Source organism: Aquabacterium sp., assembly GCF_036279675.1.
Lineage (GTDB): Bacteria > Pseudomonadota > Gammaproteobacteria > Burkholderiales > Burkholderiaceae_C > Aquabacterium.
In genome coordinates this window covers 1-46523 of the sequence record NZ_DASUIS010000085.1, presented here as the reverse complement: position 1 = coordinate 46523, position 46523 = coordinate 1, and the positions used below count along the sequence as shown (strand labels likewise).

43 protein-coding genes are annotated in these 46523 nt (G+C 63.9%); 16 read left to right on the top strand and 27 right to left on the bottom strand.

Features of this window, described 5'->3' with window-relative positions:
• Positions 1–292 precede the first annotated feature (292 nt).
• Positions 293–2248, top strand: a complete 1956-nt coding sequence (locus VFW93_RS10625; protein WP_329693969.1) for a S8 family peptidase — start codon at positions 293–295, stop codon at positions 2246–2248.
• On the opposite strand, the gene VFW93_RS10620 is transcribed toward VFW93_RS10625, so the two are convergent.
• From VFW93_RS10620 to flgB, 15 genes are all read right to left on the bottom strand, one after another.
• Positions 2238–2693 carry a flagellar basal body-associated FliL family protein gene (locus VFW93_RS10620; protein WP_329693968.1) on the bottom strand — a complete coding sequence of 152 codons (456 nt, stop codon included), beginning with the start codon at positions 2691–2693 and terminating at the stop codon, positions 2238–2240. The genes VFW93_RS10625 and VFW93_RS10620 overlap by 11 nt on opposite strands.
• 146 nt (positions 2694–2839) lie before the next feature.
• Positions 2840–3871, bottom strand: a complete 1032-nt coding sequence (locus VFW93_RS10615) for a serine/threonine protein kinase (RefSeq protein ID WP_329693967.1) — start codon at positions 3869–3871, stop codon at positions 2840–2842.
• Positions 3872–3886: 15 nt separating this feature from the next.
• Positions 3887–4216, bottom strand: coding sequence for a hypothetical protein (locus tag VFW93_RS10610; protein WP_329693966.1), 330 nt, complete (start codon positions 4214–4216; stop codon positions 3887–3889).
• 129 nt (positions 4217–4345) lie between these two features.
• Positions 4346–5551 carry an EAL and HDOD domain-containing protein gene (locus VFW93_RS10605; RefSeq protein ID WP_329693965.1) on the bottom strand — a complete coding sequence of 402 codons (1206 nt, stop codon included), beginning with the start codon at positions 5549–5551 and terminating at the stop codon, positions 4346–4348.
• A 27-nt stretch (positions 5552–5578) separates the two neighbouring features.
• Entirely contained in the window at positions 5579–6820 is a 1242-nt protein-coding gene (flgL, locus tag VFW93_RS10600) for a flagellar hook-associated protein FlgL (RefSeq protein ID WP_329693964.1), read from the bottom strand.
• Positions 6821–6831: 11 nt separating this feature from the next.
• Positions 6832–8607 (bottom strand): flagellar hook-associated protein FlgK, encoded by a 1776-nt coding sequence (gene flgK, locus VFW93_RS10595; protein WP_329693963.1) that lies wholly within the window; start codon positions 8605–8607, stop codon positions 6832–6834.
• Positions 8608–8627: 20 nt separating this feature from the next.
• Positions 8628–9563: a flagellar assembly peptidoglycan hydrolase FlgJ gene (flgJ, locus tag VFW93_RS10590; protein ID WP_329693962.1), complete on the bottom strand. Its 936-nt coding sequence runs from the start codon at positions 9561–9563 to the stop codon at positions 8628–8630.
• On the bottom strand, positions 9563–10693 hold the full coding sequence (locus VFW93_RS10585; protein WP_329693961.1) for a flagellar basal body P-ring protein FlgI: 1131 nt from the start codon (positions 10691–10693) through the stop codon (positions 9563–9565). Before VFW93_RS10585 ends, flgJ begins: the two co-directional genes overlap by 1 nt.
• A 43-nt stretch (positions 10694–10736) precedes the next feature.
• Positions 10737–11405, bottom strand: a complete 669-nt coding sequence (locus VFW93_RS10580) for a flagellar basal body L-ring protein FlgH (protein WP_329693960.1) — start codon at positions 11403–11405, stop codon at positions 10737–10739.
• Between the two features lie 17 nt (positions 11406–11422).
• Positions 11423–12205: a flagellar basal-body rod protein FlgG gene (gene flgG, locus VFW93_RS10575; RefSeq protein WP_329693959.1), complete on the bottom strand. Its 783-nt coding sequence runs from the start codon at positions 12203–12205 to the stop codon at positions 11423–11425.
• A gap of 46 nt (positions 12206–12251) precedes the next feature.
• Positions 12252–12980: a flagellar basal-body rod protein FlgF gene (gene flgF, locus VFW93_RS10570; RefSeq protein WP_329693958.1), complete on the bottom strand. Its 729-nt coding sequence runs from the start codon at positions 12978–12980 to the stop codon at positions 12252–12254.
• A gap of 35 nt (positions 12981–13015) precedes the next feature.
• Positions 13016–14344, bottom strand: a complete 1329-nt coding sequence (flgE, locus tag VFW93_RS10565; protein ID WP_329693957.1) for a flagellar hook protein FlgE — start codon at positions 14342–14344, stop codon at positions 13016–13018.
• A 65-nt stretch (positions 14345–14409) separates the two neighbouring features.
• A complete protein-coding gene (locus VFW93_RS10560; RefSeq protein WP_329693956.1) occupies positions 14410–15066 on the bottom strand; it encodes a flagellar hook assembly protein FlgD in 657 nt (218 codons plus the stop codon).
• 39 nt (positions 15067–15105) lie between these two features.
• Entirely contained in the window at positions 15106–15516 is a 411-nt protein-coding gene (flgC, locus tag VFW93_RS10555) for a flagellar basal body rod protein FlgC (protein WP_329693955.1), read from the bottom strand.
• Between the two features lie 32 nt (positions 15517–15548).
• On the bottom strand, positions 15549–15986 hold the full coding sequence (flgB, locus tag VFW93_RS10550; RefSeq protein ID WP_329693954.1) for a flagellar basal body rod protein FlgB: 438 nt from the start codon (positions 15984–15986) through the stop codon (positions 15549–15551).
• A 114-nt stretch (positions 15987–16100) separates the two neighbouring features.
• Here flgB and flgA point away from each other — a divergent pair, with 114 nt between their 5' ends.
• The 3 genes from flgA to VFW93_RS10535 all read left to right on the top strand — a co-directional run bounded on the left by flgA (position 16101) and on the right by VFW93_RS10535 (position 17810).
• The gene (flgA, locus tag VFW93_RS10545; protein WP_329693953.1) at positions 16101–16985 is read left to right on the top strand and encodes a flagellar basal body P-ring formation chaperone FlgA; all 885 of its coding nucleotides are present in this window, start codon (positions 16101–16103) and stop codon (positions 16983–16985) included.
• A gap of 127 nt (positions 16986–17112) precedes the next feature.
• On the top strand, positions 17113–17406 hold the full coding sequence (flgM, locus tag VFW93_RS10540) for a flagellar biosynthesis anti-sigma factor FlgM (protein WP_329693952.1): 294 nt from the start codon (positions 17113–17115) through the stop codon (positions 17404–17406).
• Positions 17407–17414: 8 nt separating this feature from the next.
• Positions 17415–17810, top strand: a complete 396-nt coding sequence (locus tag VFW93_RS10535) for a hypothetical protein (protein WP_329693951.1) — start codon at positions 17415–17417, stop codon at positions 17808–17810.
• Positions 17811–17846: 36 nt separating this feature from the next.
• Here the strand turns inward: VFW93_RS10535 and recJ are convergent, their stop codons facing one another.
• A complete protein-coding gene (gene recJ, locus VFW93_RS10530) occupies positions 17847–19571 on the bottom strand; it encodes a single-stranded-DNA-specific exonuclease RecJ (RefSeq protein ID WP_329693950.1) in 1725 nt (574 codons plus the stop codon).
• Positions 19572–19577: 6 nt separating this feature from the next.
• Positions 19578–20585 carry a hypothetical protein gene (locus VFW93_RS10525; protein ID WP_329693949.1) on the bottom strand — a complete coding sequence of 336 codons (1008 nt, stop codon included), beginning with the start codon at positions 20583–20585 and terminating at the stop codon, positions 19578–19580.
• Positions 20586–20629: 44 nt separating this feature from the next.
• Here VFW93_RS10525 and VFW93_RS10520 point away from each other — a divergent pair, with 44 nt between their 5' ends.
• The 6 genes from VFW93_RS10520 to VFW93_RS10495 all read left to right on the top strand — a co-directional run bounded on the left by VFW93_RS10520 (position 20630) and on the right by VFW93_RS10495 (position 27019).
• Positions 20630–21883: a lipoprotein-releasing ABC transporter permease subunit gene (locus VFW93_RS10520; RefSeq protein WP_329693948.1), complete on the top strand. Its 1254-nt coding sequence runs from the start codon at positions 20630–20632 to the stop codon at positions 21881–21883.
• Positions 21876–22661, top strand: coding sequence for a DUF2189 domain-containing protein (locus VFW93_RS10515; RefSeq protein ID WP_329693947.1), 786 nt, complete (start codon positions 21876–21878; stop codon positions 22659–22661). The genes VFW93_RS10520 and VFW93_RS10515 overlap by 8 nt, the downstream gene beginning before the upstream one ends.
• A 1-nt stretch (position 22662) precedes the next feature.
• Positions 22663–22872 carry a DUF2788 domain-containing protein gene (locus VFW93_RS10510; protein ID WP_329693946.1) on the top strand — a complete coding sequence of 70 codons (210 nt, stop codon included), beginning with the start codon at positions 22663–22665 and terminating at the stop codon, positions 22870–22872.
• A gap of 5 nt (positions 22873–22877) precedes the next feature.
• Positions 22878–23558, top strand: a complete 681-nt coding sequence (gene lolD, locus VFW93_RS10505) for a lipoprotein-releasing ABC transporter ATP-binding protein LolD (RefSeq protein WP_329693945.1) — start codon at positions 22878–22880, stop codon at positions 23556–23558.
• Between the two features lie 21 nt (positions 23559–23579).
• Positions 23580–24425, top strand: a complete 846-nt coding sequence (locus VFW93_RS10500) for a TatD family hydrolase (protein WP_329693944.1) — start codon at positions 23580–23582, stop codon at positions 24423–24425.
• A gap of 194 nt (positions 24426–24619) precedes the next feature.
• Positions 24620–27019, top strand: a complete 2400-nt coding sequence (locus tag VFW93_RS10495) for an MASE3 domain-containing protein (protein ID WP_329693943.1) — start codon at positions 24620–24622, stop codon at positions 27017–27019.
• On the opposite strand, the gene VFW93_RS10490 is transcribed toward VFW93_RS10495, so the two are convergent.
• The 7 genes from VFW93_RS10490 to VFW93_RS10460 form a co-directional block, all read right to left on the bottom strand.
• Entirely contained in the window at positions 26997–27389 is a 393-nt protein-coding gene (locus tag VFW93_RS10490; protein ID WP_329693942.1) for a diacylglycerol kinase, read from the bottom strand. The two genes, VFW93_RS10495 and VFW93_RS10490, sit on opposite strands and share 23 nt — an antisense overlap.
• Entirely contained in the window at positions 27386–28036 is a 651-nt protein-coding gene (locus tag VFW93_RS10485; protein ID WP_329693941.1) for a phosphatase PAP2 family protein, read from the bottom strand. The genes VFW93_RS10490 and VFW93_RS10485 overlap by 4 nt, the downstream gene beginning before the upstream one ends.
• A 60-nt stretch (positions 28037–28096) precedes the next feature.
• Positions 28097–29662 (bottom strand): FGGY-family carbohydrate kinase, encoded by a 1566-nt coding sequence (locus VFW93_RS10480; RefSeq protein ID WP_329693940.1) that lies wholly within the window; start codon positions 29660–29662, stop codon positions 28097–28099.
• A gap of 3 nt (positions 29663–29665) precedes the next feature.
• Positions 29666–31159, bottom strand: a complete 1494-nt coding sequence (locus VFW93_RS10475; protein ID WP_329693939.1) for a glycerol-3-phosphate dehydrogenase/oxidase — start codon at positions 31157–31159, stop codon at positions 29666–29668.
• Positions 31152–32750 carry an FAD-binding oxidoreductase gene (locus VFW93_RS10470; RefSeq protein WP_329693938.1) on the bottom strand — a complete coding sequence of 533 codons (1599 nt, stop codon included), beginning with the start codon at positions 32748–32750 and terminating at the stop codon, positions 31152–31154. The genes VFW93_RS10475 and VFW93_RS10470 overlap by 8 nt, the downstream gene beginning before the upstream one ends.
• Positions 32751–33018: 268 nt before the next feature.
• Entirely contained in the window at positions 33019–33540 is a 522-nt protein-coding gene (locus VFW93_RS10465) for a DNA-deoxyinosine glycosylase (protein ID WP_329693937.1), read from the bottom strand.
• 51 nt (positions 33541–33591) lie between these two features.
• On the bottom strand, positions 33592–35187 hold the full coding sequence (locus VFW93_RS10460) for a carboxylesterase/lipase family protein (RefSeq protein WP_329693936.1): 1596 nt from the start codon (positions 35185–35187) through the stop codon (positions 33592–33594).
• Between the two features lie 201 nt (positions 35188–35388).
• Here VFW93_RS10460 and VFW93_RS10455 point away from each other — a divergent pair, with 201 nt between their 5' ends.
• Both VFW93_RS10455 and VFW93_RS10450 read left to right on the top strand, forming a co-directional pair.
• Positions 35389–36111: a spermidine synthase gene (locus tag VFW93_RS10455; protein WP_329693935.1), complete on the top strand. Its 723-nt coding sequence runs from the start codon at positions 35389–35391 to the stop codon at positions 36109–36111.
• Between the two features lie 95 nt (positions 36112–36206).
• A complete protein-coding gene (locus VFW93_RS10450) occupies positions 36207–37934 on the top strand; it encodes a GspE/PulE family protein (protein WP_329693971.1) in 1728 nt (575 codons plus the stop codon).
• Here VFW93_RS10450 and VFW93_RS10445 read toward each other — a convergent pair.
• Together VFW93_RS10445 and VFW93_RS10440 are read right to left on the bottom strand one after the other, a co-directional pair.
• On the bottom strand, positions 37931–40276 hold the full coding sequence (locus tag VFW93_RS10445; protein ID WP_329693934.1) for a sensor histidine kinase: 2346 nt from the start codon (positions 40274–40276) through the stop codon (positions 37931–37933). The two genes, VFW93_RS10450 and VFW93_RS10445, sit on opposite strands and share 4 nt — an antisense overlap.
• Before the next feature lie 44 nt (positions 40277–40320).
• Positions 40321–41046: a response regulator transcription factor gene (locus tag VFW93_RS10440; RefSeq protein WP_329693933.1), complete on the bottom strand. Its 726-nt coding sequence runs from the start codon at positions 41044–41046 to the stop codon at positions 40321–40323.
• Between the two features lie 196 nt (positions 41047–41242).
• Between VFW93_RS10440 and surE the strand changes: the two genes are divergently transcribed.
• From surE to rlmD, 4 genes are read left to right on the top strand one after another with little or no spacing between them, the layout of a single operon-like run.
• Positions 41243–41992 (top strand): 5'/3'-nucleotidase SurE, encoded by a 750-nt coding sequence (gene surE / locus VFW93_RS10435; protein ID WP_329693932.1) that lies wholly within the window; start codon positions 41243–41245, stop codon positions 41990–41992.
• Entirely contained in the window at positions 41989–42879 is an 891-nt protein-coding gene (gene pcm / locus VFW93_RS10430) for a protein-L-isoaspartate O-methyltransferase (protein WP_329693931.1), read from the top strand. Before surE ends, pcm begins: the two co-directional genes overlap by 4 nt.
• A 51-nt stretch (positions 42880–42930) precedes the next feature.
• Entirely contained in the window at positions 42931–43887 is a 957-nt protein-coding gene (locus VFW93_RS10425; protein WP_414639647.1) for a peptidoglycan DD-metalloendopeptidase family protein, read from the top strand.
• Between the two features lie 27 nt (positions 43888–43914).
• The gene (rlmD, locus tag VFW93_RS10420; protein WP_329693930.1) at positions 43915–45363 is read left to right on the top strand and encodes a 23S rRNA (uracil(1939)-C(5))-methyltransferase RlmD; all 1449 of its coding nucleotides are present in this window, start codon (positions 43915–43917) and stop codon (positions 45361–45363) included.
• On the opposite strand, the gene VFW93_RS10415 is transcribed toward rlmD, so the two are convergent.
• On the bottom strand, positions 45292–46523 hold a 1232-nt coding region (locus VFW93_RS10415), incomplete at its 5' end, for a diguanylate cyclase (RefSeq protein WP_329693929.1). The genes rlmD and VFW93_RS10415 overlap by 72 nt on opposite strands.

The window sequence follows — 46523 nt, the reverse complement described above, 5'->3', positions numbered from 1 at the left end:
GGAAGTTTTCCGGATTACCCTTGTAAGGATCCTTGTCAAAGCCCAATTCGGTGGGTTGGTGCATGCACTTATCCCCGGATCCTGTGGATAACCTTGTTGGCAAACTTGGGGGAACCCGGGTTCTCCCTGGGATGGGGACTGGTATGCCTTGAAATGAGGCAGTTTTGTGACGCTTGTCGCGTTTTGTCCGAAAAATGCCTGCATGGCACTCTGAGGCAGTTTGAGAGGTTGCGAGGTGATGGTGGTGTCGGTGCCTTGTGGAGCTTGGAAGTCATGGTGCGTGAGCGTGCTCATGGGGCTCATGTCGCTCGCGCATGCGGCCGATACCGAGGTGGCACGGGTCATTGTCAAACTCAAGCCCGATGCAACGGTGCTGCGCACGACCTTGGCCCAGGCGCAAGCTGTGGCGGACGGTGCATCTTCCAGCCATCCCATGGCGCGCCTGGGGGCCAGGCGCGGGTTGACTGTGGCGGATGGCCGAGCCCTTGGCAACCAGATGCACGTGGCGACGGCGCAAGGGCTCAGCTCGCAGGCCTTGGCGGCGTCGCTGTCCAAGGACAGTGATGTCTTGTATGCGGTGCCGGACCGCTTGAGAAAGCCGATGTCTTTCAGCGGCGCGCCGACTGATCCACTCTTTGCGGCGTCGGGTGGCAACCCCTATGTGCTGGAAGGTCAGTGGTATCTGCGCCAGAACAATGTGACCTTCAAATCGGCCACCAATGCGGCGTCGGCGTGGAGCAGCGCGACGGGCAATGGCGTGACCGTTGCCGTACTGGATTCCGGCGTGCGGTTTGATCATCCCGATCTGACCACCAAGCTGGAGTCCGGCTACAACATGATCAGCTATGCCTCGGTGTCGCAAGTCAACGGGGGCCGCAGTGCGGACGCGTCTGACCTGGGGGACTGGGTGGATGCGACCGATGTCAACAACGTCAACGCCGAGTTGCATGGCAATACAGGTTGCACCGAACAGGCCAGCAGCAGCTGGCATGGCACGAAGGTGGCCGGCATCATCGGTGCCGAGACGAACAATGGTGTGGGCATGGCTTCCATGGCACCTGATGTCCGCCTGGTGCCGGTGCGCGTGTTGGGCAAGTGCGGTGGGTGGGACTCGGACATCCTGGCCGGCATGCGCTGGGCTGCAGGTTTGTCTGTTCCCAACGTACCGGCAAACAGCCATCCGGCCAAGGTCCTGAACATGAGCCTGGGAGCGCCTGACGCGTGCCCTCAAACATACAAGGATGTGGTGGCCGAGTTGACTGCCTTGAACGTGGTGGTCGTGGTGTCAGCTGGCAACGACAACGGCTTGGCCGTGTCATCGCCTGCGAGCTGTCCAGGTGTGATTGCTGTAACCGGCTTGCGTCACACTGGCACCAAAGTGGCTTTCTCGTCGGTGGGGCCGGAGGTGAGCATCAGCGCCCCTGGCGGCAACTGTGTCAACGTGGGTGTGGGCCAGACCTGCCTCTACCCGATCCTGACGACGAGCAACACAGGGGTCACGGTGCCCATTGCCGACGGCGCGGGTGGCTCGACCTATTCCGATTCGATCAGCCATCCTTCTTACGGCACCAGCTTTTCGGCGCCTCAGGTCAGTGGGGCCGTGGCCCTGATGCTGGAAGCCCGGCCGACGCTGACGCCAGCGGCCGTACGGTCGTTGTTGATGGCGTCTGCGAGAACCTTCCCGACCTCTGGCAGTTCACCGGGCGTGGCCGCGTGCCACCTGCCCAATGGCGCCGTTCAGGACGAGTGCTATTGCACGCAGCTCACTTGTGGTGCAGGCATGCTGGATGTCAATCAGGCTGTTCAGCTTGCCTTGACCAATCCGGTCGCGGTGATTGCTCGCACGCCCGAGAGTGCCCAGCCCGGCCAGCCCATTCAGTTCAGCGGGAGTCAATCCATGGCGAGTCCCGGCGCGAGTACCATCGTGAGTTATCACTGGACGCTGCTTGACGGGGGCGGCATCGTCAACAGTTCCGGATGGGCGGCGGACAGCAGTCCGCTTGTGGTGTTACCCACTGCGGAGGGCATGTTCGAGATCCGTCTGACGGTGGTGGACGATCAGGGGCACGCTGCTTCGAGCGATCAATGGATCGTCGTGGGTCAACCCGGTACATCCAACACGGCGACAGCCAATTCAAGCGGTGGTGGTGGGGGGGGCGGCAGCGTCTCTGCACTTGACTTGCTGGCGCTGGCCTCGCTCTGGGCCATGGCAGCCCTTCGTACGCCGCGACGAGCCGTCAAGGCATGAGCATCAACTCTTCGAACGCGACGTTCTTGATGCGTTCGGGCAAGTCCTGTTCTTCCAGGTAGCCATTGAGAGCGGTGCGGATTGCCTTGCCGAACCGAGAGGCGCCACCCTCTTGTTGAAGATCGTCTCGGGTGGTGGATACGCCAGTGGCCTGGATCAGAGCCGTGAAGGCCGGCATGTGAGGTTCAAGTTCCGAGGCGTCTTTCTCGCTGCTCAGTTGCAGGTTGATCTTGATGTCGACCATGCGGCCATCAGACATCTGGGCCATGACTTTGGGTACAGCCAGCCAGGCCGGTTTCGGCTTGTCCTGATGCGGGCTCTTGCTGGTGAAGTGGGTATAGGCCCAGACACTGCCGCCCAGCACGATCACGACGATGCCAATGGCCAGCTCAAGCAGCCAGTCGCTGACGCCTGAAGTCGGTGATGGGGTTTCTGCCACGGCCATGCAAGGGGCTCCGCAATGATGACCGACGAACCTTACTATGCGGGCCCAGGGCCGCTGAAGGCCGACATCGGCGCAGGTGAGACAAAACGCACGCTGTTGGCCTCACCGAACCCGCAGGCCGTGTCTGCCTTGATGGATGACGCCAGTCAGTCGATCATCCAGGCCGGTCGGTCGTCCGGGGTCTGCATCACGTCAATCTGCTGGCGCAGCAGATCAACCTGCTGTTGCCAGTAGGTGCCCGATTCAAACCAGGGGAAGGCGGCCGGGAACGCCGGGTCATGCCAGCGGCGCGCCAGCCAGGCACTGTGATGGATGATGCGCAGGGTGCGCAGCGGCTCGATCAGCTTGAGCTCGCGCCAGTCGAACTCCGCGAAGGACTCATAGCCCTCCAGCAAGGCATGGAGCTGGACCTGGCGATCTTTCGGATCGCCGCTGAGCAGCATCCAGAAGTCCTGTACGGCAGGGCCCATGCAGGCATCGTCCAGGTCCACGAAATGGGGCCCGTCCGGAGTCCACAGGATGTTGCCGGGGTGGCAGTCTCCATGCAGGCGGCGCAGGCGCAGGCCATCAACGCGGTCAAAGGCTTGCTGACACAAGTCCAGTGCCTGGTCGGTCACGGCCAGCCAGTTGCCGCGCTGTTCAATGGGCAGGCTGTGCTCGCTGTCGGCCAGCCATTGGCGCGCTTGTCGACCGGTTTGCGCCACGCCCATGGTGGGGCGGTGCGCGAAAGGTTTCTGACCGCCCACCACGTGCAGGCGAGCCAGAAAGCGCCCCAGCCAGGTCAGCACCTCGGGATCTTCCAGTTCAGGGGAACGCCCCCCGCGTCGGTGACTGACCGCCACGCGGTGGCCTTTGTAATGCCCCAGCGTCGGCGGCGTACCCACCACGCTGGCGTCCTGCCCATTGGCCTGCAGCGACATCGGTGGCACCGCAGGCACTTCGGCGGCCACGAGTTCCTGGCTGAAGGCGTGTTCTTCCAGAATCTGGGCATCGCTCCAGCGGCCTGGGCGGTAGAACTTGGCGACCACGAACTGGCCACTGTCCAGGCCGATCTGAAAGACGCGGTTTTCGTAGGAGTTCAGCTGCAGCAGCCTGCCATCCACCTGCTGGCCCAGGGCCTCCAGGGCGTCCAGAACGAGATCGGGGGTGAGGTCAGCGTAAGGGGTGTCGGCGTGCATGCGCCATCTTACAGATCAGAGCTGCGTTTGCTGGCGGCCCCAGAGCACGAGCTGATCGTTGATGAGGTGCATGATCAGGCCACTGCCTGCCAGCTGAATGGCCAACTGACCAGCAGACAGCGAGATGTCCACGGCGTTGTCGGACGGGATGAGCGTCAAGGCCAGGATGGCGCCCGCAAAGGGCAGGCAGGCTGCCAGCGAGCCCGCGGTGAGTGCGCGCCAGCTGAGGTTGTGGCGGCGGCCGAATGCGCGCAGGACCCCCAGGCGCCATGCAGCCACGAAGAAGTTCGTGACCAACACGAAGGACAGGACCATGACACCGATGAGGGGGGCAAATGCATTCATAGTGGAGCCAGAGGATACTGACTTCACTCGCAATCGCCAAGGGTTAACCCGCAAGCAGGGGGGAGGCGCGCGTGAACAAGTTCACGCTATGCAAACGCCTTGCTGGATGCGCGATCGAGGACGTCCGGATCAGTCCAGTTGCGAGGCGTTGGCCATGGCCTTGATCACAGCGGAATTGATGTCGCCAAAGCTCATCATCAGGGCTTCGGCCGCATCCTTGATGTCATACACGCTGCTGCCCTCTATCGCTTGCACCAGCCGGAAATACGGCTCGTACGGGCCCGTGTTGTCGGCCAGGGCCTGATAGACCCGCTCGGGTACCGGGATGGTCTTGAGCAGTTCGCTGAACGGCTGCTGGAACATGCGATCCAGCAAGGAGAACACGCCGCAGATGAACAGCTCGTTGCGCATCTCGTCGTCGCCGCTGATGCGGGCGAGTTCTTCCATCAGCAGGCCACGGCGCACGGCGGCGTACATGACCGGCTTCATGTTCGGGTCCTTGCTGGCGGTGGCCAGCAGCAGGGCCAGCCAGCGCTTGAGACGCTGGTAGCCCAGGATCATGATCGCGTGCCTGAACGAGCTGATCTCCACGGACAGGCCAAAGGCTGGCGAGTTGATGTAGCGCATCAGCTTGTAGGCCAGTGGCGGGTCGCGCTTGAGCGTGGCTTCCAGGTCTTCGATGTCGTCCTGCTTGTGGACCTGGTCGATGAGCATCACGATGACCTGCAGGGCCGGTTGGTCTGCGGGTTTGTTGCCGGCCTTGATGACGTCGTCGATGGGCCAGCCCAGGACCGCTGCCGCACCTCGGCGGAAGCTGGTTTCCATGTCTGCCACGTTGCTGACGCCAGCCTGCACGTGACCGATGTGGCGAGGGATGCCCTCAGGTGCGACGCCTGCGCCACCCGTGGCCTGGTCAATGCGCCTGTCGTCTTCAAAGTCCACGATCGCGTACTTGAAGCAGGCCAGGACCTCGCGTGGCAGTTCCTGCAAGGGGCGGCCTTTGAGCAGCATGGTGCTGCCGTTGGCGTGAAGCGTGCACAAGGGATCGGCGTTGGTGGCGTCACAGGCCATGAAGGCGGGCACTTCCACCACGATGTGGGTGCCTGGCTGGGCGACGATCAGGTCGCGCAGCAGGGCTTCGTTGGCCACGTTGAGCCACAGTTGCGGGCCACCGGTCGGCCAGGCCTCGGCGAGCGCGTCCAGCAGCGAGCGTGGATCGAGTTGCGTATTGGGGTTGAGCGGAAAGACCGACAGGCGGGTGGCGATGACACTGCGATTGCGATCGATGACCGGGCAGTAGGCCAACGCGGTCTGACTGAGAATGGGGTGATCCATGTGGGGGGCCTGCCTTTACCCTTGGCGTTATCCGTTGATGTACTGGAACAATGACAGCTTCTGCACCGAGGCATAGCTCTGAAGTGCTGCCTGATAGCCGGTTTGTTGGTTCTGGAAACTGGAGATGGCCGAGACCATGTCCAGATCTTCCGCATTCGACTTCTCGGTTTGCGCGGCCAGCTTCAGATCGGCAATGCGGGATTCGATGCCATCCATCCGATTGAGCTGCTCGCCGACCGCGCTTTGTGCACCCTGGATGCTGCGCATGGCCGCGTCGATCTGCGTCATCCCGGAATTGACGGCCTGCATCACGGCGCCAGCGGGCTGATTGGTCGACTTCAGCGCCGCGATCGTGCTGTCCAGGCTGCTGAAGATGTTCAGGTTGTTCTGCGCTTCGGTGATGGCGAATGAATCGCCGTCGGCCGGGGCGCCGGTGATGGCCACGGACATGCCTTTGCCCGGGATGCCGATCTCCTTGCCGGTGTTGTAGGTCTGGCCGGTGGAGATGGGGTTGCCATCTTCGAGGATGTCGTAGGTGGTCGTGGAGCCCGTCACATGGAAGGCGACCGTGTAGGTGGGGCCGGGCTGCGTGGCGGCCGGGTAGGGCACCTGGGTGGGCGAGGCCACCGAGCCGGACGTGATCCAGGCGGTACCCGTGTTGGCGGTATTGGTGATGGTGTTGCCGGCGGCGGCCGTGTTGAACACGCCGTTGCCGGTCTTGCCTTTCAACCAGATCTGATCGCCGTCGATGCTGAGATTGAGGTGTTCGTCAGTGGAGGCCAGCGTTTCGCCGCCCTGGCCTTGGTAGACCACGCCGCTTGCCCCATCGACGAAGGGAGGGGATGACGACCCTTGCCCGCCAAAGACATAGCCACCACCGCCATCCGAGCGGTTGGCCACGGACAGCAGTTGATTACGGATGTCACTGAGCTTCATGGCCAGTGCCTTGCGCTCACCGTCCGAGTAGCTGCCGTTGCCCGCCGCCACGAGGGTCTCTCTGGCAGTCTGCAGCAGTTCGGTGGCATTGCCCAGGGCACCGCTGGCGATGTTCATCACGTTGCGGCTGGCATCCAGGGTGCGTTGGTTGGCGTCGTGTCGTGCCATGGAGGCCAGGGCGCGCTCGGCTCGTGCCGCGGCGGTGGGGTCGTCGCTGGCAACGTTGACGCGTTTGCCGGAAGTCAGTTGCTGCTGAGAGGTGCTCAGCTTCTGCTGACGCTCCTGCAGGTTGGCGATGGCCGTGTCATAGGTGTGGGCGGTAGCGATGCGCATGATCAATGTCCTCAGCCGGCAACTTGCAGCAATGTGGTGAACAGCGACTGGGCGACTTGCAGCACCTTGGCTGAAGCCTGATAGCTTTGCTGGAACTGGATCAGCCGCGCGGCTTCTTCGTCCAGGTTGACCCCGCTGGTACTGGTCAGCGTTTGCTGAGAGTTGTCCTGCAGGGTCTTGGAAATGCTGGCCGATGTTTCGCCGCTCTGCACGATCACGCCCAGGTTGCCGATCATCTGGGAGTAGGCATCCGTGACCGTGGCGTTGGAGACGCCATCCAGGGACACGATGGTCTTGTCACGCAGGCCCAGCATCGTCATGGCGTTGCCGTTGTTGCTGGACGGGTAGGAGGTGGTGCTGATCTGGATGGTGTCGCCAGCTTTGGGGACACCGGTGATGTTCAGGTTGAACAACTGCTGGCTGGGGGTGCTGTTGGCATCCTGATCGTTGATGGGCGAGCCCGCTGTCCAGCTGCGTGGTGGCGAGGTGTCCTTGTAGGGGGCACCGGTGCTGTCCACGAAGCGGTAGGTCAGCTTGGTCGGATCGCTCGCGTCGGTCTCGAAGACCACGGTCAAGGGGGAACCTGCCGTGGGTTTGGATGTGGCGGCATCCAGGGCGTTGGTCGTGGGCAGCGCCCGCACCATGTCAATGGTGTCGACCTTGACCGTGCCCTTGTTGGCTGTGCCTGGGATGGCCACCAGGGGGGCCGCTGCTGCGAGGCCCTTGGGTGCCGTCATGGCCAGCTTGATGTCGGTGGCACTGCCCGTGTTGATGAACAGCGGGGCACTGGCCACGGGGTTGCCTGTTGCATCGAAGGTGGTGAGCAGGTTCCCGTCGAGGTCCATGCCCAGGGCTTGCTGGGCATTGACGGCATCGGCGAAGTTGGCACCAAAGGTGTCAAGTTGCTGTTTGGTGGAAGCCAGATCACTGTCTTGAAACTGGATGAGCCCTTGCAGCACGCCGCCGGTCATCTGGCCACTGTCCAGAATGCGGTTGGTGCCATTGGTGGCCAGGGCGACTCGGCCCTGTTTCACATTGGCGGGGTCGCGCACGACAGTCAGCGTCTGAGCCTGGTTGCCCAGAACCAGCAACTGGCCGCCTCCCATGAACACACTGGTGGTGCCGTCATCGGCTTCAACCGTGTTGACCTGTACCTGCTCGTTGAGGTCCTTGATCAGTCGGTCTCGTTGATCCAGCAGGTCATTGGGCGCATGGCCCGAACCGGTGAATTTGGCGATGTTCTGGTTGACCATCGCGATCTGGCGGGTGAGGTCGTTGATCTGGCCTACCGAGGTGCCCAGGTCGGACACCACACCCGCTTGCAGGTCCTCGATCTGCTTGCCTGCCGTGTTCATGCGGCTGACCCACTCCTGTGCTCGCGACAGCGCCACCTGACGCGCGGAAATGTCTTGCGGCTGGTTGGCCACATCCACCATGGCGTTGAGCACCTGCGAGGCGGCGTAGCCCAGCCCGGTCTGGCCGGTGGGCAACACCGTTTCCAATTGCTTGAGTTTGTCGACGCGTGTCTGGTCGGCTGAGGCCCGTGCCGTGTTGGTGTTGAGTTCCTTGACCAGGAAGTCATTGGTCTGCCGGTTGACCGTGACCACTTTCACGCCGCGACCATAGAAACCGGCGCCGGTATAGAGCCCGCCTTCGGTGGCCAGTTCAACCTCCTGGCGCGAATAGCCTGGCGTGTTGACGTTGCTGATGTTGTGGGCAATGGTGTCCAGCGTGGACTGGCTGGCGAACATCGCCGTGGTGCCCAGAGAGAAGATGCCTGACCCCATGGTGTACTCCTGTCAGGCCGTCAGGTGACGGTCTTTTGCAGACGCAAGGTGGTGTTGATCACCTTGGTCAGCTTGTCTGCATAGGCTGGATCCGTGGCGTAGCCAGCCTTTTGCAAACCGTGGGCAAAGCCTTTCGCCGTGTCAGCCTGAGCGACAGTCTGACTGTAGCGCGGGCTCTGGCTGAGGAGCTTGGCGTGATCCTTGAAAGCCTCTTCATAGGAGTCATACGCACGGAATTTGGCGGTGACCTTGCGTGCCACGCCGCCGATGTATTCCGTGGTCGTGACCTCGGCTACCTTGCCCGTCCAGTTGGACGTGGCCTTGATGCCGAACAGGTTGTGGCTGGGCGTGCCATCCTTCATGCGGATCTCGTGCTTGCCCCAGCCCGACTCCAGTGCGGCCTGCCCCAGGATGTTGGAGGCGGGGATGCCTGTGGCCTGCTCGGCCGCCTGCGCGGCGGATTTGTGCTTGCGAACGAATCTTTCTGATGCGCTCAGACGCTTGTCGTCTTGCAGTGCACCTGCGGTACCGCTGGATGCCGTGGCGTTGGTGCTGTCCGTCTGGTAGTCGCTCATGCGGCTCATGGACATGTCACCGAACCCTTTGAGTGGGCTGCCTCTGCCGTCCTTGCTGGTGATGCCCAGCTGGCGCTCGAGCTGTTTGGTGATCAGATCGCTCAAGCCGCCTGGCAGGCCGGTCATCTGGTTGGCCAACTGGCTGTCGAGCATGTTGGTGCCCATCTCGGTGGCCGAGTTGTCCATCATGCCGCTGTTCATGGTGGTCGAGCGCATGCTCTTGACCAGTTCCTGCATGAACAGGCCTTCGAGTTGCCTGGCGGTTTCCTTGATGCCGGCCTGGGCATCCTTGCCGGACGTGGCCTTGAGGCGGTCCAGGGAACGAAGGTCCAGCGTCAGCCCGTTGGTGGGGCGATTGTTGGAGGAAGGGTTCAGGCTCATCAGATCACCTCCAGCTCGGCTTGGAGTGCGCCGGCCGCCTTCATGGCCTGCAGGATGGCCAGCAGGTCCTGCGGGTTGGCGCCAAGGGCATTCAAGGCCTTGACGACGTCAGTGAGTTTGGTGCCGTTGGGCAACTGGATCAGCAGACCAGGTTCCTGGTTGATGCGGATGTCGTTCTTCTCCGCCGCGACAGTCTGGCCTTGCGACATGGGGCTGGGCTGACTGATCACAGGTGTGGAGCTGATGGTGACCGACAGGTTGCCATGCGCCACGGCGCAGGGGCCAATGGTCACGGCCTCGTTGAGCACCACAGAGCCTGTTCGCGAATTGATCACCACGCGGGCCGCTGGTTTGGCCTTGTCGATGTTCAGATTTTCCAGATCGGCCATGAAGGCCACGCGCTCGCCTGGTTGGGAGGGCAGGTTGACGTTGACGGTGCGCCCGTTGATGGCTTCAGCCGTGCCGTTGCCCTTGCTCTTGTTGATCGCGTTGGCGACTTCGCGCGCCGTGTTGAAATCATCGGATTGCAGGTCGTACTGGATGGTGCTGCTTTGCATCCAGGGGGTGGGCACGCTGCGTTCGACGGTGGCACCAGAAGGAATGCGACCGGCGTTGAGCTGGTTGATTTGAACCTTGGCGCCGCCCGCCGTGGCACCCGCGCCGACGATGACCACGTTGCCTTGCGCCATGCCGTAGATCTGGCCATCGGCGCCTTTGAGCGGGGTGGCGATCAGGGTGCCGCCGCGCAGCGATTTGGCATTGCCCAACGACGACACCGTGACGTCCATGGCCTGGCCGGGTTGTGCGAAGGGGGGCAGGGTGGCGGTCACCATCACGGCGGCCACGTTCTTGACCTGCATGGCCACACCAGCGGGCACCGTGATGCCCATCTGTTGCAGCATGGCATTGAGGCTTTGCGCTGTGAAGGGCGACTGCGTGGTCTGGTCGCCAGTGCCGTCCAGGCCCACCACCAGGCCGTAGCCCATCAGCTGGTTGCTGCGCACGCCTTGAACGGCGGCGATTTCCTTGAGGCGCACGGCCTGGGCTTCGACCGGCCACCACAGTGCCGCGGAGGCTGCCAGAAAGGCCAGGCCAATCAGCAGTTTGAGGAGGCGATCCGAGATGTCCATGAGGCCGAAATCCTTTGGGGGTTCGGCTTCATTCTCGGGATCTTTAGAAGGGCGTAATGCTTAAAAAGAAGCGGGCAAGCCAGCCTATTCCCTGGGCATCCTGCTGCGCGCCGCGACCCATGTGCTCGATGCGCACATTGGCGATCTGGCTGGACAACACGGTATTGCCCGGTTGGATGCTGGCAGGGTCTATCTGGCCCGAGAAACGCAGGACGTCCACGTTCCTGGCGACGCCGATCTGCTTTTCGCCGGCCACGATCAGGTGCCCGTTGGGCAGGACCTCGGTCACGGTGGCGGTGATGGTGCCCGTGAAGTTGCCGGTGGCAGCGGTGCTGCCGGTGCCGTCGAACTTGTTGGTCGACGATCCTTCTGCACCCAGCTTGGCCACCTGATCCAGGCGCACCAGGGGTACCGCGCTGATGGTGCTGGCGACGCTGCCCTTTTTCTCGATCGAGCTGGTGGTTTCCTGCTTGGCCGAGGTGGCTTCGCTGATGTTGACGGTGATGATGTCACCCACCATGCGGGCACGGTGTGTTTCGTACAGAGGACGGTAGCCTCCGGCCTGGAAGATCGCACCATTGTTGATGGGCGCATAGGCCGCCGCAGAGGGGCGGGCCTGGGTGGGTTCGGCCACATCGACCTTCGGGGCCGTGGTGACGCAGCCGGCCAGCAGGGCTGGCAGGCTAATGAGAGGCAGGACCTTACGCAACATCTGGTGCAGCCTTCGCATCACATCTGACCCAGTTTCTGCAGCATCTGATCCGAGGTCTGGATGGCCTTGGAGTTGAGTTCGTAGGCGCGTTGGGTCTGGATCATGGTCACCAGTTCCTGCACCACGTTCACGTTGGAGGATTCGACGAAGCCTTGCGACAGTGTGCCCATGCCTTGCACGGTAGGCGCGCCGGTTTGCGGGGCGCCGGAGGCCGTGGTTTCGGCAAACAGGTTCTGGCCCTTGGGCTCCAGACCGGCCGGGTTCACAAAGGATGCCAACTGGATCTGGCCCAGGTTCTGGGGTGCCACTTGCCCGGGGATGGAGGCCGTGACCGTGCCGTCCTGACCGATGGTCAGGTTGGTGGCGTTGGCGGGCACGGTGATGCCCGGTTGAACCAGGTAGCCGTTGTTGGTCACCAGTTGGCCTTGTGCGTCCATCTGGAAGGCGCCATCGCGTGTGTAGCCGGTGGTGCCATCGGGCATGGTGATCTGGAAGAAGCCCTTGCCCTGGATCGCCAGATCCAGGTTGTTGGACGTCTGGGTGAGGGTGCCTTGCGTGAACTGGCGCGAGGTGGCCACGGCGCGCACGCCCAGGCCCACCTGCAGGCCCGTGGGCAGTTGTGTCTGTTCCGAGCTGTTGGCGCCGCTTTGACGCAGGCTCTGGTACATCAGATCCTCGAAGACCGCATGCGACTGCTTGTAGCCATTGGTGCCGCTGTTGGCCAGGTTCTGAGAGATGTGATCCAGCTGGGTCTGCTGGGCTTCCATGCCGGACTTCGATACCCACAGTGAGCGCATCATGGCGGTACTCCTTGGCGCAGCGCGCCGTCTCGAATCAATTCAGTGTTCAACTGCCGGACAGCAATTGCGCTGCGGCTTTTTCATCAGACTCGGCGGTCTGCATCATCTTCATCTGGGTCTCGAACTGGCGCGCCGCCGCGATCATCGACACCATGGTCTCGATGGGGTTCACGTTGGAGCCTTCCAGCGAGCCGTCTTGCACGCGTGCCGTGGCATCGGCGGGCAGTTCGCCGCCATCGGGGGCGCGGAACAGGCCGTCGTCGCCACGGATCAGCTTGTCTTGAGGGGTCACCAGCTTGAGCTTGCCCACACCCGTTGTCTTGCCATTGAGTGCCTTGGCGCTCACGGTGCCGTCAGGTGCGATGCTGGGCTCGGCGCCTGCCGGGATGGTGATGGGGCCGCCATCGCCCATGACGGGCAGGCCGCTGTGCGTGACCAGCATGCCTTCTGCGTTGACGGCAAAGGAGCCAGAGCGCGTGTAGGCCTCGGTCCCGTCCAGCGCCTGCACGGCCATCCAGGTCTTGCCTTGCGCCGCCACGTCCAGCGAACGGCCGGTGAAGGTGATGGGACCGGCACTGTCGTCGTAGCCCACGGTGGTTTCCAGTGAATACACGCGTGTGCTGGCGCCGTCCCCGCGAACGGGCACGGCACGCACGGCTTCCAGCTCGGCCCGAAAGCCGGTGGTGCTGACGTTGGCCAGGTTGTTGGACAACACGTCCTGGCGCTGCATGTTCATCTTGGCGCCAGCCATGCTCACGTAGATCATGCGGTCCATGTCTTACTCCTGCTCTCTGCCTGAGGCACTGCTCATCAACGCAGGTTCACCAGGGTCTGCTGGACCTGGTCTTCCGCCTTGATGGTCTGGGCATTGGCCTGGTAGGCGCGCTGGGCCACGATCATGTTGACCAGCTCGCCGGTGAGGTCCACGTTGGATTCCTCCAGGGCACCGGATTGCAGCAAGCCATACACGCCGGAACCCGGGGTGCCCAAGGGCAGCGGGTCGCCCGAGGCATTGGTGGGCTTCCATTCGTTGGCACCTACGGGCTGCAGGCCGTTGAGGTTCTTGAAGTCAGCCAGCTGCACGCGCGCAATCGCCTTGGACTGACCATTGGTGTAGCGCGCCTTCACGGTGCCGTCAGTTTCGATCAGGAAGTCCGACAGGTTGCCTTGTGCGTAGCCGCCACCGCTGAGGTCGGTCACGGCGTAGGAGCCGGAGTATTCCGTGGCGCCACTGATGTCCAGTGTCACGCCCGTCAGTGGCTGGCCGTTGTTACCGCCGGGGATCGAGGGAATGGTGAAAGTGGTGCCGGATGGCAGGGAGCCGTCCGCCTGGAAGGTGATGGTGGCCACGGGCACGGGCGCGCCATTGCTGTCCAGCGAGACCGAGGCGGCATTGGTGTTGCCGTCCGCACTCATGTAGACCTCCCAGGTGCCGCCGGTGCCGGGGTCGGGGGGTGTCTGGGTGGCGTCGCCAGGTGTGGCAGCTGCGGTCTTCTTGAAATAGTAGTTGATGGCAATCGGCGCGCCGTTGTCACCATAGACGGTTTGCGAGGTCACGAAGTTGTAGGACTTCGCATTGCTGAAGTCGGTTGGCGTGAGCACGAAGTTGCCGCTGGCATCGTTGGCACCCAGCAGGGCGGCACGGGCGTCCAGGTTGGCGGTCATGCTGATGGCGGTTGCCTTCTGGGGCGGGGAGCCATCGTTGGTCAACTGGATGGCGGTACCAGCGGGACCGGCCGGTGCGCCATTGGCATCCAGGGCCTGACCCAGCAACTGGTGCTTTTCGTTGTTGACGATGTAGCCGTCCTTGTCGCGCTTGAACTGGCCGTTGCGCGAATAGACGGTTTCACCTTGCGAGGTGCTCAGCGCAAAGAAGCCCCGGCCGTTGATGGCCAGGTCCAGTGCGTTGGCAGTGGTGCTGATGTTGCCCTGCGTGAACTGCTGGGCCACCGATGCCACGCGGGCGCCGATACCGATGCCGTTGCTGCCACCGCCACCCAGTGAGGCGGCATACATGTCGGCGAATTCGGCCCGTGAGGCCTTGGCGCCATAGGTATTGGAGTTGGCCACGTTGTTGCCGATCACCTCCAGATTCTTGGCGGAGATGTTCAGACCAGATAGTCCTTGCTGGAAACCCATGGTGATGTCCTTTCGGCGTTACTGCTGTGGCGTGGTGAAAATGAATCCGAGGTACAGGCCGCCCATCAGGACACGGCCTTGACTTTGCTGTAGGCGGTGCTGCCCGCATTGCGCAACTCGAGGGTGAGTGCGCCGTTCGTGTTGCTGACGGCATCGACCAGATCGCTCATCAGCGGGGTGCTGGCGATGGTCTTGCCGCCACTGGTGGCCGCTACCTTGAAGGTCAGGCCTTCGGTGCTGGTGCCACTGGGTGGCGTCCACTCGAAGGTTTGCTGGCCAGCAGCGACACCGCTTTGGGTGATCGTGTCGAGCTTGACGCCCGCAGCGTTGTAGATGTCCACCTGTACCGTGGAGGCGGCCGCAGCCAGGTCGTAGCCGCCCACACCATGTCCTGCGGTGTTGGTGGCCAGCTTGTTGCCTTCCATGATCACCTGATGGCCCACCAGGCTGGCGCCTTGCAGCATCTGCAACTGCGTCATGTTGGCGCTCATGGAGGTCATCGTCGTGTTCAGCTTGTCGATGCCGGTCACGGTGTTGATCTGGGCCATCTGGCTGGTGATCTGCGAGTTGTCGGCCGGGTTGAGCGGGTCCTGGTTCTGCATCTGCGTGACCAGGAGCTTGAGGAAGCGGTCCGATGCCTCGGACATGCTGTTCTTGCTGGCGGTCGATGTGGTGCTCGACGAGGTGCCCGATGTGGCGGTGTTGTTCGTGACGGTGGTCATGCGGTGTCCTGTTCTTCAGATGCCGTGTGCGGTCGGGGATCAACCGCCTTGGCCCATTTGCAGGGTCTTCATGAGCAGGGTCTTCGCCGTGTTCATGACCTCGATGTTGTTCTGGTAGGACCGGGAAGCCGAGATCATGTTGACCATCTCTTCCACGGTGTTGACGTTGCTGTAGGTCACGTAGCCGTCGGCATCGGCCTGCGGATGCTTGGGATCGTGCACACGGCGGCCGGGGCTGGCGTCTTCAGTGACCTGGCTGACGGTGACGCCAGCGGTGCCGACCTCACCCATCGGCGTGGTGGTGAACACGACCTGACGGGCCTTGTACGCGGCGCGATCGGGGCCGGCCACGGTATCGGCGTTGGCCAGGTTGGAGGCCACCACATTGAGGCGTTGCGACTGCGCGCTGACCGCGCTGCCTGCCACGTTGAAGATCTTGAACATCGACATGATGGTCTCCTGGAGTCGCCTGACTGGCCTGCTTATTGACCGGTGATGGCCGTGTTGAGCGTTCGAACCTGTGCGTTGATGAAACGCAGCGTGGCTTCGTAGCGCACGGTGTTGTCGGCGAAGTTGGCGCGTTCGCGGTCCATGTCGACGGTGTTGCTGTCGAGGTTGGTCTGCGAGGCGAGGGCGTAATTCATGTCGGGCTGTTCACGGCTGCCTGCGGGCTGCCCGTTGCGGTTCAGGTGCCCGGCGCTGGAGGCGGCCATGGTGAGCTTTGGGGCTTGCACACCGGCGTCACCGGCAGACGACTGACCGGTGGCCTGGCGCAGGGCCGTGGCGAAATCGAAATCGCGAGCGACGTAGCCGGGGGTGTCCGCGTTGGCGATGTTGCTGGCGATCAGGCGCTGGCGTTCCGACCGCAGCGCAAGCGCTTCGGACTGGAAGTTCAATGAGTCGGTCAATCGGTTCAGCATGGTCTGGGCCCTCCGGGGCTGTTCACTTCAGGCTGCCGGGTTCGCCGGGTGGTCTCCTGGGGAGGTGCACGACGAGGCAGCTTGTCTGGGATGTTGATCGGGTGGCGCCAAAACATGAGCCGAATAAGCGGCCGAATCGCCCTGCATTTCCCGTCCTTGCTGGATGGGCTGGCTTCGTACAGTCAACTCACCATGAAAACGCCCTTTGAATCCACCGCGCGCCTGCACACAGACATCGGCCTGGCTCCTGTCCAGTTCCTGGTGGCTGCACTCAGCTCCCTGCTGTGGGTAGGGCTGTGCGCCCTGGCTGCGCTGGGGGCCTCCGCGGCCCGCGCTCAGACGGCGGACATGGCGGGCTTGCAAACCCAGGTGACGTCGCTGCTCAAGCAGCAGGCGCTTCCCCAGGGCAGCAGCAGCGATGCCGCCATGCAAAAAAAAGCCTGGCGCGTTGAAGTGGCCCTGGGGCAACTGGATCCTCGCCTGAAGCTGGCGCCTTGCGACAAGGTCAAGGCCTACATGCCCGAGGGCGTGCAGATGTGGGGCAAGACCCGCGTCGGCCTGCGCTGTGAACAAGGCCCCGTGCGCTGGAACGTGTTCTGGCCGGTGACCGTCAAGGTCTGGGGGCAGGCCCTGGTGGCCGCCGTGCCGCTGCGTCCGGGCAACCCGATCGAGGCCAGCGACCTGCGTGTGGCAGAAGTCGACCTGGCCGAAAAGACCTCGCCTGCCGTCATCCGCCCCGCCGAACTGGTGGGCCGCTCGGTGATTCGTGGCGTGGAGGTCGGGCAGGCCATCCATCAGGATGACGTGAAAGCCCGCCGCTGGTTCTCCGCCGGTGACCCCGTGCGGCTGACAGTGCGTGGTGAAGGTTTTCAGATCGCGGCAGAAGGCACGGCGCTGTCCCCCGGGGATGAGGGTCAATGTGCCCGGATTCGCACCGATAACGGTCGGGTGATTTGTGGTCACCCGGTCGGGGATCGGCAAGTGGAGTTGTCTCTGTGAAACAGTTTCTTGCCAATTCGTCCCCCCTGCCTAGGGGGTTTGGGGTGTTTGGCATTAAAGTCGGTCAGCCCCGCGTCGATATCGCGGATGTGACCACTCGGTATCAACCGGGATCAAGGAGTACATCATGAAGATCGGCAACCCTTTAGACAAAGCGGTAGGTGGCGTCAGTCCGCGTACCGAGGGAGCCAGCACCGGCAAGACATCCTCGTCTTCCGGCAGTGTCAGCGAGAGTTCGAAAGTCACGCTGTCGACCGTCGCCTCCGGGCTGATTTCGGCAGCAGATGGCACTTTTGATGCGGACAAGGTGTCCAGCGTCAAGGAGTCCATCGACAACGGCACCTACAAGATCAACCCCGAAGTCATTGCCGACAAGCTGATCAGCAATGCCAAGGAACTGCTGCAAGGCAAGCAGGGCTGAGGTTGAACATGGCGCAAGTGGCTCCAGTCGGGGACGGCGTGTCTGCAGAGATGGGCGCTCATGTGGCGGACATCGAGGCGCGTCTGTCCGAGCTGGACAAGGCTTTCGCCACGGGTGATGGTGATGCCATCGCTCATCAGTCGCAGCAACTGCAGCGTACGCTGGCCGAGTCGCTGGTGGCGTTTCGCAAGGCCGAGCACGCCGGCTTGCGCCCGCTGGATGACGCGCTGCGTTTGCGCCTGAAACTGGCGCAGACACGTCTGCTGGCGCAGCAGGCGGCGGTGCACCGCGCCAACGCGTCCATCGACCGCACGCTCAAGGTGCTTTTCCCCACTGAGGAAAACAGCACCTACGGCAACCTGGGGCAGTCGCCCATCGCCAAGGCCCTCAACGCCTATCGTTGAGCCGGGCTGCATGCCGTCAACTGGCCCTCAGGCGGGTCAGGCAGGATCGACGGCGCCTTCCACCACGATCTGAACGCGCTGACGTCCCTGGAATTCATCCAGGCTGACGCGGTAGGCCAATTGGGTTCTGGCCGGCAACGGCTCCGTGCGTCCGAACCAGATACCGTCTCGCACCTGGCCTTGCACACGCAGGCTCAGCTTGAGATGGCGCTCGCCCACCAGGCGCTGGCCCAGCACTTCGGCCAGATCGCTGAAGACCGGCGCATCAAAGCCTGGCCCCCACACGGCGCTGTCGAGTTCGGCCACGGTTTCCGGTGTGAACCACTGGGCGTCCAGCGGGCCATCGGTGCTGATCTGGCGCAGCAGCAGGCTGGGATCCAGTCCTTCCTGGGCGATGCGGATCAGTTCGGCATCAAAGGTGTCGAAGTCTTCTTCGGCGATGGTGCAGCCAGCCGCCATGGCATGACCGCCAAAGCGTTTGAGCAGGCCAGGGTGGCGCTTGCTGATCACGTCCAGGGCATCACGCAGGTGAAAGCCGGGGATGGATCGGCCCGAGCCTTTGAGCAGGCCATCCTGGCCCAGGGCGAACACGAAGGTGGGGCGATGCAGTCGGTCTTTGAGGCGCGAAGCCACGATGCCCACCACGCCTTCATGAAAGTCCGGGTCGTAGATGGCCACGGCGGGTGGAGGCTCGTCTTCCGGCATCAGGTTTTCCAGCAACTGCTCGGCCTGCTCGCGCATGCCCGATTCGAGTTCGCGGCGTTCGCGGTTGATGGTGTCGAGCTGGCGGGCCAGGGCATCGGCACGGCCGGCGTCATCGGTGCTCAGGCACTCGATGCCCAGGCCCATCTCGGCCAGGCGGCCGGCGGCGTTCACGCGAGGGCCCAGCGCAAAGCCGAAATCCTGGCTGGTGGCTTTCTTCGGGTCGCGGCCCGCAGCGGTGAACAGCGCGGCGATGCCCGGTTGCATGCGCCCGGCGCGGATGCGCTTGAGGCCTTGGGCCACCAGGCGGCGGTTGTTGTCATCGAGCTTGCCGACGTCAGCGATGGTGCCCAGGGCGACCAGATCCAGCAGGTTGTCGATGCGGGGCTGGTTGGCGGCGTCGAACACGCCGCGCTGGCGCAACTCGGCGCGCAGGGCCAGCAGCACGTAGAACATCACGCCCACGCCGACCAGGGCCTTGCTGGCAAAGGCGCAGCCGGGCTGATTGGGGTTCACGATCACATCGGCTTCGGGCAGGCTGACCTGGCCGTCGTCCAGCACCACGGGCAAGTGGTGGTCGGTGATGATCACCTTGAGGCCTTGCTCGCGGGCACGGCGCACCGCTTCATGGCTGGCCATGCCGTTGTCCACCGTCACGAGCACATCGGCTTGTTTGGCGCGCACCATGTCCACGATGGGGGGCGTCAGGCCATAGCCGTGCACGGCGCGGTCTGGCACCACGAAGCTGACCTGATCCAGGCGGGCGCCCAGCATCTTCAGGCCACGCAGGCCCACGGCGCAGGCGGTGGCACCGTCGCAGTCGTAGTCGGCCACGATGCAGATGCGCTGGCCTTGCTGGATGGCGTCGGCCAGGAGCGTGGCCGCCTGGGTGGCGCCTTTCAGGTCGCCGGGGGAGAGCAGGCGGGCCGGGCTGTCATCAAGCTCTTCGGCCGTGCGCACGCCGCGGGAGGCAAACAGGCGGGCCAGCAGGGGGTGGACGCCGGCTTGTTCCAGGGTCCAGGCAGCACGGGGAGGGACCTCTCGGGCAGTGATTTTCATGGGGGCTTACAGGCTGTTGAGCAGGGGCACAGGGTCGCTGCCACTGCCGGATGAGGTCAGGCGCTTCAGAGATTGCCACAGTCTGGCGCTCAGGCCTGTGGCAGGTACCGGCGCAAAGGTCGCGGCATGGCGTTCGCCGCACAGTGTCAACTGGATGGCCTGCCCGGCATCGAGCGCATCGCTCATGTCTTTCAGCACGGTGGCGTCCACACTCGCCCAGGCTTCGAGCCACAAAGGCATGTCGTCAGCCAGCATGGGCGCGCGCAGGTCGTTGACCAGTATCACCTCCTGTGGCCATGTCACGCTGTGGGGCACGGCGCCACAGCCGCTCAGCCAGAAGGAGTTGACGGTGGCCAGCCCCTGCGCCTCGCGCGCGTCGTTGACAGGGTGCTGGTAGAGCAGCATCTGCACCTCGCTTTGCAGGCGGCGCACCATGCGGGCCTCGCTGTGGTCGGTCAGCCAGAGATCCGGGTTGCGGCCGATGACGCGGTCCAACGAGGCCGTCGGCAGGCCGCTCAGCGACGGATGGGCGGCATACCAGCGTTGGGCCGATCCCCACAGCAGGGTCCAGCCATCTTCCTCGAACAATGGCCGGATGGCGTCAAACACGGTTCGGGATTCAGCCTCGCTGAGGCCGAGCGTGGCCGGGTCCAGCAGGGTGAGATGGTCTCGGCCCATCAGCCAGTGGCCAGGACTGAGCATGCCCCAGGTCTTGCCCGCCTCCAGCACCAGGCCATCCTGGGCTGCCCACCAGCTGGCCCAGGGCATCAGGCCGTCCGAATCAGGCCAGCCCATGGCACGGGCCAGCACGCGCTCGTGGGGCATGGACAGCGCGTACTCATCCCCCTCGATGCGCTGCACTTCCTGCAACTGGCTCAGCACGCGGCGCAGGTGAGGCAGGGCGTTGTCCGCCGCCAGCCGGGGCAGCGCGTGCTGACAGGGCTCGGACAGGCTGGCGGCGAAAGGCACGATCCAGTGCTTGATTGGCTTGGATGACACAGTGGGCAGACTCATTCGGGTTCAGGGCGTGATTATCAAGTGGGTACACTCCTCACATCATGAATCTGCCTTTTGAGTGGCGAATCGGGTGGCGATACACCCGCGCCAGCCGTACGACACGACGCAACGGCTTCATTTCTTTCATTTCCGGGGTGTCCGTGCTTGGCATTACGCTGGGTGTGGCCGCCTTGATCATCGTGCTGTCGGTGATGAACGGCTTCCAGAAGGAAGTGCGCGACCGCATGCTGTCCGTGGTCGCCCACATCGAGTTGTACGACGCCCGTGGCGGCGCCCTGGCCGACTGGCACGTGCTGGCCGAGCAGGCCCGCCGCAACCCCGCCGTGATCGGTGCGGCACCTTTCATCCCCGCTCAGGCCCTGATCGCACGAGGTGACGACATGCGCGGCGCCCTGGTTCGCGGCATCGTGCCTTCCGAGGAGGTGGCCGTGACCCCCTTGGCCGCAGCCATGAAGGATACCTTCGCCCGTCTGACCCCAGGTGGCTGGGGTGTGGTGATCGGCGTCGAGATGGCGCGCAGCCTGGGCATCCGCGAGGGTGATCCGCTCACCGTGGTGGCGCCCAGTGGCCAGATGACGCCTGCGGGCGTGGTGCCGCGTCTCAAGCAGGTGACCGTGGTGGGCGTGTTCAATGCCGGCCATTATGAATACGACAGCAGCCTGGTGCTGATGCATGCGGATGACGCGGCCAAGCTGTTTCGCACCGGTGGCGTGACGGGGGTGCAACTCAAGCTCATGGATGCGCAAATGGCGCGTCGGGTGGGCAACGAGCTGGCCAATTCGCTGGGCTCCGACGTGATCGTGCGTGACTGGACCCACACCAACCGCGCCTGGTTCGATGCGGTGCAGGTCGAAAAGCGCATGATGTTCATCATCCTCACGCTGATCGTGGCCGTGGCAGCGTTCAACCTCGTGTCCACCCTGGTGATGACCGTGACCGACAAGCGCGCCGACATCGCCATCCTGCGCACCCTGGGCGCCAGCCCGCGTTCGATCATGGGGATCTTCATGGTGCAGGGTGCCATGTCGGGCGTGCTGGGTACGCTGGGCGGCCTGGGGCTGGGCCTGCTGGTGGCCTTCAACCTGGATGTCATCGTGCCGGCCATCGAGCACCTGCTGGGCGTGAGTTTCCTGCCGGGCAGCATCTACCTGATCTCCAAGATGCCCTCCGACCCGCAATGGGGCGACATCATCCCCATTGGTTTGATCTCACTGGTTCTGTCCCTGGCTGCCACGCTGTACCCCAGCTGGCGCGCCAGCCGTGTTCAACCTGCCGAGGCCTTGCGATATGAGTGACATCCTGCCTGCTCAAGACCGTCCGCTGCGTGTTCGCAAGGTGCATTCCTTGCGCACCTTCATCTGGCTGGCCCGTGGGTGGAGTGACTTCATGGACGCGCCGCTGGTGGGCCTGGCTCACGGTGTGGTCATGGGCGCGTTTGGCGGGCTGATGCTGATGCTGGCCTGGGACCGTTTCTGGATCCTGGCTGGTGCCATGTCGGGTTTCCTGATGGTGGCGCCGATTCTGTCCACTGGCATGTATGCCGTCAGCCGCGCCCTGCTGCGCAATGAGCCTGCGGGCTTCGAGGCCGTGTGGGCCGTGTGGGCGTCCATGGACCGTCGCCTCGTCAAGTTCGGCATCTTGCTGACCGCACTGGGCACCGGGTGGGTCATGACCTCGGCCGCGCTGATCACTTTGGGCGTCAAGCCGCCCGTGACCACGCCGACCGATTTCCTGCTGCGCGTGGTGATGGCGCCCAATCCGGGGTTTTTCGAGATCTGGTTGCTGGTAGGGGGCGTGATGGCTGCACCAGTCTTTGCGTCCAGCGTCGTGGCCATTCCGCTGCTGGTGGACCGCAAGGTGAGCGTACCGCGTGCCGTGCTGACCAGCTGGCGCGCCGTGATGGCCAACCCGATCTGCATGAGCACCTGGGCGGCGATCGTGATGTCGCTGAGCCTGCTGGGGTTGTGCACCATGATGTTTGGTTTGATTCTGGTGATACCTGTTCTGGGCCATGCCACCTGGCATGCGTACCGCGATCTGGTGGTTCGCGAGACAGGCGGGGAAGCGGTTTGATATGTTTGGTCTGAACGAAGAGCAGATTGCTCAACTGGGGCTGACCGTTGGCGTGGGCGGCTTCATCCTCTACATGTTCTTCATCATCTTGCAGCTGGCGCGTGAATCAAAGGCTGGCAAGTTCGGCACCTTCATGCTGTTTCTGGTGCTTGGCTTCGGCATGTTGGGGTTCATCGCCAAGAACGTCCTTGTGTGGTTGCTCCACATCTGATCGGCATGACTGACGCATTGATTCTGGAAGCCCAAGGGCTGGTAAAGCGGTTCCAAGAAGGTCCGCTGGATGTGAGCATCCTGCAAGGCGTGGACCTGAGCGTGACGCGTGGTGAAACGGTGGCCATCGTGGGCGCATCGGGTTCCGGCAAGAGCACCATGCTGCACTTGCTGGGCGGGCTGGATTCGCCCACCAGTGGCCGTGTGCGCTTGATGGGACAGGACCTCGGTGCCATGAATCCGGCTCAACAAGGGGCCTGGCGCAATCAGCATCTGGGCTTCATCTACCAGTTCCATCACCTTCTGCCCGAGTTCACCGCGCTGGACAACGTGGCCATGCCCCTGCTGATTCGCCGCATGCCGCAAGAGCAGGCGCGTGAGCAGGCCCGTGGCTGGCTGGACCGTGTGGGTTTGCTCAACCGTGTCGAGCACCGACCATCCGAGTTGTCTGGCGGTGAACGCCAGCGTGTGGCCGTGGCGCGTGCGCTTGTCACGCAGCCGGCCTGCATCCTGGCCGACGAACCCACCGGCAACCTGGACCGCAACACAGCCGACATCGTGTTCGACTTGATGCTGCAACTGGCAGCCGATCAAGGGACGGCCGTGATCATGGTGACCCACGATTCGGCCTTGGCCGAGCGCTGTGCGCAGCGCCATCGCCTCGTCAACGGGCGTTTCGCGGACTGATCCCCTTCAAGGAGGCAGCGCATGTGGCTGGACACGCACTGTCATCTGGATGCGCCGGAATTCGACACCGATCGGGCAGACGTGATCTCGCGTGCCTGGGGCTCGGGTGTGGGGCTCATGGTGGTACCCGCCGTGTCTGCCGCCACTTTCCAAACCAGTCGTGACGCAGCGCTGCAGTGCCATGGCGCCTATGCCCTGGGCATCCACCCGCTGTATGTGCGCCAGGAGCCCGAAGAAGCGGCTCTTCAAGCGCTGGCCTCCGCCTTGAAAGCCTGGCGGGACGACCCACGTCTCGTGGCCGTGGGGGAAATCGGCCTGGACCATTTCGTGCCTGAGTTGCAGGACGAGGCCGGCAAGGCCTTGCAAGAGCGCATGTACGCGGCTCAACTGGAGCTGGCCGTGGCGGCAGGGCTTCCCGTGATCCTGCATGTGCGTCGCAGTGCCGACGGTCTGCTCAAGCACCTCAGGCGACTGCGGGATGCCGGGCGCCCGGTGGCAGGGGGCATTGCCCACGCCTTCAACGGCAGCGATCAACAGGCGCAGGCCTTTCTGGACCTGGGCTTCAAACTGGGCTTTGGTGGTGCGATGACCTTCGAGCGTGCCTTGCAGATCCGCCGTCTGGCTGCCAGCCTGCCCGACGACGCCATCGTGCTGGAAACCGATGCGCCGGACATCCCGCCCCATTGGCTGTATCGGACCGCACAGGCCAGGGCAGAGGGGGCGCGCAGCCGCAACGAGCCGGCCGAGCTGCCTCGCATTGCGCAGTCGCTGGCCGACTTGCGCGGCTGGAGCCTGGCCCGCACGCAATCACAAACCACGGCCAACGCACTGGAAGCCTTGCCCGGATTGGCCGCGTTGATGGCGTGAATGGGCCGCCGGTCCATTGTGGTTTTCACGAGGGGCAGGTCTGTTTGCACAAATGTGGTGCCCCGCGGGTGCTTCTGACACAATGATCCGATACCGTCTCGGCACACCTATGTTGTGGTCGTTCTTCCTGTTGTTGTAGTGGTGTGTGGTCCAGGTGCCCTGACGTCAAGACACAAACACGAAGGAGCGGTGTGATGTTGCATCACAGCCATCGGCTTGCCATGCGTCGAGCCTTGATCCTGGTCGCTGTCATGACCGTGGGTCTGGTGCTGATCTGGGCCGTGCCATTCTGGGCGGGCTTTCAGAAGATCGAGGACTACGTACCGATCCACACCATGCTGGAGATGGCGTCGGTGGTGATCGCCGTTCTGGTTTTTGCCTCGGGCTGGAATGCATACAGCCGCAATCTGCCACGGCATGCCCTGATTCTGGCTTGTGCCTTTCTGGGCGTGGCCATGCTGGATTTTGCCCATGCCCTGTCCTACGTCGGCATGCCGCATTTCGTGACGGCCAGCAGCCCGCAGAAGGCCATCAATTTCTGGCTGGTCGCGCGTTTGCTGGCGGCGTCGGCCTTGTTGACGGTGGCAGTCCTGCCGCCGGAGAATGCTGCATCTCGCGGTAGCCGGTATGGCTGGCTCGCCGGTGTCATGGTACTGGTGGGGGTGACGTATTGGGCTTGCCTGTTCCATGCCGATCAGCTCCCGCAAACCTACAAGCCCGGCAGCGGGCTGACGGCCTTCAAGATCGGCGCAGAGTTTCTGGTCATCGCCATGAACCTGGCTGCGGCCTGCAGCTTCTGGCTGCAGATGCGCCGTCCATTGCGCTTCAACGCGGCGGCATTGTTTGGCGCCGTGTGCGTGATGGCCTTGAGTGAATGCTTTTTCACCCTGTATGCCACGACATCGGACTTCTACAACGTGGCCGGACACGTATACAAGCTGGTCTCCTACCTGTTCCTGTACCGGGCCGTGTTCATCGAGGTGATCGAGGAACCCTACCGGGAAATGGCCAGGATGGGGGACCAGTTGCGCGCCACGCTGGATGCCGTGCCCGATGTGATGCTGGAGCTGGACCTGCATGGCCGCTATCACGCCGTGCACTCGTCAAGGCTGGAGACGCTGGTTCGCCCGGCCGACGATCTGATGGGGCGAACCGTGCAGGAGGTGTTGCCTGCCGCGGAGGCGAGCGTGGTCATGTCCGCTCTGGAAGAGGCCTTGAGCAAAGGGACCTCTTCGGGTGCGCAGTTGCAGTTGAGCCTGCCGCATGGGGTGCGGTGGTTCGAGCTGTCGGTCTCACGCAAGGGAGGCGTGCATGGCCTGGATACGCGCTTCATCATGCTCTCGCGCGACATCACCGAGCGCAAGATGGCCGAAGCCGCCTTGCTGGAGCAGCAGGCCATCTTGCATGCCAATCAAGTCAAGAGCCAGTTCCTCTCCAGGGTGAGCCATGAGCTGCGGACGCCGCTCAACGCGGTCATCGGCTTTGCGCAATTGCTGCTGCACGACGCCAATGCGCGCATGGCGGCCGGGCAGCGTCTGCATGTCGAATACATCTTGCGGGCGGGTCAACATCTGCTGGAGATGATCAACGACATCCTGGATCTGACGCGCATCGAATCCGGTGACGCCGGCCTGAAGATCGAGCCGGTGCGCATCGGCGAGCTGATTGCGCAGAGCCTGCCCATGGTCATGCCGCAGGCTGAAGCCATGGGCGTGACCGTCAGTGTGGACACGCTCAAGGTAGACAGGCGCCAGGTGTTGGGCGACGAGCGTCGCATCAGGCAGGTGTTGATCAATGTGCTGTCCAACGCGGTCAAGTACAACCGTGTGGGTGGTCAGGTGATGGTGCATGCCTCCTTGTCGGATGCGCGGCCAGGGCATCTGGTCGTGCGTGTTGCCGACACAGGGCGGGGGGTGCGCGCAGATCTGATGAAGGACCTGTTCGAGCCCTTCAATCGCCTGGGCGCAGACCGGGATGGCATCGAAGGCACCGGGCTGGGACTGGTGATCTCACGGCGCCTGATGGAGGCCATGGGCGGGGAGATCTCGCTGGACAGCACGGAAGGCGTCGGCACCACGGTGACGATGAGTTTGCCCTTGATGGGGCAAGCCGCCAGCACGACCTCGGTGCCCGCGCCCGCCGTCGATATGCCACCAGTCCGCCCCAGCATGGACAGGAACCAGACCACCGTGCTGTGTGTGGAGGACAACCCTTTGAACGCCGCTTTGTTGCGCGCCATTTTCGATTTGCGCCCGACCGTCAAGCTCTTGATCGCGGAAGACGGCGAGTCTGCTCTGGCGCGCATGCAGCATGTCTGGCCTGATCTGGTGCTGGTGGACATCAACCTGCCCGACATGAGTGGCGTCGAGGTGTTGCATCACCTGCGCGCCATGCCTCATGGGCAAGATCTGATGTGCATTGCCATGTCGGCAGACGTGTCCGGCGAGCCCCACGCACGTGCCCTGGCTCAGGGCTTCGCAGACTTCTGGCCCAAACCCTTGAATGTGGATGGGGTGTTGTTGAGGCTGGATGCAGCCTTGTCCAGGGTCAATGCCGAGCGACGAGAGACAGTCAGGCAGGGCGCATTGGCCTGAGCCAGCCAGACAACAGTGGCCAGAGCTGGTCCACGAAGAAGGCGACACCAACGACCAGTGCCAGCAAGCTGGCCACCAGCACGGCACCAGCGGCGACGTCCTTGGTCAGCTTGATCGCCTCATGTTGTTGTGGATGAAGGTGATCCGCCAGGGCTTCGATGGCCGTATTGAGCAACTCCGTGGCCACCACCAGCGCGATCGTCAAGGCCATGATCGCCCACCAGATGGCTGGCGCACGCGCGGTCATCAGCAGCACGACGACTCCGGCGGCCGCCATTGAGTGCGTCTTGATGCTCTTTTCAAGGCGCCATGCAGCGCACAAACCGGCCCAGGCGAAGCCCAGCCTGTCGATGAAGCGATGGCCCTTCATGGCTTGCTCTCCTGTCCAAGTTGGAGGCGTTGCGCCAGCAGCCAGCACAGCAGGGCCCATGCCGCGCCTGCCGCCCAACCAGCCGCCACGTCGGACGCCCAGTGCACGCCCAGGTAGACGCGTGACAGGCCGACCAGGCCGGTGAGTGCGGCGGCCGTGCCCATCACGTACCAACGCAGCCGCGCACGGGGAACGAGCCTGGCCAGCAAGGCCGCCAGCGTCAGGTACACGATGGCAGACATCATGGCGTGCCCGCTGGGGAAGCTGTAGCCAGATGCCACGGTAGCGTGAAAGACGGCATCGGGTCGGGCCCTGGAAAACACCGATTTGAGTGCGTAGGCCATCAGCAAACCGCCACAGGAGGCCCCCAGGGCCAGCCAGGACATGGCACGCTGACCTGCCATGACCATATAGCCCCACACGGCGCCCACCGTGAGCACCAGCACGACGGGGCTGCCCAAGGCGGTGAGATCCCGGATGGCTTCCTGCAGCCACAAGGGACCGATCGGCCTCAGCCCCTGATCGCCTGTTCGCAACTGGTGCAGGATCCACAGATCGACGGTGTGGGCATCACCTTCCAGCACTTCTCCGGCGATTTCCATGAAGCCCCATGCAGCCAGGCCCATCAACAGGATGGGCCACAGCATGCGCGGTTCAAGATAGTGTCGGATCGGGCTCACAGCCCCAAGCTTAGCGCGTCTGCTGGCTCAGTACTTGGGGTAGTGCGTGATGTGGCGGATGGAACGATACAGCGGCGAGAGCCGGTCATACATGCGGTTGTAGACCTCGCGATACAGGCGGTCGTAGGTGTGCGCGTGTTCGGCCTGCGGCTGGAACACCTGTCCCTGGTGTGACATGGCCTTGACCGCCGCCGCATGATCCTTGAAGTAGCCGGCCCCGACGGCCGCATTGATGGCCGCCCCCAAACCCGATGCCTCATAGGTGTGGATGCGCTCGGTGCGGATGCCGAACACATTGGCCGTGATCTGCATGATGCGGTCGCTTTGCGAGCCGCCGCCGGCCACACGCAAGCTGTGGATGGGCACGCGGTTGCGATGCTCAAGTTGCTCCTTGCCATGCCGCAGCGCATAAGCCAGCCCCTCGATGATGGCGCGGTACAGGTGGGCACGGGTGTGCACATCGCCAAAGCCGATCACCGCCCCCTTGGCCTCGGGGCCGGGGAACTTCACGCCCGGGTTCCAGAAGGGCTGCAGCACCAGGCCCATGGCGCCTGGCGGCGATTCGTCCAGCAGGTCGTCAAACAGGATTTCTGGTGCCACGCCACGCGCCTCGGCTTGTTGCACCTCCTTGGCGGCGAACTCGCGCTTGAACCAGTTCACCATCCAGTAGCCGCGCTGCACGATGATCTCGGAGTTGTAGGCTCGCGGCATGGCGGCCGGGTAGGCAGGCAGGAAGGGCATGGGCGGCACGTAGCGCGCATTGCCGGTGTTGATCGTGGCTGTGGTGCCGTAGCTGATGCAGCCCACATCCGGGCTGATGCCACCGCAGGCCAGCACCTCACAGGCCTTGTCTGCGCCGGCAGCATACAGGGTCAGGCCTTCGGGGATGCCGGTCTCGTGCGAGGCACGGCGAGAGATCACGCCCATGGGCTCGGAGGCCTGAACCAGCGGGGGTAGTTGATCGCGCCTGACGCGCAGGGCCTTCCATTTGATGTCGCCTTCGTCGGCCCAACGCTGGTGTTCGTGGTCGAAGGGCACGTAGCCGACTTGTGAGGGTACGGCGTCGCGCAACTGATCCGTGAGCTTGTAGCTCAGGTAGGCCGACACCTGCACGAAGTGGCGGGTCTTCGCCCAGACTTCGGGGAAGTCCGCCGCCAGCCAGTTGCACTCCGCTTTCGACTGCAACTGGTACATCATGTGCTGCTGACCGACCGCACGCACACCGGCGCGCAGCCACCAGGGCAGGCGAGGGTAGTTGTCCGTGCGACGTGAATCCAGCCAGATGGTCGCGGGCCGCAGGGGCTTCATCTCCTCGTCCAGGCAGATCATCGAGGCGCGCTGGCAGGTGAGGGCGACCGCTGCAACCCGTGCACGCAACTGCGGATACTGTTCCCACAACTTCAGGCAGGCCAGGCTCAGGTGGTGCCAGAAGTAGTCACCGTTCTGTTCGGCCCAGTTGGGGTGTTTCGAGAAATACGGCGTGATGTGCTGCTGCGACTTGGCCACGACCTGGCCATCCAGATCGAACAGCATCGCGCGCACGCTCTGTGTGCCCTGGTCCAGCGCCAGGAAGAGGTCTTGAGACGAGGCCATCCATCACCCCAGTCGGTAGCTGCTGTTGATCACGTGTTGATAACGCTGGCATTCGACCTGCCAACGCGCTTCATCCCATCCCAGATGGCTCTCGCACAGCGTCTTGATCAGCGGCAATTGAGACGTGCCGGCATCCGCCAGCAGCACGCCCGCGCGCAGCCTGCGCAGCATCAGGTCGTCCAGGTGCTGAACCATCTCGTGGCGCAGGATCCAGGCAACCTGTTCGGTGAGTGCGGCCCCCCGAGCCATGCCGCCCAACGGGTTGTTCAGCCCATGCGGCGCACTCACCAGGTGTGTGAAACAGCGCCGCTGGCGGTCCTGATGGGCGCGCCGGTGCGCGGCGGCATCGATCACGCCTGCTGCCTGGAGGGCATCCAGCGCGATCTGCCTGAAGGTGGTCAGCTTGCCGCCCGAGACGGAGATGACCCCGCCTGACTGCCACACCAGGTGGTCACGCCGCTCCTTGGATGGATCTCGGCCTTTGCCCGAGGCGATGATGGGGCGCACACCGGCCATGGTCGACAGGATGTCGCGTCGGCTCAACTGCAGTTGCGGCATCTCGCTGTTGGCGACCTTGAGCAGGTAGTCGATCTCGGCGCTGCTGCAATGTGGCTCGGTGTTGATGTCGTCGCGGTGGTCCAGATCGGTGGTGCCGATGCAGGTCTGGCCCTTCCACGGGAAGACGAAGACCGGGCGCCCGTCATCGGGGTGCATGATGGTCAGGCAATCCTGCACGGGCAGGCGCTCGGCGGACACGAACAGGTGGGTGCCGCGTTGAGGCCGCACCACCGGCGGCGTGCCGGAGAGACGATCGGCCCACAGGCCGGTGGCATTGAACACACGGCGTGTGCGGATCTCGTGCGCCTCGCCCGTGTCGGTATCGCGCAAGCGCAGTGTGGAGCCGGATGAATGCGGCTGCACGGTCAGCACTTCCGTGTAGTTGCGGGCCACGGCGCCTTCCAGCACGGCCTCCTGCAACACGCGGATCACCAGTCGGCTGTCGTCGGTCAAGGCATCGGTGTAGCGCATGGCACCTTGGAGCCCGTCGGCTTTCAAGGCGGGATAGGCCTTGAGCACGGCATCGCGGTTCATCCAGCGGTGGTCGCGTATGCCGGCCAGTGCGTCGTACAGCTTGAGCACGGCCGTCATGGCCCAGCGCCCTGGGAACTTGCCTTGGCGAATCGGGAAGATGTAGGGCATGCGCACGACCAGGTCGGGCAGCTCGACCAGCATGCGCTCGCGTTCCTGCAAGGCATGGCGCGTCAGCTTCACGTCGCCTTGGGCGATGTAGCGCAGGCCGCCGTGCACCATCTTCGACGAGCGGCTGGATGTGCCCCAGGAGAAGTCCTTCTGTTCGAGCAACAAGACCTTCAGCTTGCGGCGAGCCGCCTCCAGGGCGATGCCCGCCCCCGTGATGCCGCCTCCGATGACCACCGCATCCCAGGGCTCGACGGCGGACAGTTCAGCCAGCGATGGGCGTTGAAGCAGATCAGCCATGGAAGTCACCCAGACAGCCTTGGTTGAGCACTTGTGCTTCGTCGAAATAGCGGATCACCTGGCCGATGGCCGCCATGCCCAGGGGGCCTTTTTCCACGTGCAGCCAGGGGGCGTGGTCTCGGCCCACACCGTGTTGGTGGCTGATGGTGCCGCCCAGCTCGGTGATGGCGGTGGAGGCGGCGCGCTTCATGTTCTGCCAGCGCTGCAGCGTGGTGTCGTAGTTGTCCGAGTTGCGGAAGAAGTAGGTGGTGTAGATGCTGGAGCCCTGCGTGTACATGTGCGACAGGTGGCTGAACACGTGGGCCTTCTCCCCATCACCGGCATGCTCGCGGATGACCGATTCGATGCGCTGCATGCCCTGGGTCACCTGCGACCAGTTCACGCTGGTTTCCAGCGTGTCCACCGAGTAACCGTGCTCCCAGAATCCGTGACGCAGGTAGGGCGAGCGAAAGCGCGAGTGTTCCCACTTCTTGCCCATGAAGGTGCCGCCATAAAAGCCACGGCCGTGCCGCACGAAGCGTTTGACCTCACCAAGTACGAACCGCGCCTGCCGCTGGCTGCCGGTGGTGCCGAAGGTGATCATGCATTTGCCGTCCGGGCAGCCACGCAAGGCCGCATAGCGGTTGAGCAAGCTGGCCTGCCAGGCATCGGCGCCCAGCAGCAGGTGCGTGCGCGTTTCCTCGGGGTTGGACAGTCGCAGCATGGACACCGGCACCTTGGCCTGCACCACCTCGCGCACGATGCCCATGGCGGCGTCCCAACTGGGCGCAAAGGCGACATGGAAGGACTCGTGCTCAGGCAGGCGCTGAACGCGCACATCCACCTCGGTGATGATGCCCATGCGGCCCTCCGTGCCCATGAAGATCTCGCGCAGATCGGGGCCCGCTGACGAAGCCGGGATGGTCGGGATGATCAGCGTGCCTTTGAGTGTTTCGATGCGGCCGCCCGCAAACAGCTGCTCGATGCGCCCATAACGAATCGACTGCTGGCCCGACGATCGACTGGCCACCCAGCCTCCCACGGTAGACAGCTCGAATGATTGCGGAAAGTGCCCCAGCACATAACCGCGCTCGGCCAGTTGGCGCTCCAGTTCAGGGCCGGGTGTGCCAGCGCCGAAGCGGGCGATCTGGCTGGTTTCGTCCAGCGAGATCAGCTTGTCCATGCGGCCCATCGAGATCGTCAGAATGGGCTGTGCGCAGGCAGGTGGTGTGATGTGGCCGGCAACGGAAGTGCCCCCGCCATATGGGATCACCTGCACGCCGTTGGCCTGAGCCCATGTCAGCAGTGTGCCAACCTGCTCCGAATCGGTGGGTTCAGCCACGCCATCCGGGAAGTGGCCGAATTGACCGGAGCGCATGGCATACCAGTCCGGCAGGCTCTGGCCGCGTGCGTGGCGAACGCGTTTTTCCGGGTCTTTGGATACCAAAGGGTGATCGGGCAAGCGGCTGGGCGGCACGCTGGCCAGCACGGCTGGCAGGGTGGCGTCCTGCAGCAAACGGCCCTCTCCGATCAGGCCTCGGATATAGCCCAGTCCGGCCTCTCTGAGGGGGAAGTGGTTGTTTTCATCGCCCCAGCCGTTCCAGCGTCGCATGTGTTTCTCGCTCTTCAAATGCCAAATCAAAATGGGTGAGAAACAGTCGCGCAGGCTGGCGCCATCGGGGGTATTCATCGCCCGATTCACAAGGCCAGGTCTTGGGCAGATCAAACCGATCAAACGCCCGTCAAGCCCTCTCAGACAGGGCTTCAGCGTGACTGCATCACGGCACGCATTGTTCCGTTTTCAAGCTGGAACAGCTTGACCTTCGGTGTCATGGATTGACTGATCGCGCCAATCGGCAAGCGGGTGTGGGTGACCTGTGTCAGGCCAGTCCGACTCGCTGGAAAACGTCACGCCAGGCCGCCAGCTTGCGCTCGAAGGACCACGAGGCATTGGCCGGGCTGGTCGAAGGCAGCTTGAACACGGGCAGCCCCAAGGCCGTCGTGATCTTCATGTGCCGCGCAGATTCGCCGCCGTTGTGGGCAATGCCCTGCAGGGTGGGCACGCGCTGGATCAGCCCTGCCAGGTCATTGAGTTCGGCGTTCTGGATGGCGCTGTCCAGGCTGCCCTGGCGCTCACAACCGGCGTACACGTCCCAGATGGCCAGGCCATGGGCGCGGGCAATCGGCAATCGCTCGGCGTAGGGCAGGGCCTGCAGCGCTTGAGTGCCCTCCAGGCCCCACAAGGCCGAGAGGATGGGCCAGAAGTGGTTGCGGGGGTGAGCGTAGTACTGCTGGGCCTGCAGCGATGCCACGCTGGGGAAGCTGCCCAGCACCAGCAGTCGGGCACCTTCGCCCACAACAGGGGCCAGGCCATGGAGTCTGGGCGAGGGCGACGATGTCATGCGCAGGACTGTGCCACAGCCCTCGGCGCCAACTCTCGCGCCTGTATCAGCTCAGCGCTGTGCCCACAAGGCGCATTGGTGATCGGCCCTGAAGCTGTTGGCACCAAAGGCAGTGATGCCCAGGCTGGTGAGCGCCAGCGAGGAGGCCTTGCCCGCCGTGAAGCTGGGCCACAGCGGCGAAGCGGCGGTATTGGGGTTGCCTGTAGCCGCAAACTGGCCCCAGTAGCGCACGATCTGATCGGCCAGTTGCTGCTGTGCCGTGCTGAGTGACAGGTTCAGCGTAGGGCCGGGCAGCTTGGCCTGGAAGAGGTATCGCAGTTCGGCACCATGGAAGGCGCCCATGGCCATGTACGGGTCGATGATGCCGGGCGTCCTGGCCTCGGTGAACTCGTAATGGTAGGTCGGCACATAGCGTGACAGGGCCTCCACATCGCGCATCACATTGCACGCAAACAACTGGTCGGTGATCAAGGCGCCATAGGCCTTGTCGCGTGTGCCATAGGCCTGACTGCCGTAGGTGCTGGCCAGTTGCTGTGCAAGGGCGGCATCACCACCTGCGGTCTTGTTGATGGCCTCGGTGTACTGGCTGCTGCTGAGTGGCAGCAGGTTGCTCAAGTGGTATTCGGTGGCCACGAAGAAGCGGCCTTCATCGTGGTTGGAGCCGAAGATGACGGGTACGCGGGCGAACTGGCCATCCTGAACCTGTTGAGCCGGCTTGCCCGTCAGGGTGATGCCGTCTTGCACTGGCGCCCAGCGCACCCCGGCTTTGAGCATGCTGCCGGTCACGCCAGAAGCGCTCAGCACATCCGCCGCCGATTTCTGGCGCATGCAGGCCAGCTGGCCCGGGCCGGTCGGGCAGCCGGCCGTGATGCCCAGGGCATTGCCTTGTGCTTCCAGCGAGCTCGTCGTCGTGTCGCTCAGCAGCTTGCATGGGCCGCTTTCGGAGATGGCGCCCGAGAACAAGCCACGCGATGTGGGCGATACCAGGTGCATGCACACGCTGGCGCCACCGGCCGACTCACCAAAGATGGTCACCCGCGAAGGGTCGCCGCCGAAGCGGTTGATCTGCGAGCGCACCCAGCGCAGGGCGGCTTGCTGATCCTGCAGGCCGAAGTTGGTCGGTGCACTTTGCGCGCCCAGTTCAGACTGACGGAAGAAGCCAAAGGCACCCAGGCGGTAGTTGATGGACACCACGATCGCGCGGCCTTTCCGGGCCAGCGTGCTCATGTCGTAATCGGAAGCTGCCCCCAGCATGAAGGCGCCGCCGTGGATCCACACCATCACCGGCAGCCTGGCCGTGCCGATGTCATCGGGCACATGCACATTGAGGAAGAGGCAATCCTCGTTGGTGGACTCTGCTGAGATGGCGCTCTTGGGTTGCGGGCAGCGGCTGCCAAACGTGGTGCCGTCTCGCGTGCCCGTCCAGGACGGGGCGGGCTGAGGAGGTTGCCAGCGCAAGTCACCCACGGGCGCTGCGGCGTACGGCACGCCCAGATAAGCACGCACGCCGTTGATGAACTTGCCGCTGATCGTCCCCTGGCTGGTCTGCACCACAGGCGGAGCCGATGCCGACTGTGACGGTGTGGAGAAACCGAGCATGGTCAGCAGGCTGATGAGCGGGCCGAAGGTCGATGCAGTCAGTTGCATGCGCGTCTCTCTTGATGTGGCTGGGGTTTGGGTAATATTGTTGTGTAGTAGAACATTTATGCCAGGCAAACCACATCAGGGCGACCCCGCCCCCAGAACACGGGATCGCCAGAACAGGGAAGGGCTTGTGACACACTGGCGCCCGTGAAAAGAAGCAAAGCCCCGACCCTGCCCGACGCCACCATTTCCGAAGAAGGTGGCTTGAGATATCTCCACCTGGAGACACCCTGGATCCAGGGTGCCATGCGCATCCGACAGCCCCAGAAGCTGGAGCTGGACTACATCCAGCGCATGATGGCCTGGATGCTCCTGCGTGAGCCGGCCGAGCTGGCCGACACCCGTTGCCTGCAACTGGGCCTGGGTGCGGCCGCCATCACCAAGTACTGCCACAGCGTCTTGCGCCTGCCCACCAAGGTCGTCGAGATCAACCCGCAGGTGATCGCCGTGTGCCGCAACTGGTTCCACCTGCCCGAAGACGACGAGCGCCTGGCAGTGATCCTGGGCGACGCTGAAAAATACGTGAACCAGGACGAGCACGTTGCCAGCGCCGATGCCTTGTGCGTGGACCTGTACGACCACGATGCCGCCAGCCCCGTGCTGGACGACGAAGATTTCTACCGAGCGTGCTGGCGTGTGCTGGACGACGGCGGCGTGATGAGCGTCAACCTGTTTGGCCGCGATGCCAGCTTCGAGCGCAGCGCCGCGCGCATCAGCGCCGCCTTCGGCGAAGGCCGTGTTGCGATGCTCAAACCCACCACGGAAGGCAACACCATCGTGCTGGCCTGGAAGGGTTTCGACATGCCTGAGCGTGAAGTGCTGGCACAACGTGCCGAAACTTTACAGACCAGATGGTCGCTTCCGGCGCGAAAATGGGTCAAGCTTTTGTCCACCTTCACGCCAGCCGCCTCCCGCAAGAAGACATGACCGCTGCACACGCCTCGTCGTCGGGCGCCCATTCCGGGGCCCACAAGCCGCACGCCAAGCGCCCCGTGACCCACAAGGGCCCGCTCGAATGGCGCATGCTGCTGACCTGGCTGACCGAGGACAAGGTGCTGACGCTGAAAGACGCCGAATCCGTGGCGCAGCGCTTCGGCGCGGGTGACAGCGCCCAGCACCCCCTGGTGCGCCTGGCAGGGCTGGGCCTCAAGCGCGCCGACAACGGCATCGCGCTCGAGCTGGAAGCGCTCACCGAATGGCTGGCCGGCCACATCGGCATGCCCTATCTGCGCATCGATCCGCTCAAGGTGGACGTGGCCCGTGTGGCCGAGGTGATGTCGATCAACTATGCCGAGCGCCGCAAGGCCTTGCCCGTGCAGTTCGGCCTCAACGAGATCACCATCGCCACCTGCGAGCCGCTGGACGTGGGCTGGATCGACGAGATCCTGGCCCACACCAAGAAGACCATCAAGCTGGTTGTTTCCAGCCCGCTGGACCTGCAGCGCTACCGCACCGAGTTCTACACGCTGGCCAAGTCCGTCCGCGACGCCAACAAGAAGACGGGCGACAGCGTGGCCCACAACTTCGAGCAACTGGTGGAGCTGGGCAAGACCAACCGCCAACTCGACGCCAATGACCAGGGCATCATCCAGGTGGTCGACTGGCTGTGGCAATACGCTTTTGACCAGCGCTCATCGGACATCCATCTGGAGCCGCGCCGCGAGATGGGCGCCATCCGTTTTCGCATCGACGGCGTGTTGCACACGGTCTACCAGGTACCGCTGTCGGTGATGCAGGCCATGACGGCGCGCATCAAGCTGCTCGGTCGCATGGACGTGGTCGAGCGCCGGCGCCCGCTGGACGGTCGCATCAAGACGCGCAACCCCGGCGGTGACGAGGTCGAAATGCGGCTGTCCACCATGCCCACCGCCTTTGGCGAAAAGCTGGTGATGCGCATCTTCGATCCGGACAACACCGTCAAGTCTTTCGAGGCTCTGGGCTTTGCGCCGTCCGAGACGCAGATCTGGGAGCAGCTCGTGTCCCGCCCGCACGGCATCATCCTGGTCACGGGCCCCACGGGTTCCGGCAAGACCACGACGCTGTACTCCACGCTCAAGCGCGTGGCCACCGACGAGGTCAACGTCTGCACCATCGAGGATCCGATCGAAATGATCGAAGCCTCGTTCAACCAGACGCAGGTGCAATCCGCCATCGACCTGGGCTTTGCAGAAGGCCTGCGCGCCCTGATGCGCCAGGACCCCGACATCATCATGGTGGGCGAAATCCGTGACCTGGAAACCGCCGAGATGGCCATCCAGGCCTCGCTGACCGGCCACTTGGTGTTCTCGACGCTGCACACGAATGACGCCGCATCGGCCATCACCCGCCTGACCGATCTGGGTGTGCCTTCCTACCTGATCAGCTCGACCGTGATCGGCGTGCTGGCCCAGCGTCTGGTGCGCACCTTGTGCCAAGCCTGCAAGCAGCCTGATGATCAACTGGACCCCGCCACGCTGGCCGAGGCCATCAAGCCCTGGCGCATGAACGGCAAGGTCAATGCCTACAAGCCGGTGGGTTGCCTGGATTGCCGCATGACCGGCTTCAAGGGGCGCGTGGGTCTGTACGAATTGCTGCCCGTGTCGGAGGCCATCCGTGCCGGCATGCACCCCGAGGTGGACATGGCCCGCATCCGCAAGACGGCCGCCCGCGATGGCCTGCGCCCGTTGCGCCTGTCGGGTGTCATGAAGGTGGCTGAAGGGGTGACGACGCTGGACGAGGTCCTGCGCAACACGCCTCAATGGGAAAACTAGTGGGAAAACTGACTGTCCGGCCCGGGGTGCGTGGCGCCCTGATGCGTGCCGGTGGCGCTCATCCCTGAGGAGCCTGAGAAATAGTCGATCACGACTTCGCAGCGGATGCCCTTGGGGTCCACCTCCAGCCAGCGCACGCTGCCGCCCAGTTGCTTGACGCGCTTGCGCACGCCACCCAGACCCAGGCCATGTGACCAGGTGGCGGGTTCGCGGCCCACGCCATCATCTTCCACGGACAAGCTCAGACGGTCGTTTTCCAGGCGCAGCTTGACCTGCACTTTCTTGGCCTTGGCGTGGCTGATCGCGTTGCTGACCAGCTCCCGCATGATGCGCGTGAGCGCCGACCATTGCACCATGGTCAGGGTGATGTCGGCATCCTGGAACATGTGCCAGTCCAGCTCGCAGCGAGCGGCAGCCAGGCGCTGGCTGAGGTCTCGCTTCCATTCGCCAGCGGCCTCGCTCAGGAGGTGAGACTGCGCGGCCAGCCCGCGCGTCAGCGTCTTCAGATCCTGGATCGTGTGGCGGATGTATTCCTCGATCTCGGGATTCGGCGCCTGGTACATCAGCGTCAGCAGGCGCGCACCGATGTCATCGTGCAAGTCCTGGGCAATGCGCAGGCGCTCTTCGCTGCGACCTTGCTCCACCGCCTGGTCAAAGCTCAAGGCGCGGTACAACTGCTCCATCACACGCTCGGCCAGGCGGGCGTCTTCCGAAGTGAACAGGCGCTGGCCCTTGTGCGAATGCTTGAGCACCAGCACATGCCGGACGGCAGACAGACGGCCACCGACCAGAGGGATCGGCACGATCAACACCGAGCCATTGCCGCGCAAGGCCGTGTGCCCCATCTCGCCTGGCACCAGGGCCACTTCGAGCGGATCGAACAGTTCGCGCATCAGGCGCATCAGCGAGGCATCCAGCGTATCGGGCTGGCGCTCCACTTCACGGGCGATGCGGTAGAGGCGCTGGAACAGCCGCTCCATGGTGAGTGAATCCCGGCCGGGCAGGCGGGTCATGACCCAGCGTCGGATGATCAGGTAAAGGCCGAACGAGAAGAACAGCGACAGGGTCATCGATGTGAACTGACCCAGCGAGAACACGGCCACGAAGAGCAGATCCAGCGAAGCCGCGATCGTGCTGGAGGCCGCCAGCAGCGAGAACTCCTGCAGGATGGGCCGCGAGCGCGACAGGTAGGGGGACAGGAGCACCGCCATGGCCGCAAACACCTGCCAGGTCATCACGCCGAAGTTGGTGATGTTGAGCTGCATGTCGGCACGCACGCCGCCGCGCCAGATGGCCAGTGACAGCAGACCCCAGGTGAGCAAGGCCACGATGACCAGCCTGCGCATCACCAGCGTGAACGGATGCGGGGCAATGTGGAAGGACGCCGTCATCAAGCTGGCGGAGGCGATCGACAGGCCAATGCAGCCGGCCTGGACCACCCACCAGTTGAAGGTGGAATCCAGCTGATTGGTGCCCAGCCAGAGACCCAGCGCAGACAGCCAGCCCATTGCGGCATACCAGCCCCAGCCGGCCATGCGCTGCGGATGCAGCACGGCGATCTGGACCAGTGCCGCTGTGCCGACCAGATCAAACACCAGACGCAACTGGGCGTCCAGGTGGATGAACCACATGGGCGCGAACACATCGAGGTTGTTCTCGATGGCGATGAAGAGCAGTTGACCTGCCTGACTCATGGCCAGCGCCGCAAACGCCATGTTGCGCCATTGCGGCCCCGCCAGCAGGACCACGGCGCCAACACCGAATACGGCCAGCGCCAGCAGGCCCAGCAGCCAGAAGAGCGGGCTCAGGCCAGACCAGCCCGTGGGGGAAATCAGCACAGGCTCGTCTGGCGCGTGCAGCAAGTCAACGTTGACGGTGATGCTGCCCGTGCCCGCCTGGGCCATCAGGTTGTTCATGCCTTGATGCAGCAGGAAGTAGCGGTTGCGCAGTTCGGGGTCGATGATCCACCGGGCCGAGCGTTGCAGCATCAGCAGGTCGAGGGGTGCATACAGCGTCTGCACACCCGTGTCGACAGGGTGGTCCAGCCTCAGCCCGTCGAGGATGCGGCCTTCCAGGTGCACCAGCGGCGGGTAGTCCGCGCCCTGGATCTTGATCTGCCCTTCAGGGGTGGCGCGCAGGTTGAAGGGCAGGCGGGGCTGGGTCGAGAGCCAGTGCGCCACCAGGAAGAGCAGGGCGCACCCCATCAGGATGGTGGTCACCAGCGCACGCAGCCGCCAGCCTATCCAGCGAGGCAACTCGTGAGAACCCTGGAGGATTTCATCCAGGCTGGGCCAGCTTGGGCGTCGTTCAGCCTGCAATTTGCCAGGTGCGGGTGTGGTCATGGTCGGTGTGCCGCGGGGCCGAGCAGGTCAGGCCTCGCTGGTGATCACACCAGCCCTTGCTTGCTCGCCAGCACGGCGGCTTCTGCGCGGCTGGACACATTGAGCTTCTTGTAGATGGACTTGATGTGGTCGTTGACGGTGAACCACTTGATGCCCATCAGCGAGGCGATTTCCTTGATCGTGAAGCCCTTGCTCAGGTAGGTGAGCACTTCGCTTTCTCTGGGCGTGAGACGTTCGTGATCCAGCGCGGCAGGCGCAGCCGCGGTGACAGCTGGCGCCGCGGCCTGTGGCGCCTGGGCCTGGCCCAGACCATGGCCGTCGCCAGAGCGGAAGTGCGTCAGCAGGCGCCGCGCGATGGCTGGAGACAGCGGCGGCTGGCCGCGCACGATCTTCTGCAGTTCTTCCACCAGCACCTCGAAACGGTCTTCCTTGAGGAGGTAGCCGTCGGCGCCGCATTGCAGCGCGGGGAACAAGTGGTCATCGTCGGAGTACAGCGTGGTGACGATGCGCGTGGCAGGGTAGCTGGCCAGCTCGGTCAGCAACTCCAGGCCGCTGCCGTCGGGCAACTCCAGGTCAACCAGAATCAGCTGGTAGGGGTCATCGCTGGGGGCCGCTCTGCCGCCAGCCGCATGCCCCAGCAATCGACGCGCAGCGTCGAGATCACCGGCCTCGGTGATGCTGCTGACGTCGCTGAAGCTCTCTCGCACCACACGGCACAGAAAGCCCCGGGCGACCGGGTTGTCTTCGAGAATCAATACCTTGACGGCCATGGCGCTCCTCCCGAAGCCGTCATCCTGGCCTGGCGGGGTGTTGCAATTGTCTACCCAGCCCGGTGCAGACCAGGTGGGCCCATCCTTTCGGACGGTCACGTGGAGATTATCAGGTTCGGAACGCCTCCCGTCACGTCAAGGCCCCCCGGTTAAACGGTTTGACTATTCCGGCCGTTGCGCTTCTACAATCCGAGTTATGCGAATTTTGATTGCCAACGACGATGGCTACCTCGCGCCGGGCATCGCCGCCCTGGTCGCTGCCTGTGAGGGCTTGGGTCATATCGATGTTTTTGCGCCGGAGCGCAATGCCAGCGGCACCTCCAACGCGCTGAGCCTGCATCAGCCCTTGAGCCTGCATACCGCCGGCAACGGCTTCCGCTACGTCAGCGGGACGCCCTCCGATTGCGTGCACCTGGCGCTGACATCCGGCCTGATCCCCAAACCGGACCTCGTACTGTCGGGTATCAACAACGGCGCCAACATGGGCGACGACACCTTGTACTCCGGCACGGTGGCCGCCGCCACCGAGGGTTACCTGTTCGGCATCCCCGCGATTGCCTTTTCCCTGACCGACAAGGGCTGGCAGCATCTCGACGTCGCAGCCCGCATCGCCCGCAAGGTGGTCGAGCACGTGCTGGCCCAGGCGCCGGCTGCGCGACCCTGGCTGCTCAACGTCAATATTCCGGCCTCGGCCGATGCCGAACAAGCTCCCTGGACGATCACGCGTCTGGGGCGGCGCCACGCCAGTTTCCCGGCTGTCGCACAAGCCAACCCGCGCGGCGACATGTTTTACTGGATCGGCCCGGCTGGCGAAGCCAAGGAAGACGGTGAAGGCACCGATTTCCACGCTGTGCGCCATGGTCAGGTGTCCATCACGCCCCTGCAGGTCGACATGACCGATCACCAGCGTCTGCCCGCCTGGCAGGGATGGGTGGACCAACGATGAGCGCCGGTCAACCTGATCGCAAGCCCCGCCGCTTTCCGCTGCAGCTGGATCAGGTGGCCACGGTCAAATCGTCGGGGCCCAAGCCAGCGCCCGTGGCGCAAACCGGTGCCAGGGAGTTGCTGCGCCCGCAGGCGCACCTTCAGCAAATCGAGCAGGACCGCCGCCGGCACACCACGCCGCAGGGCGTGGGCATGGATTCCGTGCACGTACGCCGTCGCATGGTCGAGCGCCTGATGCTGGATGGCATCAGCCACCAGCATGTGCTGGACGCGTTCGCGCGGGTGCCTCGCCATCTCTTTGTCGACACGGCGCTGGTCAACCAGGCTTACGAAGACACCAGCCTGCCGATTGGCCTGGGTCAGACCATCTCCAAACCGTCCGTGGTGGCGGCCATGATGCAGCTGCTGTGCGTGCGGCCTGGTCTGCAAGTGCAGTCCGAGGTCACCGTGATGCACAAACCGCTGGGCCAATGCCTGGAAATCGGCAGCGGCTGCGGCTATCAGGCGGCCCTGCTGGGCCACCTTTCGCGTCGCGTGGTGTCCATCGAGCGCTTGCGCGATCTGCACCTGAAAGCGCGCGCCAATCTGGACACCTTGCGACAGCACCTGCCCGAATGGCCTGATGTGCGGCTGGTCTACGGTGATGGCATGATCGGTCATGCGCCCCTGGCTCCTTACGACACCATCATCGCGGCCGCAGGCGGGGCAGCCTTGCCGCAGGCCTGGATCGACCAGCTCGCGCCCGGTGGCCGTCTGGTCGCCCCGCTGGAAGAGCCGCGCGGTGGCACCCAGGTGCTGACCATTCTGGATCGCCTGCCCGATGGCAGTTTGCAGCACAGCCGCGCTGGCGCGGTGTTGTTCGTCCCCCTAAAATCAGGCACCACATGACGTAATCGGGTTGGCGCCGCCTGTCGCGAGCCGTCCCGACCGAATGTCCCCATGCACATGAATTCCACTTACAGGTTCGCGGCCTCGGCAGCATTGACGTTCTTTCTGGTCGGTTGCGCTTCGACCAACCATCACGCGCCGGTTGAAGATCGCTCCCGCGCGGGCACGCCCGGCGGCGCGGCAAGCGGCACGCCTGCGGCACCACGCGTGCTGCCCGGCGCTGAAAACGCCGGCAAGCCCGGTTACTACACGGTCAAGAAGGGCGACACGCTGATTCGCATCTCGCTGGATGCCGGCCAGCGCTGGCGTGATCTGGCTGTCTGGAACAATCTCGAGAACCCCAACCTGATCGAAGAAGGTCAGGTGCTGCGCGTGGTGCCACCAGGTGCGGATCCCAGTGCCGTGGCAACGGCCGGCGTGAGCACCAAGCCCATCGGCAGCCCGAAGATCGAGGGCCGCAATGTGGATGCGAAGGGCAATGTGACCGGCAAGCCGGCATCAGGTGCCGTGGTGGCGGCGGCCAGCGGTGCGTCAGGCGCCGCATCGGCGGCATCGGCTGCGGCCAGCGTAGCGGCCGAAGGCAAGGATGTCGCCAAGGACAAGGAAAAAGACAAGGACGCCCCCGTCGCTCGCGATGTCGACGAACCCGCGTGGAGCTGGCCGGCCAATGGCCCGACTCTCAGTGGTTTTGAAGAAGGCAAGCGCAAGGGCCTGGCCATTGGCGGCAAGGCGGGTGATCCGGTCTATGCCGCGGCGGATGGCAGCGTGGTGTATGCCGGCTCCGGCCTGCGCGGCTACGGCAACCTCATCATCATCAAGCACAACGGCGAGTACCTGACGGCCTACGCCCACAACCAGACCTTGCTGGTCAAGGAAGACCAGAGCGTGCGCAAGGGCCAGAAGATCGCCGAGATGGGTGCGACCGATGCCGATCGCGTGCAGTTGCATTTCGAGATCCGCAAACGCGGCAAGCCGATCGACCCGGCCAGGCAGTTGCCCAGCCGTTGAGGCGCTCGGGTCTGAGACAATCGGGGGATGAGTGATTCATCCCCCGTTTCTGTTTCTGCTGCCCCTGTCGGCCATGTCGCCGATGCAGTGGCCCCCGAAACCCCGCCCGTGCCGCCGCACCTGCAGTGGCTGAAGATCGAATCCCTGGACCTTGAAGCCCAGGGTGTAGCCCATCGTGCCGATGGCAAGGTCGTGTTCGTTGAAGATGCGCTGCCCGGCGAGGAAGTGCGCGTCAACATCTCCCGCAAGAAGAACAACTGGGAGCAGGGCACGATGACCGACCTGCGTTGCGAAAGCTCGCAGCGCGTCAAGCCCAAGTGCACCTACTTCGGCCTGTGTGGCGGCTGCAAGATGCAGCATTTCCACGCCGCAGCCCAGGTGGCCGTCAAGCAGCGCGTGCTGGAGGACAACCTCTGGCACCTGGGCAAGGTCAAGCCCGACATGTTGTTGCGCCCCATTGAGGGCCCGGCCTGGGGCTACCGATACCGCGCGCGGCTGTCCGTTCGTTATGTGGCCAAGAAGAACACCGTGCTGGTGGGCTTCCACGAGCGCAAATCGCGCTACGTGGCCGACATGCAGACCTGCGAAATCCTGCCGCCTCATGTGAGCCGCCTGTTGATGCCGCTGCGGGCGCTCATCATGGGCATGGACCAGCGCGAAAGCCTGCCGCAGATCGAAGTGGCCGTGGGCACCAAGGTGACCGTGCTGGTGCTGCGCCACCTGAATGCGCTCAGCCCGGCCGATGCCCAGCGCCTGCGCGATTTCGCCACCGAGCACAGCGCCCATGATGGCGGCCGGCACACCATCTCCTGGTGGCTGCAGCCCAAGGGGCCGGACACCGTCCATCCGCTGGATGAGAGCCTGCCTTCTCTGGACTACACCTTGCCCGAGTTCGGCATCACCATGCCGTTCAAGCCCACCGACTTCACGCAGGTCAACCATGCCATCAACCAGGTGCTGGTGGGGCGTGCGCTTCGCCTGCTGGACGTGCAGCCCGAAGAGCGTGTGATCGACTGGTTCTGTGGTCTGGGCAACTTCACCTTGCCTCTGGCCACCCAGGCCCGTGAGGTGCTCGGCATCGAGGGCAGCGAAACCCTGGTGGCGCGTTCACGTGAGAACGCCAAGGTCAACGGCGTGGATGCCAATACCAGCTTCGTGGCCCGCAACCTGTTCGAGATCACGCCGCAGGAGCTGGCCAGCTATGGCCATGCCGACAAGTGGTTGATCGATCCGCCACGTGAAGGTGCGTTCGCCCTGGCCAAGGCCATGGCCGACCTGCATCAGGATCCGACACTGGTGCCCGATTGGGTGCCCCCCAAGCGCATCGTCTACGTGAGCTGCAGCCCGTCCACGCTGGCGCGTGACGCCGGCTTGCTGGTGCACCAGGCGGGCTACCGCTGTGTGTCAGGCGGGGCGGTGAACATGTTCCCCCATACCGCCCACGTTGAAAGCATGGCGGTTTTCGAGCGCGACTGACTGCAGTGGCACGGGCTTGCCTGATGCAGACGCCGCAGTGGGTGTTTGCTCGGGCTGGCCGGGTTCCAGGCGCTCCACGCGGTTGCGTCCGCCGGACTTGGCCATGTACAGGCCCCGGTCGGCGCGATCAATGGTGCGTGTCAGCATTTCTTCCGGCTCGTAGTGCGTGAGACCGGCCGAGAAAGTCACGTGCAGGCTGGGCACCGATTCGCTCACCATGGTGGCCGACAGCATCATCTGGATGCGCGACAGCACCAGTTCGGCCGTGGGGCAATCCGTGTCGGTGAACATGATGAGGAACTCCTCGCCGCCCCACCGTGCCACCACATCGGTCTCGCGCAGGCCGCTGCTGATCACTCTGGCCACCGATGCCAGCACCTCGTCGCCCACCATGTGGCCGTGCGTATCGTTGACGGCCTTGAAGCGGTCGACGTCGATCATGGCCATGCAGAAGCGGCGATCACTGCGAATGCAGCGGTGCTTTTCCGTGTTGAGCAACTCCAGCATGTGACGGCGGTTGAACAGGCCCGTGAGCTCGTCGCGCGTGGCCAGATCCTGAATGCGAGCCAGCGCTTCTGACAACTCCTTCTTGCGTCGGCTCGAGCTGGCACGTATCCGGTTGAGTTGCGACACCAGCAGGCACACGCTCACGAGCATGAACAGCATCACCCCGAAATACACCATCTGCAATTTGCCCATGTAGGGCACTTGCGGGTTGCTGTGCGCCACGTTCAGCATGGCAATGCCGAACGCGACGGCGGCCACCACGCTGGCCTGAATCAGCGTCCGGGTGCTGGCTGTGAACATGCTGAACATCAGGAAGACGAACAGCAGCAGCAGGGCGATGGAACTGCCGGGGCCGCCCAGCTGGTATCCCCAGGCCAGGAAGAGTTCGGCGCAAACAATCTGCGGTCCCGCCATCGCGGGGTCGGCAAAGCGCTTGTTCAGGCCACTGCGCATGATCACGTAGAAAGCCAGCGTGCAAGTCAATGCGGTGACCGTCAGCAAGCCACTGCCGTCTGCGGCAATCACGCCTTCAGACACGCCGAAATTCAAGGCCGCCACGCCGGCCACCGCATTGGTCGATCCGACCAGATAGCGCAGCAGCAAGACGTTCTGCTTGGGATCGGTGGACAGGACCAGATCCGACAGGTAGCCCA

Bases quoted from the DNA above. Each gene is read 5' to 3' on its own strand.
- pcm (WP_329693931.1), top strand. From the start codon at position 41,989: ATGAGCGCCGGTCAACCTGATCGCAAGCCCCGCCGCTTTCCGCTGCAG.
- VFW93_RS10445 (WP_329693934.1), bottom strand. From the start codon at position 40,276: ATGACCACACCCGCACCTGGCAAATTGCAGGCTGAACGACGCCCAAGC.
- flgK (WP_329693963.1), bottom strand. From the start codon at position 8,607: ATGGGGTCAGGCATCTTCTCTCTGGGCACCACGGCGATGTTCGCCAGC.
- flgL (WP_329693964.1), bottom strand. From the start codon at position 6,820: ATGCGCATCGCTACCGCCCACACCTATGACACGGCCATCGCCAACCTG.
- VFW93_RS10460 (WP_329693936.1), bottom strand. From the start codon at position 35,187: ATGCAACTGACTGCATCGACCTTCGGCCCGCTCATCAGCCTGCTGACC.
- VFW93_RS10615 (WP_329693967.1), bottom strand. From the start codon at position 3,871: ATGCACGCCGACACCCCTTACGCTGACCTCACCCCCGATCTCGTTCTG.
- flgB (WP_329693954.1), bottom strand. From the start codon at position 15,986: ATGCTGAACCGATTGACCGACTCATTGAACTTCCAGTCCGAAGCGCTT.
- VFW93_RS10580 (WP_329693960.1), bottom strand. From the start codon at position 11,405: ATGTTGCGTAAGGTCCTGCCTCTCATTAGCCTGCCAGCCCTGCTGGCC.
- VFW93_RS10610 (WP_329693966.1), bottom strand. From the start codon at position 4,216: ATGAATGCATTTGCCCCCCTCATCGGTGTCATGGTCCTGTCCTTCGTG.
- VFW93_RS10425 (WP_414639647.1), top strand. From the start codon at position 42,931: ATGCACATGAATTCCACTTACAGGTTCGCGGCCTCGGCAGCATTGACG.
- VFW93_RS10475 (WP_329693939.1), bottom strand. From the start codon at position 31,159: ATGGCTGATCTGCTTCAACGCCCATCGCTGGCTGAACTGTCCGCCGTC.
- VFW93_RS10585 (WP_329693961.1), bottom strand. From the start codon at position 10,693: ATGGACATCTCGGATCGCCTCCTCAAACTGCTGATTGGCCTGGCCTTT.
- VFW93_RS10500 (WP_329693944.1), top strand. From the start codon at position 23,580: ATGTGGCTGGACACGCACTGTCATCTGGATGCGCCGGAATTCGACACC.
- VFW93_RS10620 (WP_329693968.1), bottom strand. From the start codon at position 2,693: ATGGCCGTGGCAGAAACCCCATCACCGACTTCAGGCGTCAGCGACTGG.
- VFW93_RS10470 (WP_329693938.1), bottom strand. From the start codon at position 32,750: ATGCGACGCTGGAACGGCTGGGGCGATGAAAACAACCACTTCCCCCTC.
- VFW93_RS10535 (WP_329693951.1), top strand. From the start codon at position 17,415: ATGGCGCAAGTGGCTCCAGTCGGGGACGGCGTGTCTGCAGAGATGGGC.
- flgE (WP_329693957.1), bottom strand. From the start codon at position 14,344: ATGGGTTTCCAGCAAGGACTATCTGGTCTGAACATCTCCGCCAAGAAT.
- VFW93_RS10490 (WP_329693942.1), bottom strand. From the start codon at position 27,389: ATGAAGGGCCATCGCTTCATCGACAGGCTGGGCTTCGCCTGGGCCGGT.
- flgC (WP_329693955.1), bottom strand. From the start codon at position 15,516: ATGTCGATGTTCAAGATCTTCAACGTGGCAGGCAGCGCGGTCAGCGCG.
- VFW93_RS10440 (WP_329693933.1), bottom strand. From the start codon at position 41,046: ATGGCCGTCAAGGTATTGATTCTCGAAGACAACCCGGTCGCCCGGGGC.
- surE (WP_329693932.1), top strand. From the start codon at position 41,243: ATGCGAATTTTGATTGCCAACGACGATGGCTACCTCGCGCCGGGCATC.
- VFW93_RS10515 (WP_329693947.1), top strand. From the start codon at position 21,876: ATGAGTGACATCCTGCCTGCTCAAGACCGTCCGCTGCGTGTTCGCAAG.
- VFW93_RS10465 (WP_329693937.1), bottom strand. From the start codon at position 33,540: ATGACATCGTCGCCCTCGCCCAGACTCCATGGCCTGGCCCCTGTTGTG.
- VFW93_RS10495 (WP_329693943.1), top strand. From the start codon at position 24,620: ATGTTGCATCACAGCCATCGGCTTGCCATGCGTCGAGCCTTGATCCTG.
- VFW93_RS10450 (WP_329693971.1), top strand. From the start codon at position 36,207: ATGCTGCTGACCTGGCTGACCGAGGACAAGGTGCTGACGCTGAAAGAC.
- flgF (WP_329693958.1), bottom strand. From the start codon at position 12,980: ATGGACCGCATGATCTACGTGAGCATGGCTGGCGCCAAGATGAACATG.
- VFW93_RS10480 (WP_329693940.1), bottom strand. From the start codon at position 29,662: ATGGCCTCGTCTCAAGACCTCTTCCTGGCGCTGGACCAGGGCACACAG.
- flgA (WP_329693953.1), top strand. From the start codon at position 16,101: ATGAGCCGAATAAGCGGCCGAATCGCCCTGCATTTCCCGTCCTTGCTG.
- VFW93_RS10485 (WP_329693941.1), bottom strand. From the start codon at position 28,036: ATGCTGTGGCCCATCCTGTTGATGGGCCTGGCTGCATGGGGCTTCATG.
- VFW93_RS10525 (WP_329693949.1), bottom strand. From the start codon at position 20,585: ATGAGTCTGCCCACTGTGTCATCCAAGCCAATCAAGCACTGGATCGTG.
- flgJ (WP_329693962.1), bottom strand. From the start codon at position 9,563: ATGAGCCTGAACCCTTCCTCCAACAATCGCCCCACCAACGGGCTGACG.
- VFW93_RS10560 (WP_329693956.1), bottom strand. From the start codon at position 15,066: ATGACCACCGTCACGAACAACACCGCCACATCGGGCACCTCGTCGAGC.
- VFW93_RS10605 (WP_329693965.1), bottom strand. From the start codon at position 5,551: ATGGATCACCCCATTCTCAGTCAGACCGCGTTGGCCTACTGCCCGGTC.
- recJ (WP_329693950.1), bottom strand. From the start codon at position 19,571: ATGAAAATCACTGCCCGAGAGGTCCCTCCCCGTGCTGCCTGGACCCTG.
- VFW93_RS10510 (WP_329693946.1), top strand. From the start codon at position 22,663: ATGTTTGGTCTGAACGAAGAGCAGATTGCTCAACTGGGGCTGACCGTT.
- VFW93_RS10520 (WP_329693948.1), top strand. From the start codon at position 20,630: ATGAATCTGCCTTTTGAGTGGCGAATCGGGTGGCGATACACCCGCGCC.
- rlmD (WP_329693930.1), top strand. From the start codon at position 43,915: ATGAGTGATTCATCCCCCGTTTCTGTTTCTGCTGCCCCTGTCGGCCAT.
- VFW93_RS10625 (WP_329693969.1), top strand. From the start codon at position 293: ATGGGGCTCATGTCGCTCGCGCATGCGGCCGATACCGAGGTGGCACGG.
- flgG (WP_329693959.1), bottom strand. From the start codon at position 12,205: ATGATGCGCTCACTGTGGGTATCGAAGTCCGGCATGGAAGCCCAGCAG.
- lolD (WP_329693945.1), top strand. From the start codon at position 22,878: ATGACTGACGCATTGATTCTGGAAGCCCAAGGGCTGGTAAAGCGGTTC.
- flgM (WP_329693952.1), top strand. From the start codon at position 17,113: ATGAAGATCGGCAACCCTTTAGACAAAGCGGTAGGTGGCGTCAGTCCG.